Here is a 56,012-nt window from a genome sequence, read left to right as displayed (position 1 = left end):
GCGCGATCGGGGAAGGAGATATCGGCCGTCATTTTCCGGACACGGATCCTGCATTTGCCGGTACCGATTCAGCTGAATTATTGTCTGAAGTGTATACATTGGTTGAGCAGAAAGGATATAGACTCGGCAACCTCGATGGGACAATCATTGCCCAGAGGCCGAAGATGGCCCCCTACATTTCACCGATGCGAGAACGAATCGCCGACATTCTGCAAGCTAAAAGCTCGCAAGTGAATGTGAAAGCAACGACGTCGGAACGATTGGGCTTCACCGGACGCGAAGAGGGAATCGCGGCGATGGCCGTAGTTTTGTTGCAGGCTAAATAATTATCGTTTGTTTTTTGATTGTGGTATAATCCTTTACAGATTCAGGACGCAGGAAGGTGTTAACGATGACGCAAAACATTCGTGTACGATTTGCGCCAAGTCCGACGGGACATCTACACATCGGCGGTGCACGGCAAGCCCTTTTTAATTATTTATTTGCTCGTCGACATAACGGAGCGTTTATCGTTCGCATCGAAGATACGGATCAAGCGCGAAACGTCGAGGACGCTACCGATAAATTGATGCAGAGTCTGAAATGGCTCGGTCTGGATTGGGATGAAAGCATTGAAAACGGCGGTCCTCATGCGCCGTATCAAAGCAGCGAAAGACTGGACATCTATCAAACATATATCGACCGGTTATTGAAAGAAAAGAAAGCTTACTACTGTTATATGACGAGTGAGGAGCTCGAGGCTGAAAGGGAAGCGCAAATCGCTCGCGGCGAGATGCCGAAATATAGTGGCAGAGATCGTGATTTGACGAGGGAACAGCAACAGGCTTACGAAGCCAAAGGCATCAAGCCGGTGGTCCGTTTTCGCGTCCCTGATAGCGAGAGCGAAGTCGTCATTGATGATGTCATTCGCGGACAAGTGAGCTTTGAAACGGACGGTATCGGGGATTTTGTCATCGCCCGCTCCGATGGCGTACCAACGTATAACTTCGCGGTGGTTATCGACGATTATTTGATGGAAATCTCTCATGTGATCCGCGGCGAGGAGCATTTATCCAATGCGCCGAGACAAGCCCTTTTGTATGATGCTTTTGCATGGGAACAACCGCGTTTCGCACACGCGCCGTTAATTCTCAATGAAGACCGGCAAAAGATGAGCAAGCGGGATGAAACGATCATGCAATTCGTTGAACAGTATCGGGCATCCGGGTATTTGCCGGAAGCGCTCGTCAATTTCCTGGCGTTACTCGGCTGGTCCCCGGCAAGTGAAGAAGAGAAGTTTTCCGTCGAGGAGCTGAGTGAACGGTTTTCGCTTGAGCGGGTATCGAAGGCGCCGGCCGTCTTTGATCAGGATAAGCTGGCCTGGATGAATAACCAGTATATGAAAGAAGCGGACCCGGACCGGTTGACAGCCCTCGTGATTCCGCATTTGCAAAAGGCCGGTCGGTTGCGTGACGACTTCACCGAAGAAGACCGGGAATGGATCAGGGAGCTCGTGGAAATCTATCAGGAGCAAATGCATTATGCCGAGGAATTTGTCGCGTTAACGTCCCTTTTTTTCCAATCATCGATTGATTACGAGGGGGACGCATTGGACGTCCTGAAGGAGCCCCAGGTGCCTGAGGTGATGCAGTCGTTTTCGAAGCAGTTGGATGGCGTAGAAACTTTCGAAGTTGATGGGATAAAACAAGCGATTAAGGCGACGCAAAAAGAAACCGGCCATAAAGGCAAACGATTGTTTATGCCGATTCGTGCGGCCGTAACCGGCCAAACTCACGGACCGGAATTACCGAAAGCAATCAAGCTTCTCGGCAAGGAAACGGTACAGGCAAGATTAGTTGCTGCTTCGCATATACAAGAATGAAGTGAACGTTGATAAGGAAGAGTAGACGAGTGCGTTCCTTTCCAGAGACGGCTACAACGGTGGAAGTAGCTGATGGAACCCTCGATCGAATGCCCCTTTGAGTCTTTCGTGGAACGATCAGTATACGAAAGCGGCTCACGGCCGTTATCCCGTATGAGTGGAGTCTGTCAACTCTAACAGAGTGGAACCGCGTGATAAGCGTCTCTGTGCGATACGCACAGAGTTTTTTTGTTTGGAAGCCCAAAATTATGCATAAAGATGAGGGGGAACTATGTGGGGAATCTTTAAGCGCGATCTGGATGTAGTTTTTGCCCGGGATCCGGCGGCGAGAAACCGGCTGGAAGTCATATTGACTTATGCGGGTGTGCACGCGGTTTGGTTTCATCGTATCGCCCATTGGCTCTGGCGAAAACGCCGGTACCTGTTGGCGCGGATATTGTCGCAAATCAGCCGCTTTATAACCGGTATCGAGATCCACCCCGGAGCGGTGATCGGGGAGAGATTGTTTATCGATCATGGTATGGGTGTTGTCATTGGCGAGACGTGTGAAATCGGCAATGATGTGACCATTTATCAAGGGGTGACGCTGGGAGGTACCGGCAAAGAAAAAGGAAAACGCCACCCGACCGTGGAAGACCATGTCCTGTTTGCCACGGGCGCGAAAGTTCTGGGTTCGATGCGGATCGGACGTAACTCCAATATTGGCGGCGGTGCCGTCGTCCTCAAGGAAGTGCCGCCCAATTCTACGGTTGTGGGCGTGCCGGGCCGGGTCGTTGTACAGGACGGTGTGAAGGTGGAGCAGGATTTGCAGCATCATCTTTTGCCTGACCCGGAGGATGACCGTTTTACGGCGTTGGAAAAAGAAGTCCAGCGGTTGCGCCACGAACTCAAAGAGGTTAGGAAGAATACGGAACAGGAGTGAAAACGATGGCTGTACAATTGTACAACACGTTAACGAGACAAAAAGAGGTATTTCATCCCCTTGAAGAGGGTAAGGTGAAGATGTACGTTTGCGGACCGACCGTTTATAATTATATCCACATCGGTAATGCAAGGTCCGCGGTCGTCTTTGATATGGTTCGTCGTTACTTGATTTACCGAGGGTATGACGTGAAATACGTCACGAATTTCACCGATGTGGATGATAAAATTATCGATGCGGCGAAAGAAGCGGGCGAGGATGTTTTTGCGCTGGCAGAGAAGTTTATCGAGAAGTTCCATGAGGATACATCTGCTTTAGGGGTCAAACGCGCCGATCTTCACCCGCGCGTGACGGAAACGATGCCTGACATCATTGCTTTCATCGAAGGATTAATCGCCAAAGGCTACGCGTATGAGTCCGCGGGTGACGTCTATTTTAAAACGAGATCTTTTCCGGATTACGGGAAGTTGTCGGGGCAATCCACCGATGACCTTCAGGCCGGCGCCCGGATTGAGGTCGGTGAACGAAAACAGGATCCCCTCGATTTCGCGTTATGGAAACAGGCAAAAGCTGATGAAGTCTCCTGGGAAAGCCCGTGGAGCCAAGGGCGACCCGGTTGGCATATTGAGTGCTCGGCGATGGTGAAAAAATATTTGGGAGAGACGATCGATATTCATGCCGGCGGCCAGGATCTTACGTTTCCCCACCACGAAAATGAAGTGGCGCAATCGGAAGCCCTCACGGAGGAACAGATGGCAAGTTATTGGCTTCACAACGGGTATCTTCAGATCGATAATGAGAAGATGTCGAAATCCCTCGGGAATTTCGTCCTCGTCAATGATCTGATCCGCGAGTACGATCCGGAAAAGATCCGCTTCTTTATGTTGCAATCCCACTACCGGCAACCGCTGAATTTCAATGCCGAGCTAGTGGAAGCTGCGGGGGCGGGGCTTTCCAGAATCCGCACTTTCCTGGAAAACGTCCGTCACCGTTATCGCACAAGCGCGGATTTTGCCGATGGCGAGGCGTGGCTCCAAAAGATTGAAAGCTTTAAAGGCCGCTTTATGAACGAGATGGACGATGATTTCCATTCCGGGAACGCGATTACGGTGCTATTTGACTTTGTGAAAGAAGGAAATCTGTACTTGCAAGGGCCTCATACGTCCAGGGAAGTGCTCCGGGAAATCATGAATACGTTTCAAGAGTGGGGCGAGGTTTTAGGGGTCACCTTTTTTGTCGAAGAAGATCTTTTACCTGCCGACATTGAGGATTATATTGAACAACGGGGCAAAGCTCGCGAGCACCGGAACTTTCAGGAAGCTGACCGTATTCGGGATTTATTAAAAGAAGAAGGCATCGAGCTTGAAGATACACCGCAGGGGACACGCTGGAAGCGGGTGTCGAAATCATGAGTCTCGCGGATGCCGGGCAGGTGAATGGCTTGGCGCTCGCGTATATCGGCGACGCAGTCTATGAACTTTACGTTCGCGAGCGCCTCTTACAGGCCGGCTATACGCGCCCGCATCAACTGCACGCCCAGGCTACCTCTTATGTAAGTGCGCAGGCCCAGGCGGACCTTTTACAGTTTTGGTTAAAACATGAACGGCTGGATACAGATGAAAAGACGATCGTTCGCCGGGGGCGCAATGCAAAATCGGGAAGTGTCCCGAAAAATATAGACGTGATGACGTATCGGCAGAGCACGGGTTTTGAAGCGCTCATCGGTTATTTGCATCTGCAAGGAAAAAAGGAACGACTAACGGATTTGTTAAGCGATTGGTCCAACATTTGGGGGGAGGGAGAACGCGATGAAGGAAAGTGAATGGTTAACGGGGCGTAACCCTGTATGGGAGGCGCTACAGTCTTCTTCCTCCATCCAGAAAATTTGGGTGGCTCAAGGGGTGAAAAAAGCTTCCATTCAAGCCTTAATGGCAAAGGCGAAAGAAAAAAACGTGGCGGTTCAATTCGTCCCCCGCCAGAAGATCGACCGGCTCACGGACGCTGGTAATCATCAAGGCATTGCGGCAGAGATCTCCGCGTATGCTTATGCAGACCTTGACAACCTGTATGCACGCGCGGCCGCCAGAGGACAAGCCCCCTTTTTTATACTTTTAGACGGCATTGAAGATCCGCAAAATTTGGGTTCGATCTTGCGAAGCGCGGATGCAGCGGGGGCAGATGGCGTCATCATTCCCAAGCATGGGGCCTGTGGTTTAACCGGGGCGGTGGCTAAGGCTTCTGCGGGGGCGATCGAGCATGTACCCGTCGCCAGGGTCACTAATCTTTCGCGCACAATGGCCCGGCTTAAGGATGAGGGATTGTGGATGATCGGCAGCGACGCGCGTGCCGAAAGTGATTACCGCGAGCTTGATGGCGACATGCCCCTGGGGTTGGTTATAGGCAGTGAAGGTAAAGGAATGAGCCGTCTCGTTCGGGAGTCGTGTGATTTTTTATATCATATTCCATTGGCAGGGGAAGTGCCTTCCCTGAATGCCGCAATCTCTTGCAGCCTGCTCATGTATGAAGTGCAGCGAAAACGACACCCGCTGGGGGGTGAGTCGGGGTGAAAAAAGAAATCGTGCTCGTCGATGGGTATAACATTATCGGGGACTGGCCGGAACTCAAGAGGCTCAAGCAACAGTCGCTTACGGAAGCCCGTGATTTACTCATTGCAAAGATGGCAGAGTATCAAGCGGTGACCGGGAGGAGAGTGATCATCGTATTCGATGCTCACATGGTGCCCGGGACGGGAAGTAAAAACGCGCACCATCGTGTGGAAGTCGTCTATACACGCGAGCGGGAAACAGCAGATGAACGCATCGAAAAGCTCGTGAGTCAACTGAAAAATGTTGAAACCCAAGTGTACGTAGCGACATCCGACTTTATTGAGCAATCGGTAACATTCGGAAGCGGTGGCCTCCGCACCTCGGCCCGCGAATTAAGGGTGCAGATGGATGATGTCGAAAACCATATTACCGAGCGTGTCTCCCGCGTACAAAAAGAGACACGTCATGGCAATCGAGTCATTTCCAAAGAACTCGCTGAATTTTTTGAAAAAAAGCGTCGAAATGACGGCTGAGTTATTGACTTGCTGTTTGAGACTGCTTTATACTAAGTGAAACAGACATCGAAGGCGAGGGCGAGGGATGGTTGTGAATGTGCACCTCATAGAGAAGAAACAGCGACACGTTGAGGAGACAGAAGACGAACGACTTGTAACGAACGTACACCAGGGTGACTCCACTGCGTTGGACCAACTGATTCACAAGTATAAAAACTTTGTCCGGGTAAAATCGCGATCTTATTTCCTTATGGGCGCCGATCATGAAGATATTATGCAAGAAGGGATGATCGGACTCTATAAGGCGATACGGGATTTTAAGGGGGGCAGGCTTTCTTCGTTTCGGGCTTTTGCCGAACTTTGTATTACGCGGCAGATCATTACCGCGGTCAAAGCCGCTACCCGCCAGAAACACGCACCTTTAAATTCATATGTATCGTTGGACAAGCCGATTTATGATGAAGAATCCGACCGCACACTGATGGATATTGTTTGTGGCACGATTGTGTCAAACCCCGAGGAAGTGTTGCTGAATCGCGAGGAAATGAATGATCTCGAATATAGAATCGCCCAGGTTTTAAGTGAATTGGAACAAAAAGTGCTCCAGCTTTATTTGGATGGCCACTCTTACCAGGAAATCTCCACCGCTGTCAACGTACATATGAAGTCGATCGATAACGCGTTGCAGCGAGTAAAAAGAAAACTTGAACGCTATGCACAAATAGAGAAGATGGTCCTTTGAAACCGCAAAATTAACAGAATCTTCGACGGTTTTTGAGGATTTTCACACACTGAAACGAGAGCACGAATGTCGTGTTCTCGTATTGATGTTAGACGACATTTCCCCCGCGATATCGGCAGAGGGCGCAGGAATAGTTCCAATTTTATAAGGAGCGTATACGTATCACATTGATCATCCCTCACGTATGGATCCGCCCGCCCTTTGGGGTATGAAAACGAGGATATCATCCCTCAGGGATCGTTCCGCCCGCCCTTTGGGGTATAAAATCGGGGATATTAAACCTCACGGATCGCACCGCCCGCTCTTTGGGGTATGAAAACGGGGATATCATCCCTCACGGACCGTTCCGCTAGCCCTTTGAGGTATGAAATCGGGCACACTGCCCATCTTAGCATGGCGCACATTGTTTTCCACGGGGATTTTACTTTGACGTTACCTTTGAATTTAATTTTCCTGCCTTCATTTGACAGGGAATGCCTGCTGTGATACAGTTTATGCGCATGATGTGTACGGATATCAATGAACGGAATAACTTTATAGATGAGTACCGTTGAAAACACACCGACTGCGGTTGTTTTTTTATGTTTAAGAAAACTTGGCTTATCGCCATTATCTGCGAAAAAGATGCTTATTCGTGAGGCCGATAACAGGGGAGGGGCTCGTGATTTTTAAGAAAAGTATCCAGTTCCTGCGCGAAGTAGGACAGGAAATGAAACGTACCACTTGGCCAACGCCGAGAGAGCTTTTTAGATATACCCGTATTGTGATCCTGACATTGATCTTTATTACGATCTTTTTTGCGATTGTGGACGCCGGGATATCATTTCTCGTCGAAACATTTCTTGCTTAGCAGGTCATGTTCTATTGGTTAGGCCTGTGGTGAATGCATAGGAGGGAGGAAAGGGATCGACCGGTCCGTTAAATATGGAGAAAAATTGGTATGTGGTACATACGTATTCCGGGTATGAAAACAGGGTCAAAATTAATCTGGATAAGCGTGTGGCGTCCATGGATATGCTTGATAAGATCTTTAGAGTGCTCGTGCCCATGGAGGAAGAGAAGGAAACGAAAGACGGAAAGACGAGGACCGTCAACAAAAAAACATTCCCGGGCTATGTTATCGTAGAAATGGTGATGACGGACGACTCCTGGTATGTTGTGCGCAACACCCCCGGGGTCACCGGCTTTGTAGGTTCTCCAGGTGCCGGTTCCAAGCCGAACCCCCTTATGCCTGATGAAGTGGATGACATCTTGCGGAAAATGGGTGAAGATACGCCGAAAACGGAAATTGACCTGGAACTGAAAGAGTCAGTGAAGGTTAATGAAGGCCCGTTCACAGACTTTACGGGTACCGTTGAGGAAATTAACGGTGAGAAACAAAAGGTCAAGGTGCACGTCAATATGTTCGGACGGGAGACGCCTGTGGAACTGGATTTTCATCAAGTGGAAAAAATATAACGGCTGATGGCTGCAAATGCTTGCGGTTCGTCTATTAAGATGATACCATTTATCATGTTTGCTCATCTTGCAAGTTCCTTGCGGTGGAGCAGAACGTGGGAGGGCATCCTTACCCGAAAAACCACAATACGAGTGAAGGAGGTGTGTCGCGTGGCTAGAAAGGTAGAAAAGGTAGTCAAGCTACAAATTCCTGCAGGCAAAGCCAACCCGGCACCGCCGGTCGGACCCGCGCTCGGTCAGGCTGGTATTAATATCATGGGTTTTTGTAAAGAATTTAATGCCCACACACAAGAGCAGACAGGGACGATCATCCCGGTTGAAATCAGTGTGTACGAAGACCGTTCGTTTACGTTTATTACGAAGACACCGCCGGCCCCGGTATTGCTACAACAAGCCGCTGGCGTTAACGGGGGCTCCGGTGAACCGCATAAAACGAAAGTAGGCAGTGTGACTGCCGATCAAATCCGTGAAATCGCGGAGACGAAATATGAAGATCTCAATGCCGAAAGTACAGAGGCGGCCGTTCGTATGATCGAAGGCACCGCACGCAGCATGGGCATTGCGATTGAAGGTTAGGTCATCTTCTCCGTTTGGGTAGGACCAGGCGGATGAGATCCTGCGTGGGAGGTTAAACCGTTAAACCACAAAAGAGGAGTTGAAATGAAATGCCCAAAAAACAAGGGAAAAAATTTGTAGAGGCCAAACAGCAAGTGGATACGTCCCGCAGTTATTCATCTGTGGAAGCGCTGGAACTCGTTCAAAAAGTCGCACCGGCGAATTTTGACGAAACGGTAGAAGTCGCGCTTCGCCTGGGTGTAGATCCACGTAAAGCCGACCAGCAAATTCGCGGCGCTGTCGTCCTTCCTCACGGCACAGGAAAAACGAAGCGTGTACTCGTGTTCGCGAAAGGCGAAAAGGCGAATGAAGCCGAAGAAGCGGGCGCGGATATCGTCGGTGAAGAAGAGCTTGTCGATAGAATCCAGCAAGGGTGGCTGGACTTTGATGTCGTCGTGGCCACACCGGACATGATGGCTCAAGTCGGCAAACTCGGACGTATTCTCGGCCCCCGCGGCTTAATGCCGAACCCGAAAACCGGGACGGTTACGATGGACATCGCCCAGGCGGTGAACGAAATCAAGGCGGGGAAAGTAGAATACCGTGTGGAGAAAGCCGGAAATGTTCACGTTCCGATCGGAAAAGTTTCTTTCGAAACGGATCAATTAAAAGAGAATTTGAACACAGTGGTCGATACGCTCATGAAGGCGAGACCATCGGCGGCCAAAGGGACTTACATGCGCAATATTTCCGTCGCTTCTTCCATGGGGCCGGGTGTAAAGGTCACCACAAGCGGCATTAGCGTTTGACTTTTGTGTCTGTATCCCATATACTGGAGCACGTTAAAGCAAACTTGGCTTATCGCCAAGGATGGCGAAAGCCTTAGTTGCACTTATGCACGACAAGAAAGTTGTACTTTCTTGTCTGCTAAATAAAAGAGCATCAACCGTAGACAGCAGGTGCGTTTCACACGCTTAATTTCCTGCCGAGGTGATCTGACGTCATAGGGAACATTTTCTAATGGTGAACATGTTCCGATGGAAGACCTTTTTATGTCTGCGGCGACGTAAAGAGGTCTTTTTGCTTTTATGAGATTTTTAACAGGAGGTGTGACGATGAGTACCGTGATTGAACAAAAACAGGCTGTCGTTAGTGAAATAGCCGACAAGCTTGCAAACAGTGAATCGATTGTCTTCGTCGATTACCGAGGGCTTAATGTAGCCCAGGCAACGGAACTTCGCAGAAAGCTTCGTGAAGAGGACGTCGAGTTTAAAGTGTACAAAAACACGATGGCTCGGCGCGCGACCGCAGAGACGAACTTCACGGAAATTGATGAATTTCTCGTGGGGCCCACAGCGATCGCGACGAGTGCAACCGACGCTGTAGCGGCAGCAAGAGTGCTTAATGACTTTTCCAAGGCTAATCCGGCTCTTGAGATTAAGACAGGCATCATCCAGGGAGAAGTAACCACGGTCGATAATATTAAACAACTGGCCGAGCTGCCTTCTTACGATGGTCTTGTCGCCATGTTGCTCAGTGTGTTGCAAGCGCCGCTGCGTAATTTTGCTCTTGCATCCCAGGCGGTAGCAGATCAAAAAGAAGAAAATGAGAACGCATCTTAATCGATATTTTTGAAGGAGGAAATCACAATGGCAAAAGAACAAATCATTGAAGAAATCAAGGGCATGACTGTCCTTGAACTAAACGACCTTGTCAAGGCAATTGAAGAAGAATTCGGTGTAACAGCCGCGGCACCTGTAGCTGTTGGCGGCGGTGGCGGAGACGAAGCTGCCGAAGAAGAACAAACGGACTTTAACGTCGTATTGAATAGCGCAGGTTCTTCCAAAATTAACGTTATTAAAGTCGTTCGCGAGATTACGGGACTTGGACTTAAAGAAGCGAAATCCCTTGTTGACGGCGTGCCGGAAACGCTTAAGGAATCCGTGAGCAAAGAAGACGCTGAAGAAATGAAGAGCCAGCTTGAAGAAGCCGGCGCCGAAATTGAACTGAAATAAGCATTGCAAATCAAGGAGCTTCCCTGCCGCATGTGGTGGGGAAGCTTTTTCAAGCAGGAGGCAAAAGCCGCATGACGCAACATTATTATAACGAGCATCCGGTGACGCGAAGTAATGAGCAGGTGTTCAACACCGAAATAAGCGGTCGTTCGTTTTCTTTTGTTTCGGACCACGGTGTTTTTTCGAAAGAAGGAGTAGATTTCGGGAGTCGTTTTTTGGTGGAGACGTTTACGGAACCTGATATTGCCGGACCGTTACTGGATATGGGATGTGGCTACGGGGCGATGGGCATCATGCTTGCAAACATCACCGGCCGACACGTAACCCTATCGGATGTGAACCAACGAGCGGTGGAGCTTGCCCGCCAAAACGCCGCACGCAATGAAGCTTACGCGGTACAGGTCGTTTCCGGCGACCTTTTTTCCGGTGTGGCAGATAGCGAACGCTTCGCGGCCATCGTCATCAATCCGCCGATTCGAGCGGGAAAAGCGGTGGTGTATCGAATGTTGTCAGACGCGCGTGCTTATTTATTACCCGGAGGCGAGCTCTGGATTGTGATTCAGAAAAAGCAGGGAGCGCCTTCGGCGAAACGAAAGTTGCAAGATATGTACGAAGAGGTCGTTGAAGTGGATAAAGACAAGGGGTATCGCGTGTTCAGGGCAAGGGGCCTGGAAAAAGATTAAAAAAATGTTTGACCTTCAATCTCGTTTATGATACTATCTTATAATGCGTATAAACGTATGAATGGCAAAGATCTTTTGGCAGCTAGGAAAGTGAAACTTTCATAGCGTTCTCCAACATTTACAGGTATAAAGGTTATCGGGGTCGGGAACACTGGTATAATCTGAAAAAATCTATGATGTTCATATTGGCAGATAAGAAAGGAAATCTTTCTTATTCTGCATAAGTGCAACTAAGGCTTTCGCCATGCTTGGCGATAAGCCAAGTTTTCTAATACTACGTGTTGCTCCCCTTGTATATAACTGGCGGCTCATTCTTCTCATAAGTAGGATGATTTATTTTTTCTCCCTTGGCAATGGGTCGTGCCGGGATCCTATAGGGGGAGCTAAACAAAATGCGGATTTTGAGGGGTGAATTCGTTGACAGGTCAACTCATTCAGTATGGACGCCATCGCCAGCGAAGAAGCTACGCGAGGATTAGCGAGGTTTTAGAGCTTCCTAATCTCATTGAGATTCAAACGGCTTCATACCAGTGGTTTCTCGATGAAGGGATGCGAGTCATGTTCCAGGATATATCCCCTATTGAAGATTTTACTGGTAATCTCGTGCTGGAATTCATCGATTACAGCCTTGGTGAGCCGAAATATTCCGTTGAAGATTCTAAAGAGCGGGATGTGACGTATTCCGCGCCGCTACGCGTGAAAGTCCGTCTCATGAATCAGGAAACGGGCGAAGTGAAAGAACAGGAAGTATTTATGGGTGATTTTCCGCTGATGACCGATACCGGAACATTTATTATTAATGGTGCCGAGCGCGTCATCGTTTCCCAGCTCGTCCGTTCACCAAGTGTTTATTATAGCGAAAAAATCGATAAGAACGGCAAAAAAGGGTTTACAGCCACAGTTATTCCTAACCGTGGAGCTTGGCTGGAACTGGAAACGGATGCCAAGGACATCACCTACGTGCGTATCGATCGCACGCGTAAAATCCCGGTTACCGTCTTGCTCAGAGCTCTCGGATTTGGTTCGGATCAGGAAATTGTCGATTTAATCGGTGAAAATGAGTTTTTGCGTAACTCATTGGAAAAGGATAACACAGAAGATACGGAAAAAGCATTGTTGGAAATCTATGAACGCTTGCGTCCGGGTGAGCCTCCGACGGTTGAAAATGCGCGGAGCTTGCTGGAATCCCGCTTTTTTGATCCGAAACGATATGACCTGGCGAATGTCGGGCGTTACAAAATCAATAAAAAGCTGCACATTAAGGACCGTCTTTTTAATCAAGTGCTCGCCGAGACACTCGCTGATCCGGAAACCGGGGAGGTCCTCGCCGAAGAAGGGACATTGATCGACCGGCGCACACTCGACCGCTTATTGCCTTATCTTGACAATGGTCTTGGCTTTAAGACTTTTCGGGTTGTCGACGGTATCGTCGAAGATGACAGTGATGTAGTGGTGCAATCGATTAAGATCTACGCACCCAATGACTCTGAAGGCGAGCAAACGATCGAAGTCATCAGCAATGGCACGATTGATACGGATATCAAGCATATTACACCTGAAGACATCATCGCGTCCATTAGCTATTTCTTCAACCTGCTACACGGTGTCGGCGGTACGGATGACATCGACCACCTCGGAAACCGCCGCTTACGCTCGGTCGGTGAACTGTTGCAAAATCAATTCCGTATCGGCTTGTCACGCATGGAGCGTGTCGTCCGCGAGCGGATGTCGATTCAGGATCCGAGTCAAATCACACCGCAGGCATTGATTAATATTCGCCCCGTGATTGCGTCGATTAAGGAGTTTTTCGGAAGCTCCCAGCTCTCCCAGTTTATGGATCAAACGAATCCGCTCGCTGAATTAACACACAAACGTCGGTTGTCCGCGCTGGGCCCCGGTGGTTTAACGAGAGAACGCGCGGGCATGGAAGTACGGGACGTTCACTATTCTCATTACGGCCGTATGTGTCCGATTGAAACACCTGAAGGACCGAACATCGGCTTGATCAACTCTTTGTCCAGCTATGCAAAAGTCAATGAGTTCGGGTTTATGGAAACCCCCTATCGCCGTGTCGATAAAGAAACCGGGAAAGTCTCGAGCCAAGTGGATTATTTGACGGCGGATGAAGAACTGAATTACGTCGTTGCCCAGGCGAACGCGAGGCTTGATGAAGACGGCGCGTTTATCGATGACCATATCATTGCTCGTTTTCGTGAAGAAAATACGATCGTCGCCAAAGAACGTATTGATTATATGGACGTTTCACCGAAACAGGTCGTTTCGGCAGCGACAGCGTCCGTTCCATTCCTGGAAAACGATGATTCCAACCGCGCATTGATGGGCGCAAACATGCAGCGGCAAGCCGTGCCTTTGCTTGAGCCGGAAGCGCCTGTCGTCGGAACAGGCATGGAATATGTGTCCGCCAAGGATTCCGGCGCGGCCGTAACCGCCCTCCATCGCGGTGTCGTCAAACGTGTCACCGCCAAGGAAATCAAGATGCGCCGCCTTGAAGAAGTGGATGGTAAAGAAGTGGAAACCGATGAAGACAATTACCGCATGTCTAAATTTATCCGCTCGAATCAAGGCACAAGCTATAATCAGCGTCCGATTGTCGACGAAGGGGACTTCATTGACAAAGGAGAAGTACTCGCCGACGGTCCTTCCATGGATAAAGGAGAAATGGCAATCGGCCGCAATGTACTGCTTGGATTCATGACCTGGGAAGGTTACAACTATGAGGACGCGATTATCCTTAGCGAACGCCTCGTTAAAGATGATGTGTTTACCTCGGTGCATATCGAAGAATATGAATCTGAAGCACGGGATACGAAACTGGGCCCTGAAGAGATTACCCGTGATATTCCCAACATTGGCGAAGACGCGCTCCGCAACCTTGATGATCGCGGAATCATTCGCGTGGGTGCCGAAATTAAGGATGGCGACATCCTCGTTGGGAAAGTAACCCCGAAAGGCATGACAGAACTGACCGCTGAAGAGCGTCTGCTTCACGCTATCTTCGGAGAAAAAGCACGTGAAGTGCGGGACACTTCCCTAAGGGCTCCTCACGGCGGGGATGGCATCGTCCTTGATGTGAAGATCTTCAACCGGGATGACGGTGACGAACTGCCTCCGGGTGTGAACCAGCTTGTTCGTGTGTATATCGTGCAGAAGCGCAAGATCCACGAAGGGGATAAAATGGCTGGTCGGCACGGCAACAAAGGGGTAATTTCCAGGATCCTGCCCGAGGAAGATATGCCGTTTATGCCGGACGGAACGCCGATCGACATGATGTTAAACCCTCTCGGAGTGCCATCGCGAATGAATATCGGACAAGTGCTGGAAATGCACCTGGGCATGGCCGCTCGCGAACTGGGCATTCATGTGGCTACACCGGTCTTTGACGGTGCCCGCGAAGAAGATGTCCAGGAGACGCTTGAAGAAGCAGGTATGGCCGGAGACGGTAAGACGGTCCTGTATGACGGACGAAGCGGCGAAGCGTATGATAATCGTGTGTCCGTCGGGGTCATGTATATGATTAAGCTCGCGCACATGGTCGATGACAAACTTCACGCCCGTTCAACCGGACCTTATTCATTGGTCACCCAACAACCGCTCGGCGGTAAGGCACAATTTGGCGGCCAACGGTTTGGAGAGATGGAAGTTTGGGCGCTCGAGGCTTACGGGGCTGCGTATACCCTTCAGGAAATTCTGACGGTAAAATCGGACGATACGATCGGTCGTGTGAAAACGTATGAATCGATTGTGAAAGGCGAGAACGTGCCGGAGCCGGGCGTTCCGGAATCGTTTAAAGTTCTGATCAAGGAACTCCAGAGTCTCGGCATGGACGTGAAAATGCTCTCCAGCAATGAAGAAGAGATCGAAATGAAAGAGCTGGATGATGAAGAAGATCAGTCGAATGATAAAATGAATTTAAAGCTGGAATCCACGGAGAATGCTTAAGAATCGCGAAAGAGTAGGGAAGAAAACGCCCTTGACGAAAGGGCGTCTTCGTTCCTTGCATCATCGACATTAAGCCTTTTGACAATTCGCTCTCAGGAAAGGGAGGGACCCCCTTGATAGATGTCAATAACTTCGAGTACATGAAAGTCGGCCTTGCCTCCTCGGATAAGATTCGCAGTTGGTCCAGAGGAGAAGTGAAAAAACCTGAAACCATCAATTATCGGACATTAAAGCCGGAAAAGGATGGTTTATTTTGCGAGCGTATTTTTGGACCGCAAAAAGACTGGGAGTGTCACTGCGGGAAATATAAGCGTGTGCGTTATAAAGGGGTTGTCTGCGATCGTTGCGGTGTTGAAGTGACACGCGCAAAAGTGCGTCGTGAACGTATGGGCCACATTGAACTGGCAGCTCCGGTTTCCCACATTTGGTATTTCAAGGGTATCCCCAGCCGGATGGGACTCGTCCTCGATATGTCTCCGCGCTCCCTTGAAGAAGTGATCTATTTCGCTTCCTACGTCGTTACGGAGACCGGGGACACACCGCTTGAATATAAACAGTTGCTTTCGGAGAAGGAATACCGTTCGTATTATGATAAATATGGCCGTTCTTTCACCGCGCAGATGGGCGCGGAAGCGATCCGTAAAATTTTATCCGATTTGAATCTCGAACAGGAAGTGAAAATGCTTCGCGATGAGCTGGAAACGGCGCAAGGTCAACGCCGAACACGGACGATTAAGCGTTTGGAAGTATTGGAAGCCTTTCGCCACTCAGGCAACCACCCGGCCTGGATGATCATGGATGTTCTTCCCATTATCCCGCCGGAATTACGCCCGATGGTTCAGCTCGATGGCGGGCGTTTTGCCACTTCCGACTTAAACGACTTATATCGCCGGGTCATTAACCGGAATAACCGTTTAAAACGCTTGCTTGATCTTGGTGCGCCGAGCATTATCGTGCAGAACGAAAAGCGGATGCTCCAGGAAGCGGTGGACGCCCTTATTGATAACGGCAGGCGCGGACGGCCCATCACCGGACCGGGGAACCGCCCGCTTAAGTCTCTTTCGCATATGCTTAAGGGAAAACAAGGGCGCTTCCGTCAGAACTTGCTCGGTAAGCGTGTCGACTATTCGGGTCGTTCGGTCATCGTCGTGGGTCCAAGTTTGAAAATGTACCAGTGCGGGCTCCCGAAAGAAATGGCTCTGGAGTTGTTTAAGCCTTTCGTCATGAAAGAGTTGGTGGAAAACGGCTCGGCGCATAATATCAAGAGTGCCAAACGCAAAGTCGATCGCGTTCAACCGGAGATTTGGGATGTGCTTGAAGATGTGATCAAAGAACATCCGGTGCTGCTCAACCGTGCACCAACGTTGCACCGGTTAGGCATTCAGGCTTTTGAACCGGTGCTTGTGGAAGGGCGTGCCATTCGGCTCCACCCTCTCGTTTGTACAGCGTACAATGCGGACTTTGACGGAGACCAAATGGCTGTTCACGTACCCCTATCCGCGGAGGCACAGGCTGAAGCGCGTGTTTTGATGATGTCTTCGCAAAATATTTTAAATCCAAAAGACGGCAACCCCGTCGTCACCCCTTCGCAGGATATGGTGCTCGGCAACTATTACCTTACCTCAGAGCGGAATAATGCGATAGGGGAAGGATCTGTGTTTAAGGACAGCAATGAAGCGATTACCGCGTATCAAAACGGTTACGTGCATTTGCACACACGCATCGCGCTCCCGGTTTCGTCAATGGGGGACATGGTCTTTCCCGACAAGGTCAAGGATCAACTATTGCTGACGACGATCGGAAAGCTTCTGTTCAATGAAATTTTGCCGGATTCTTTTCCGTATATCAATGAACCGTCGGCGAACAACCTGGAAAATGAAACACCTGAACGTTATTTTGTTCCGAAAGGAACAGATGTAAAAGCGCATTTTGCGGAAATGGAACTCGTCGACCCTTTTAAAAAAGGTTTTCTCGGGGACATCATCGCTGAAGTTTTCAAGAAGTTCCAGGTGACGGAGACGTCCAGGATGCTGGATAGTATGAAAGACCTTGGTTTCTACTATTCCACGAAAGCAGGTATCACCGTAGGGGTATCAGACGTTGAGGTTCTTCCGGAAAAACAGGAGATCCTTGATGATGCCGAAGATAAAGTCAACCGTGTGACGAAGCAATTCAAGCGTGGTCTGATCACGGAAGAGGAACGTTACGACAAAATCATCTCCATTTGGAGCGAGGCGAAAGATACGATCCAGGAACGCCTCATGAAGACGCTGGACAGTTCCAATCCGATCTTTATGATGAGTGATTCCGGCTCTCGCGGGAACGCGTCCAACTTCACCCAGCTGGCCGGCATGCGCGGGTTGATGGCTAATCCGTCAGGACAAATCATCGAGCTCCCGATTACATCGAATTTCCGGGAAGGCCTGACGGTATTGGAATACTTTATTTCTACACACGGGGCGCGGAAAGGGCTTGCGGATACAGCACTGAAAACCGCCGACTCCGGGTATTTGACCCGCCGTCTCGTCGACGTCGCCCAAGATGTCATCGTTCGCGAAGATGACTGTGGCACGGACAGCGGGCTGACCGTGGAAACATTGCGGGATGGTACCGAAGTTATCGAGGGATTGTACGACCGTCTCATAGGGCGTGTCGTCTTCCAGACGGTCACCCATCCCGAAAGCGGAGAACTTTTCGCGCAAAAGAATGAATTGCTCACGGAAGATACCGCGAAAGCGATTGTTGATGCAGGGGTTGAAAGGGTAACGATCCGTTCAGTCTTTGCTTGTGACACGGCTCGCGGCGTTTGCAAAAAGTGCTATGGTCGAAATCTGGCGACCGGCAGCGATGTCGAAGTCGGGGAAGCGGTCGGCATTATTTCCGCGCAATCCATCGGTGAACCGGGAACCCAGTTAACGATGCGTACGTTCCATACCGGTGGTGTGGCCGGCGATGATATTACCCAGGGTCTTCCTCGTATCCAGGAACTCTTTGAAGCCCGTAATCCTAAGGGTCAGGCGCTCATCACCGAGCTTGCGGGTACCATCAGCGAGGTTCATGATGGCGGCGATAAAAAAGAAATCGTTATCCAGGGTGAAATTGAATCCAAATCATATACCACCGCCTACGGCGCACGCCTCCGTGTCGTGGAAGGCGATCAAGTCGAAGCCGGCCAGGCGCTCACGGAAGGTTCAATTGATCCAAAAGAATTGTTGAAAGTGACGGGAATCAAAGAGGTCAAGGAATACTTGCTCAAGGAAGTCCAGAAAGTGTACCGTATGCAAGGGGTTGAAATCGGCGACAAGCACGTGGAAGTTATGGTCCGGCAAATGCTCCGTAAAATCCGCGTGAATGATTCCGGCGACACGGATGTACTGCCGGGAACGCTCGTAGAAGTGAATCATTTCAATGATGTGAACAAAGATGTGCTGGGTAAAGGGCAGCGACCAGCTGTCGGCTCGCCTGTGATTCTGGGCATTACGAAAGCGTCTCTTGAAACGGATTCGTTCCTGTCGGCCGCTTCGTTCCAGGAAACAACGCGTGTGCTCACGGATGCAGCCATCAAAGGCCGGGCAGATGCCCTTCTCGGCTTAAAAGAAAATGTCATTCTCGGAAAACTCGTCCCGGCGGGTACAGGGATGCAACGTTATCGCTCGCTTAAAGCAGATACGGGCGAGGAGGCCCCGGAACCAACGGCTGAACCGGAAAGTGCTTTATATGACTAAAAATTGATTGACACACTCATCCCCCTTTGGTACGATAATTTAGGTGCGTGTTGAATAAGTATTTCCCCCCATAACAGGGGATGCAAAAAATTCGCAGGCTGAAGTCGTTCCATTAAAAAGGAAGTGGTTTTTACCCGATGATCGATCTGGTAAGACCCTTCCTTTTGCCCTTGTGTGAACACCTGGAACAGTGGTCTTGAAAGACCGCCTGAGACAGGGGTTCAACGATAATTGAACGTGGAATATCACGAATCGAAAAGGAATGAGAAAGGAGGAAAACAGATGCCGACGATTAACCAGCTTGTCCGCAAGCGTCGTCAAACCAAGCCGCAGACATCGGACGCTCCGGCGCTTAATAGAGGATTTGACAGCATCAAAAAAGTGCCGACCAATCAATCTTCTCCGCAAAAGCAAGGGGTATGTACACGTGTGGGTACGATGACACCGAAAAAACCAAACTCAGCTTTGCGTAAATACGCCCGTGTTCGTCTGACGAACGGGATCGAGGTTACAGCCTATATCCCGGGTATTGGCCACAACCTGCAGGAACACAGCGTTGTGCTTATTCGCGGAGGCCGTGTCAAAGACCTTCCGGGTGTTCGTTATCACATCGTCCGCGGTGCCCTGGATACAGCAGGTGTCCAGAATCGTAAACAAGGCCGTTCCAAATACGGAACGAAAAAAGGAAAGAAAAGATAAAAATCATGATCAGCTGAAGCAAGAAAGGAGGATAAAGCATGCCTAGAAAGGGCCCCGTACCTCGTCGTGAAGTGCTGCCCGATCCCATTTATAATTCCAAACTGGTGACTCGGCTCATCAATCGTATTATGATAGATGGCAAAAAAGGGAAAGCTCAAAATATCCTGTATAAATCTTTCGATTTAATCCGTGAACGAAGCGGCGAGGACCCGATGGAGATCTTTGATCAGGCGTTGAAAAATATTATGCCGGTACTTGAGGTTAAGGCACGCCGAGTCGGTGGCGCCAACTATCAAGTGCCCATCGAAGTGAAGCCTGATCGTCGCACGACGCTCGGTTTACGCTGGATGGTAAGCTACGCGCGTTTACGTGGCGAGAAATCGATGGAAGAGCGTTTGGCCAATGAAATTATGGATGCAGCCAATAATACTGGTGCAGCGGTTAAAAAACGGGAGGACATTCATCGTATGGCCGAAGCCAATAAAGCATTTGCCCATTATCGCTGGTAATCATCCCGCTCTCCATTTATGAAAATCAGTAGAAATGGACGAAAGGAGAAAGTGGAAGCCATGTCAAGAGAGTTCTCCTTGGAGAAAACACGTAATATCGGCATCACAGCTCACATCGATGCCGGTAAAACGACGGCGACGGAACGGGTGCTGTTCTACACCGGCCGTACTCATAAAATTGGAGAAACACACGAAGGCGCTTCCCAAATGGACTGGATGGCGCAGGAGCAGGATCGCGGTATTACGATCACTTCCGCGGCAACGACAGCCCAATGGAAAGACCATCGTATTAATATCATCGACACCCCCGGACACGTCGACTTCACAGTGGAAGTGGAACGTTCCCTGCGTGTGCTGGATGGATCTGTTGCCATCCTTGACGCGCAGTCAGGGGTTGAACCCCAGACGGAAACGGTTTGGCGCCAGGCAACGACGTATCATGTGCCGAGAATTGTGTTCGTTAATAAAATGGACAAAGTAGGCGCGGACTTTCTCTACTCACTCAGTACATTAAGGGACCGTCTCGGAGCGAATGCCCACGCCATACAGTTGCCGATTGGTGCGGAAGATGAATTCGAAGGAATCATTGACCTTGTCGAGATGAAAGCATATTATTATCTTGACGATCTGGGAAGGGAAGCAGAAGCACGTGAGATTCCCGACGAATACCGGGAGCAAGCGGACACATACCGCGAACAACTCATCGAAGCAGCTGCGGAATTCAACGAAGACCTGATGATGGCGTATTTGGAAGGCGAAGAAATCAATAACGAGGATCTCGTCAAAGCCATTCGACAGGCAACCCTGGATATTGAATTTTATCCGGTTCTTTGTGGCTCAGCCTTTAAAAACAAAGGTGTGCAACTGATGCTTGATGCCGTCATTGATTATTTGCCCGCGCCTACGGATGTTCCTGCCATTAAAGGTTTTAAACCGCAGAGCGAAGAAGAAGTGACCCGGGAAGCGGATGATGAAGGCCCGTTTTCAGCCCTTGCCTTTAAGGTTATGACAGACCCTTACGTCGGCAAACTTACATTTTTCCGGGTCTACTCAGGTACGCTTTCAGCAGGGACCTATGTGCAGAATACTTCAAAAAACAAACGTGAACGGGTCGGTCGTATTCTCCAAATGCACGCCAACTCACGTGAAGAAATCACGACGGTTTATTCCGGGGATATTGCGGCAGGTATCGGTTTGAAAGACACATCAACAGGTGATACACTTTGTGATGAGAAGGGGGATCATGTTGTCCTCGAGTCCATGGACTTTCCGGAACCTGTGATTTCCTTGTCCGTCGAACCGAAATCGAAAGCGGATCAGGATAAGATGGGGGTTGCGCTCGGGAAACTTTCCGAGGAAGACCCTACGTTCCAAACCTATACAGATACGGAAACGGGGCAAACCGTGATATCCGGTATGGGTGAACTTCATCTTGATATCATCGTCGATCGTCTGAAGCGTGAATTTAAGGTGGAAGCTGTTGTCGGTGCCCCGCAAGTGTCCTATCGTGAAACGATTAAAGCGTCTGCGGACTGTGAAGGGAAGTTCATTCGTCAATCCGGTGGCCGCGGACAGTACGGACATGTATGGATTGAGTATAGCCCGAATGAAACAGGTGCCGGTTTTGAATTCGAGAACAACATTGTCGGCGGAGTTATTCCGCGGGAATACATCAACTCTGTGGAGCAGGGCGTTCAGGAAGCGCTCCAAAACGGTCTGTTGGCAGGATACCCGATGATCGATGTTAAAGCACGTTTATTTGATGGTTCGTACCACGATGTCGACTCAAACGAAATGGCGTTTAAAATCGCGGCATCCATGTCGCTTAAAGAAGCCAAATCCTATTGCCAGCCCGTTCTCCTGGAACCTTTGATGAAAGTTGATATCATTGTTCCGGAAGAGTACATGGGTGATGTGATGGGAGATATTACCTCACGGCGTGGACGTGTGGAAGGCATGGGCGCACGGGGAAATGCGCAAATTATCACCGCTTATGTTCCGTTGGCAGAAATGTTTGGGTACGCGACAACCCTTCGTTCCAACACCCAGGGTCGCGGAACATACTCGATGTTCTTCGATCACTACGCGGAAGTGCCTAAAAGCATATCCGAAGAGATCGTCAAGAAAAACACCGGTGAGTAATCACCTGACAAACATTAAAGTTGAGAGAGCAGATCAGCAACGATCATGCTTTCTTGCTTCATAAAAAACCTGAACTTAAGGGAGGAAATTTGCAATGGCAAAAGAAAAATTTGATCGGTCGAAAACGCATGCCAACATTGGCACCATCGGGCACGTTGACCATGGAAAAACGACACTGACGGCAGCGATTACGAAAGTGCTTCATGAACAATCAGGCGAAGGTGACGTCATGGCCTTTGATGCTATTGACAACGCACCTGAAGAAAAAGAGCGAGGCATTACCATTGCCACATCTCACGTTGAGTACGAAACAGAGACGCGTCACTACGCGCACGTGGATTGCCCGGGGCACGCGGACTACGTGAAAAACATGATCACAGGTGCCGCGCAAATGGACGGGTCCATTCTTGTGGTATCCGCAGCTGATGGCCCTATGCCGCAAACACGTGAGCACATTCTGCTTTCCCGTAACGTAGGCGTGCCGTCCATCGTCGTTTTTCTTAACAAGGTTGACCAGGTGGATGACGAAGAACTTCTTGAGCTTGTGGAAATGGAAGTCCGTGATCTTCTGTCCGAATATGACTTTCCGGGAGATGACATTCCGGTCGTTTCCGGTTCTGCGTTGAAAGCTCTCGAAGGTGACGAAGAGCATACACAAAAAGTCGTCGAACTGATGCAAGAGGTCGACAACTATATCCCGACCCCGGCTCGCGATACAGACAAGCCATTCATGATGCCGGTTGAAGACGTCTTTTCGATCACCGGCCGCGGTACGGTAGCGACCGGCCGTGTTGAGCGTGGCATGCTCAACAGCGGTGACGAAGTCGAGATCCTCGGTATCGATGAAGAAAAAAGAAAGACAACCGTTACAGGTGTCGAGATGTTCCACAAGATCCTTGACTATGCCGAGGCTGGCGACAACATCGGTGCATTGCTTCGTGGTGTAGCACGCGAGGATGTTAAGCGTGGACAGGTACTTGCAAAGCCTGGTTCTATTACACCGCATACGTCATTCAAGGCGGAAGTTTATGTTCTCTCTAAAGATGAAGGTGGGCGTCATACCCCATTCTTTCAAAACTATCGTCCACAGTTCTACTTCCGTACAACGGACGTTACCGGTATTATCAACCTACCCGAAGGTGTAGAAATGGTCATGCCCGGTGACAACGTAGAAATGTCCGTTGATCTTATTCAACCTATTGCCATCGAAGACGGCACGAGATTCTCCATCCGCGAAGGCGGCCGTACAGTAGGCTCCGGCGTGGTTACGGAAATCGTGAAGTAACAGACCTTGAAAAAAGAGCACCCCGCGGGGTGCTTTTTTTTTGGCAGGTAAGAAAGTATAAACCACTTTCTTATCCTGCATAAGTGCAACTAAGGCTTATCGCCTTAAAGGCTTGGCGATAAGCCAAGTTTTCTTTATGCTTAAACAAGCGTTTGATTAATAGGCGCAATGGCTGATACATGGTAAACTGAGGGTAAAGAAGAATGAATAAGGTGAAACAACATGAGTAGAAAGGAAACCGTAACAAAAAAACTGCAAGAAATTTCAGAGTTGAAGCCACAAGGCGTCAGCGCTGAAGACATCGCAGGTGCCTTGCATATAAACCGCTCCACCGCCAGTCGTTATTTAAATGACCTTTTTCAAAATGGACAAGCAGAAAAGATTACCGGAAAACCGGTGCGTTATCGCCGGAAAACATCCTACTCATATGAAGAGGTTGGGGAGAGTTTGCAGCCGTTGGTCCAACAAAGCCTCGCCGCCCTCGCTTATCCCTTTCAGTCGTTACCTATTCTCTTTACCGGAGAAACAGGGACAGGGAAGACATATCTTGCTGAACGTTTATATAAATTGGCTGTACAGGAAGGGTATATTAAACCGTCCACCCCTTTCATCACCTTTAATTGTGCGGATTATGCCCAGAACCCGGAATTATTGGTCGGACAAATTTTCGGCATTAAAAAAGGGGCCTTCACAGGGTCTGTTCAGGATGAACCCGGTCTTGTCGAACAGGCGGATGGCGGTATTCTCTTTTTGGATGAAATTCATCGTTTATCTTCTTCCGGACAGGAAATGTTATTTTACCTGATTGATAAAGGCGTATATCGTCGGTTGGGTGAAGCTACCCGTGAACGACAGGCAAATATAACATTTATCGGAGCAACGACCGAAAATCCGGAGCGTGCGCTCTTAACCACGCTGCTGCGAAGGTTTTCCGTTACGTTAACCGTTCCGCCTCTGCGTGTACGCAGTCGTGCAGAGAGGGAAATGTTATTGGATCTGTTTTTGCAGCAGGAAGCAGTTCAAATGGATGCTGACTTAACGATGGAAGACGCAGGTAGAGAGGAGCTGCTGTCTTATTCTTGCCCGGGTAATATCGGTCAGCTGAAAAGTGATATCCAAATTGCCTGTGCAAGAGCTTATTTGCGGTATTTAAATACAGACTTTTCGCAAGTGGTTGTTCGAGCTGAGGACATTTCCATAAAAATGGACGACCGGCCTTCTTCATTTTCCCTGGAAAATGAGCAGATGAAAGGAGAATGGAATTTTCCGTTCCCCAACATCTATCAACGGTTAAACAATAAACGCGTACAATTATCTTCTGCGGGAGTTATGGCCGTTGACTCTTCACTTCAGGACGTCGTCAATCAATATATCGCGGATTTAACCGCTCGCTATCCTAAAGCTGCTTTTTCCTATGATGCGTGGCATGATCTTGTTGATGAAGATTTGCTCTATGCACTGCAACGAGCGCCAACCGTTCTTTCACCACAGATTAAAAGAGAACTTGATGAACATAGTATGTGCGTGATTGGCCTGCACTTGCAAAATTTGCGCAATCATGGTCGGGAAAATAACCAGACACTTCCATCTTTTTCAAAAGCCTCACCGGAAGATCGGCACGCGGCTTCTCGCCTGGCTGAATATCTTATAGAGACGATCGGTCTCAAGCTCCCGGATGATGAAGTGGAACTGCTGGCTCATTTTTTGACACCCGGAGAGCAATCACAATCGTTACCAAACACGCAGACGATCTTTGTGCTGCTTGTCACCCATGGTCGTTCCGCAGCTTCGTCGATGGCTGAAGTGACCAATACATTGCTGGGAGCCGAGGTCATTCAATCCGTCGATATGCCCCTGGAAAAATCGGCGGAAGAGACTTATGAAGAGGTAAGAACTCTCATTGATAGAGCGCTTGCATCCAATACGTACGAGGGGGTTCTCTTGCTTGTAGACATGGGGTCGTTGGTGACGTTGGGGGATACCTTTTATAACGAATGGGAAGTACCTGTATTCACCTTGCCTTGTGTGAATATGCCAATGGTGATGGAGGCTGGACGTAAATCTCTCGTTCAGGATATTGCTGTTGAAGATGTTTATACATCGGCTCGTCAGGCAATGACAATGTTCATGCGTGAAGACGACGCAGAGACGACTCCCCGAAAAAAGCGTATGATCGCCACCGTATGTTTTACAGGAGAAGGCGCGGCGCAATTGCTTGAGGAATGGTTAACAGATCAGCTTACCGGTGCAGATTCAGACGTTGTCATTCGATCCGTGCGGATGGATCCTGTCTCTAGGGATACGTCCATTTTGTATCAGTTAAAAGATTATTATGAGATCGTGGCGATTATAGGTACGGTTTATATCTCCATGGACGAGATTCCTTTTATTCCCGCGTGGGAGCTCCTTAAGCAAGAAGGCACGTCTCGTCTGTTCAAATTATTGGAAGTCTCCCGTCCTTATGCCACATTATCGGGAGAAACGGTTAAACAACACCATCAGGAAGGGTATCGTGCGATCCAGACCGGGCTGGCTGAAATCGTCACCAATGTCAATCCACGCTTGTTTTGTGCCATACTAGACGAATATTTTCCGCCGATACAAGCGTATTATGGCTGGGATGACAGCCGCGCTCTTGGTATGGGGATGCACATAGGTGTTCTATTGGATCGGATCATGAACGCGAGAATGCATGGGGAAATGGAAGAATTGCAGAAAACGATGCCGATGGACACTGATTTTCAGCATGATGATGCTGAGAAAACGGTTTGGGAGCCGCTCATATTCAACTTGGAACAAGCGTTTAACGTTTCGATTGCCCCCTCGTTCGTGCGAGCAACGATGAAACTAGCCAGGTAATGTGTGCAAGTAGAGTTGCACACATTATAAATACGTTAAGTGAGCCCACAATGGTGGGCTCTTTATTTTTGGCATGGAAATTGCATTAATAGTAAATGATAAAAAAGAAAGGAGGCATACATGTGCTAAGAAAGATATCCTTTTGGTACACATTGGCGTTTATTATATTTTGGAATGGCTATACGCTTCATCAGTACATCACCGGGCAACCGAATGTTCTGCAACTTTTTCTGTTTGGCATCGGCTTTACGGTGCTCCTTCTCGCAACGACATGGTTCTCGAGATGGCTGATGAGCCATTACAAAGTGGTGGACGAGAAGGCCGAGGAAATTTTATCTGCGAAATTCAAAAATAAGAGGAGTGAGCGAAATGGCAGAACAGTCCATTAAGGTCATTATTTTATGTAGTTGGGGAGCAACATCCAGTCAACTTGGGAAAAAAGTGGAGGAAGCGGCTGAGAAAAGAGGGATCACAGCCGATATCTACGCAGGAGGAACAGGAGACTTTAAAGATAGAGCGGCCGATTACGATGTAGCCTTGCTTGAACCGCAAGTGCGACATTTGCGAAAAGAAGTCACCCGCATCGCGGAACCGCACAATGTCCCGGTAGAATTGGTCGACCAGACCGCGTTTGCGCTTATGGACGGGGAAAAGGTCCTTGATCAAGCATTGAAATTAGCTGAAAAATAAGGAGGTATCCCTGATGATTCAATGGCTGGAAGACCATTTGATGGAACCGCTCGGTAAGATTGCGCAAAATATATATTTGCAATCGATTCGGGATGCCTTTGTTATTTTTGCATTGCCGGTCATTATCACCGGTTCCATTTTCCTGATCATCGCCAACCCGCCGGCTGAAATTGGCGGGATGCCGGTGTTGGGGCCGCTCGTCGATGCGTGGGTGAACGCGGTTGAACCAATACAGGCGCAATTGTTATTCCCCTTTAACTTAACCTTTGGTTTGATGGCTTTAGTCGTTGCTTTCGGGGTCGGCTACAGTCTCGGCCAACGTAAAGATATGGATGCTGTCATGGCAGGTATCTTGTCGATGCTCGCCTTTTTCATGTCAGCGTTCCCGGTCGTCGATATTGAACAAGTCGAATTTGGACAAGTGCTCGAATTTCTTGGTGGAGAGGGCTTATTTGTAGCGATTATTTTAAGTATCCTCGTGACGGAATTGATGAATTTTTTCATTAAAAAAGGGTTCACCTTTGAAATGCCGTCGAGTGTTCCGCCTTATGTGTTGAGATCTTTTCGCGTGTTGATTCCATTTATGGTTATTTTGCCATTGGTATGGCTCCTGCAGTGGATCGTGTATGCGAATTTTGATCTTACCTTGCCGCAAGCGGTCATGGCCATTTTTCAACCGTTGGTAACGGCGTCGAACACCTATTGGGCAGCGCTCGTCATGATTTTATTGATGGTCGTCTTATGGAGCATGGGTATCCATGGCATGAACGTGGTGTCTTCGGTGGTCTATCCGTTCTGGATGAGTCAACTTGCCGCGAATGCTGATGCGGTATCTGCTGGTGAAGAAGCAACGGGTATTGTGACTGAACCCTTTTTCCATATGTTCACGCATATCGGTGGTTCGGGTGTCACTTTAGGCTTAGCTGTATTTATGGTGTTTTCGGCCTCGATTCAAATTAAACAAGTAGGAAAAACAGCGATCGTTCCATCGATCTTTAATGTCAATGAACCATTGATTTTCGGTTTGCCGATTGTGCTCAACCCGATCATGATGATTCCGTTCGTGATAGCGCCGGTCGTTGTTGTTACCATCAACTACATTATGTTCGCGACGGGGGTACTGCCGCCCGTGGTCGTGCAACCGCCATTTACGGTGCCGCTTGGTTTCGGTGGATTTTTGGCAACGGGCGGATCATTTATGGCTGTCTTGATCCAGGTCATAAACGTTGTGGTGGCCACGATTATATACTATCCATTCTTTAAACGTTATGAAAAGCAGTTGGTAGCGCAACAACAAACTGACGCGAAGGAATAAGCGAATAAAGAGGTGAATCAATATCGATTACGAAAAAACGATGACCCAATTAATTTTGCATGGCGGCAACGCTCGCGGAGCTGCCTATGAAGCGTTGGATGCAGCCGAGGAAGAAGATTTTGAAGGAGCAGAGGCAAAATTGGAAGAAGCGGAGCAAGAATTTGTGGCCGGACATAAATATCAGACAGAACTGATTTCCCATCAGGATGATGAGGCCATCCCTTCTTTCTTTATGATCCACGCGCAAGATCATTTGATGACAGCCCAGGCGGAACTCGCGTTAATTAAACGTTTGATTAACCAGCATCGTGAAACGAGTGCGCTCAAACAGAGAGTATCCGCTCTGGAAAAATAGCCGAGGAAAGGAACAGCAAGTACGCGGACTGCCGCTGCTTGCTGTTTTTGATTATTTGAAGGAATAATCATTAACTGTTGCCAGTCATTTATTCGGACAACAGAAAGGGCTGATCGTCAAACATTGTCCGAATGAGGCGTTTATTAGGACGAACCGAGGGGACAAGCGGTAAAAATTGTCCGTAAAAAGCGTCCGTAGATGAGCCACCATCAACGTTAATTAAACGTTTGCTCAGCTTCACTTGCAACAAATTCCGGCAAAACGCAAATTTGCACTTGCAATCAGTACTTGCAACCTTTATAATAGTTAAGGTGTGACAGAAGACGGGAGCCCTCCGCACGGACCTCCCTTTTTTCGTTGCATAAAGCGATGAAGTGAAAGGTTGCCCGATACACCCGGCTCCTTTGCCATGGCGGGTGTGGGGAAATTTTCACGGAGTATGTCTGGAAATCAGGCGAAAAGGAGGAAGAAACATGGCAAACGAGAAAATTCGCATTCGCTTAAAGGCGTATGATCATCGTATTCTCGATCAATCATCCGCTAAAATTGTGGAAACGGCCAAGCGTTCAGAGGCGAAAGTAGCCGGTCCTGTACCGCTGCCGACCGAACGCTCCGTATATACCGTTATACGCGCCACCCACAAGTTTAAGGATTCTCGTGAACAATTCGAGATGCGAACCCATAAACGTCTTATTGATATTCTCAGCCCAACACCGCAAACGGTAGATGCCTTGATGCGTCTGGATTTGCCTTCCGGTGTCGATATTGAGATTAAGCTCTAAATGTAGCGGGCGAGAACAATAACAATTCAATTAAAATATTAACAGGAGGTGTGACTGATGGCCAAAGGAATCTTGGGCAGAAAGATCGGCATGACGCAGGTATTTAGCGATAACGGCGACGTCGTTCCTGTAACGGTCGTTCAGGCAGATCCGAATATCGTCATGCAGTTGAAGACTCAGGAAAATGATGGTTACGATGCGGTTCAACTGGGTACGGATGATAAAAAACAACAACGTGCCTTAAAACCGGAAAAAGGCCATGCCGAAAAAGCCGGCACGGCACCCAAGCGCTACGTCCGTGAATTTCGCAATCTGAAACTTGCAGATCACGAAGTTGGTCAGGAAGTCAGCGTAAATACATTTGCAGCAGGCGACACCATTGATGTCACAGGTGTTTCCAAAGGCAAAGGGTTCCAGGGTTCGATCAAGCGTCATAATTACTCGATCGGTCCGAAATCACATGGTTCCCGTTACCATCGAGGTTCAGGTGCATTGGGCCCTATTGACACTTCTAAAGTGGCACCGGGGACAAAACTTCCCGGACAGATGGGCGGCAATCAAGTAACGGTTCGGAATCTTGAAGTCGTGCAAATTGATGAAGGTCGCAATCTATTGCTCATTAAAGGGAATGTGCCGGGACCTAAAAAAGGTTATGTAAAAGTGAAAAGCGTAGATTAATAACGTCTGAAAGAAAGGAGGAACCATCATGCCGAAAGTAACGGTATACAACCAAACCGGCTCTCAAGTCGGTGATGCAGAACTCGCGGATACCGTTTTCGGAATTACGCCGAACGAAAGCGTTGTGCATGACGCGGTCGTGATGCAACAAGCGTCTCTTCGGCAAGGAACCCAAAAAGCGAAAACGCGTTCCGAGGTTCGCGGCGGCGGTGCCAAACCATGGCGCCAAAAAGGAACCGGACGCGCGCGCCACGGCTCCAACCGTTCGCCGATATGGACGGGAGGCGGTGTCATATTTCCACCGACCCCACGCAATTACGGTTATAAACTCCCGAAGAAAGTTCGCCGCTTGGCCCTTCGATCGGTACTGTCTGCAAAAGTACAGGAAGATGCCCTAACCGTCGTTGACGAACTTAGTCTGGACGTTCCGAAAACAAAAGATATGGTGACTATTCTTTCCAGCCTTTCCGCGGAGCAAAAAACGCTTATCGTAACCGCGGAATATAATGAAAACCTTGTAAAATCAGCCAACAACCTGCCGAATGTAAAAACACTTTCCGCAAACGGCGTGAATGTGCTGGATGTGATTCATCACGACAAGGTGATCATCACGAAAGAGGCTGCGGAGAAGGTAGAGGAGGTGCTTGGCTAATGGATGCACGTGATGTGATTAGGCGCCCCGTCGTTACGGAACGCTCTGCCGATCTCATGGAAGAAAAAAAATACACGTTCGAAGTGGATCTCAAGGCGAATAAAACGCAGATCAAACAAGCGGTCGAGGAAATCTTTGAAGTCGACGTAGATAAAGTCAACACGATGAATTACAAACGAAAATTTCGCCGCTTCGGTCGTTACGAAGGGTATAAACCCGCCCGTAAAAAAGCGATTGTCACACTGACCGAGAACAGCGATGAGATCGAAATTTTCGATGAGGTTTAATTTCTATAGCAGAGGAGGGAAAAACGATGGCAGTCAAGCGTTATAAACCGAAAACCGGCGGACAACGTTTTATGAGCGGAAAAGATTACTCCGAAATCACAACGGATCAACCGGAACGTTCCTTGCTCGCGCCCATGTCGAAAAAAGCCGGGCGGAACAATCATGGACGGATCACTACTCGTCATCAAGGCGGTGGTCATAAGCGCAGATATCGGATCATTGATTTTAAACGCAACAAGGATGGCGTACCCGGACGAGTAGCCACAATCGAATACGACCCGAACCGTTCGGCGAATATCGCGCTCATTCATTATGTAGATGGTGAGAAGCGGTATATCCTTGCCCCTAATGGACTTAAGGTAGGAAATAACGTATTTTCAGGCTCAGACGCGGATATTAAAGTTGGCAACGCCCTTGAAATCAAAGATATTCCGGTGGGTACAACCATCCATAATATCGAGATGAGACCTGGAAAAGGCGGACAAATGGCACGCGCAGCCGGTGCTCACGCCCAAATTCTCGGACGTGAAGGCAAGTACACGCTCGTGCGTTTGAAATCCGGCGAAAGGCGCCTAATACTCTCGACTTGTCGTGCAACCATCGGACAGGTGGGTAATCTTGAAAATGAACAGGTTAATATCGGGAAAGCCGGGCGCAGCCGCTGGCTCAACACACGACCTACGGTACGCGGTTTTGCCATGAACCCTGCTGATCACCCCCACGGCGGTGGTGAAGGGCGAGCACCCGTCGGACGAGATGCTCCTGTATCTCCTTGGGCTCAGCCGACCATTGGCTATAAGACGAGAAAAGGTAATAAAGAGTCGAACAAATATATTGTTCAGCGCCGAGGTAAAAAGAAAAGGAAGTAAACGCGGACGTTTAGCGCCAAATCCTTAAACGAATCGTTTGAGGCGGCGCTATTTACGCGTCATTACTCCAAGAGTGAAAGGAGGAAACAAAAAGATGGGTCGGAGTTTGAAAAAAGGACCATTTGTCGATGATCATTTGATGAAGAAAGTAGAAGCCATGGATGAGAATAACAAGCGTGTGATTAAAACGTGGTCACGCCGTTCGACGATATTCCCGAACTTCGTCGGTCATACGATTGCTGTTTATGATGGCCGTAAGCACGTGCCTGTCTATATCCAGGAAGATATGGTCGGTCATAAACTCGGCGAATTTGCACCGACGAGAACGTATCGCGGGCACGACAAAAATGACAAAAGGACGAGACGACGTTAACGAGAGAGGAGGTTCACTACAATGGAAGCCAAAGCTGTTGCGAAACAGGTTCGTGTCGCTCCTCGTAAAGCCCGACTGGTCATCGACCTTGTGCGTGGGAAAGACGTTGGAGAAGCTATATCCATTTTAAGGCACACATCCAGGGGCATATCGCCAACCATTGAGAAGGTTCTCAACTCGGCTGTCGCAAATGCGGAGCATAATTATGAAATGGAACCTGAAGATCTAGTGATCAGCAAAGCCTATGTGGATGAAGGTGTTACCCTTAAACGTTTCCGCCCGCGAGCGATGGGGCGTGCATCACGGATCAACAAGCGGACGAGTCATATTACAATCGTAGTTTCAGAAAAGGAGGAAGGATAAAGCGTGGGTCAAAAAGTTAATCCTATTGGTTTTCGGCTCGGCGTCATCCGTGACTGGGAATCCAAATGGTACGCAGAGAAAGAATACGCGTCGTTGCTGCACGAAGACGTTAAAATCCGTGAATATATCGAGAATCGTCTGAGCGATGCATCGGTGTCCATGATTGAGATCGAACGTGCGGCAAACCGAGTGAATATTAATATTCACACGGCAAAACCCGGAATGGTGATCGGCAAAGGTGGATCTGAAGTGGAAGCCTTGCGAAAGAATCTCAACGCCCTTACCGGTAAACGTGTGCACATTAATATTTCCGAAGTCAAACAGCCAGACCTGGACGCGACACTCGTCGCCGAAAATATCGCGCGCCAATTGGAAAATCGGGTATCATTTCGCCGTGCCATGAAACAATCTATTCAACGAACGATGCGCGCCGGCGCCAAGGGCATTCGTACCGAAGTGAACGGTCGTCTCGGCGGTGCTGATATGGCTCGTTCCGAGAGTTATAGTGAAGGAACGGTCCCATTGCATACGCTACGTGCGGATATTGATTATGGAACAGCAGAAGCAGACACAACTTATGGGAAAATCGGAGTAAAAATATGGATCTACCGTGGAGAGGTCCTTCCCACGAAAGGTGATCATACAGACGAAGGAGGCAACTAATCATGTTAATGCCTAAACGTGTGAAATACCGTCGTGAAATGCGTGGGCGCATGCGTGGTCGTGCCAAAGGTGGCACAGAGATCTCGTTTGGGGAGTATGGCTTGCAAGCCCTCGAACCATCCTGGATCACAAACCGGCAAATCGAAGCCGCGCGTATCGCGATGACGCGTTATATGAAACGTGGCGGTAAAGTTTGGATTAAGATTTTTCCGGATAAACCATACACAGCGAAACCTCTGGAAGTCCGGATGGGATCCGGTAAAGGGGCACCTGAAGGCTGGGTAGCGGTTGTCAAACCCGGCAAAATCATGTTTGAAATTGCAGGCGTCGATGAGGAAGTGGCACGTGAAGCCTTGCGTCTTGCCGCGCACAAACTTCCAATCAAATGCAAGTTTGTCAAACGTGACGAAATGGGTGGTGAGGCAAATGAAGGCTAAAGAGATTCGCGATTTAACAACGACGGAGATCGAGGAAGAAGCAAAAACACTGAAAGAAGAACTGTTCAACCTTCGGTTTCAACTGGCGACCGGTCAGTTGGAGAACCCTGCCCGCATCCGAAATGTTCGTAAAGATATCGCCCGCGCCAACACCGTTCTCCGCGAAAGAGAACTAGGCATAAATCGAGGGTAAAAAGGAGGCCGCAGACAAATGAGTGAACGCAACCATCGAAAAGTACGGGTTGGCCGTGTCGTTTCCGACAAAATGGATAAAACGGTTACCGTTGTCGTTGAAACGTATAAAAAAGATAAGCTGTACGGTAAACGCGTCCGTTCTTCGAAGAAGTTCAAGGCGCACGACGAAGAAAATGAAGCGAAAGTAGGAGACACCGTCAAAATCATGGAGACACGTCCGTTATCCAAAGATAAATACTTCCGCCTCGTTGAAATCGTCGAAGAATCGGTGATTATCTAACACATCTTTGGTTGAAGGGAGGCCATGAAAATGATCCAGCAAGAGTCCAGGCTCAAAGTTGCCGATAACTCGGGAGCACGTGAAGTACAATGCATTAAAGTTCTCGGTGGCACGGGACGGAAAACCGCTAACATCGGCGATGTGATCGTCTGTGCTGTCAAGAATGCAACACCAGGGGGCGTTGTCAAGAAAGGTGAGATTGTACGCGCGGTCATCGTTCGTTCTCGCAGCGGTGTCAGACGTACGGATGGCTCTTATATCCGTTTTGACGAAAACGCAGCCGTCCTCGTTCGTGACGACAAGAGCCCGAGAGGCACCCGGATATTCGGCCCTGTTGCACGCGAATTGCGTCAGAATCAATATATGAGAATCGTTTCGTTAGCACCGGAAGTATTATAAAGCCTGCAAGCAAAATATCCACCAGGGAGGTGTGAATGAATGGCGCAGCAACCGAAACTGCATGTTAAACAAGGCGATAAAGTAAAGGTTATCACCGGAAAAGACAAGGGGGCGGAAGGCGAGGTCCTCAAGGCTTTCCCGAGTCGCGAACGTGTCCTTGTAGAAAAGGTCAACATGGTGAAAAAGCATTTGAAACCATCGCAGGATAACCCGCAAGGGGGCATCGACAACGAGGAAGCGCCTATTCACGTATCGAATGTCATGCTTATTGACCCAAAAAGCGGGGAGCCCACTCGCATTGGCCATAAAACCGAAGATGGCCAGAAGGTACGTGTCGCGAAAAAATCCGGAGAAGTGATCGACAAGTAAGGTTTGCTGAAAGGAGGCCCTGCAAATGAACGCTTTAAAAGAACGCTATACAGATGAAATCGTGCCCCGTCTGCACGATCAATTCAACTACCCCTCGGTCATGGCCGTTCCAAAGATCGAGAAGATCGTTATCAACACAGGTGTCGGTGAAGCCGTATCCAATCCTAAAACGCTTGATAACGCGGTGGAAGACCTTGCCCTTATCACAGGTCAAAAACCGATCGTCACGAAAGCAAAGCGATCGATCGCGGGCTTTAAATTGCGCCAAGGCAATCCCATCGGTGCGAAAGTCACGCTTCGTGGCGCCCGTATGTACGATTTCCTTGAAAAATTGATCCATGTATCATTGCCGCGCGTTCGTGATTTTCGCGGAATTTCCAACAAGGCATTTGATGGCCGGGGCAATTATACTCTCGGCGTGAAAGAACAACTCATCTTTCCCGAGATCGAATACGACAAAATCGACAAGGTTCGCGGCATGGATATCGTGATCGTCACAACGGCTGAAACCGACGAAGAAGCGAAAGAGCTGCTCACGCAAATGGGCATGCCGTTTCAAAGATAATCCCAAATAGAAGGAGGGACTTTTTTTGGCAAGAAAAGCATTGGTCGAGAAACAAAAAAAGCCTCAGAAATATAAAGTTCGTGAATATACGCGTTGTGAACGGTGCGGACGCCCTAACGCCGTATTTCAAAAGTTTAAGCTTTGCCGGATTTGTTTCCGAGACCTCGCGTATAAAGGCCAGATTCCCGGTGTCAAAAAAGCAAGCTGGTAAAGCCCTAGAGATGGAAGGAGGTTTATCATTATGGTTATGACAGATCCGATTGCAGATATGCTCACGAGGATTCGCAACGCAAATATGGTGCGCCACGATAAGCTGGAATTGCCGGCATCGAACCTGAAAAAGGAAGTGGCCAAAATCCTCAAACGTGAGGGTTATATTCGCGACGTTGAATTTGTGGATGATAAAAAACAAGGAGTTATCCGCATTTTTCTCAAGTACGGACAAGGAGACGAACGTGTCATCTCCGGATTAAAACGAATCAGTAAGCCGGGATTGCGCGTTTATACGAACTCGGACGAAATTCCGCGTGTTTTAAACGGATTGGGTATCGCGGTTATTTCGACCTCATCAGGTGTGATTACAGATAAAGAAGCCCGCCAGAACAATGTCGGCGGTGAAGTGCTCGCCTATGTATGGTAAGAATCAGCGAATGGAGGTGCGATGACAATGTCACGAATCGGTGTCACTCCACTGGAAGTACCGGAAAGTGTGGACATCACTGTGGACGGCCAGCATGTGATTGTTAAAGGTCCTAAAGGAGAGCTGTCCCGCCAGTTTAATTCAGATATAGCTATCCAGATCGAAGACGGGATGCTCACAACGAATCGCCCGTCGAACCATAAGGAAGACCGTGCTATGCATGGAACAGTGAGAAGCCTGATCGGCAATATGGTTGAAGGCGTTACAAACGGCTTTGCGAAAAGCCTTGAACTCGTTGGTGTCGGCTACCGTGCGACAAAATCCGGGAATAACCTCGTGCTCAATGTCGGCTATTCCCACCCGGTTGAAATCACAGAACCGGAAGGCATTGAAATTGAAGTGCCGACGAACACGACAGTGATCGTCAGAGGCATTGACAAACAGTATGTCGGAGCCGTAGCCGCTGATATTCGATCCGTGCGCAAACCTGAACCTTATAAAGGCAAAGGGGTTCGCTATACAGGTGAGCAAGTACGGAGCAAAGTGGGCAAAACCGGTAAATAGCTTGAGCCGGCAAGAACGGCATGCGGCCTAAAGGCTCAGTAAGGCAGAAAGGAGAAAAGTCACTCATGGCGAACAAAGTCAGTAAACAAGTGGCGCGCAAGCGCCGACACAATCGTCTCCGCATGAAGATCCACGGGACGTCGGAACGTCCGCGCCTGAATGTTTTTCGCTCTTCGAGCCATATGTATGCGCAACTCATCGATGATACGAAAGGCGAAACATTAGCGGCGGCATCGACACTGGACCAGGAGCTGAAGCTCGAAAACGGCGGCAATGTTGAGGCCGCGAAGCAAGTAGGGAGCCTGGTCGCCAAACGCGCGCTTGACAAGGGACATGATAATGTCATTTTTGACCGGGGCGGCTATGTTTATCACGGACGTATTTCAGCATTAGCCGACGCTGCGCGTGAAGAAGGCTTGAAATTTTAATGCATGAAGGAGGGACAAATGATGAGTATTGATCCGAATAAGCTGGATTTGGAAGAACAGGTTGTCGCCATTAACCGTGTGTCAAAAGTGGTAAAGGGTGGTCGTCGCTTTCGTTTCGCGGCGGTTGTCGTTGTCGGAGACCATAACGGACATGTAGGTTTTGGTGTCGGGAAGGCCAATGAAGTACCGGAAGCCATTCGCAAAGCGGTGGAAACCGGCAAGAAAAGTCTTATTCAGGTTCCTCGTGTAGGAACGACCATTCCGCACCAACTCGTCGGCCGTTATGGTGCCGGAAAAGTGTTGTTGAAACCTGCAGCCGAGGGTACGGGTGTCATCGCCGGTGGCCCTGTCCGTAGCGTTCTTGAGCTCGCCGGTGTCAATGATATCCTTTCAAAATCACACGGATCCAGCAATCCCATCAATATGGTGCGTGCCACGCTACAAGGTCTCAGCTCCCTGAAGACGGCGGAAAATGTCGCCAGGCTACGTGGCAAAAGCGTTGAAGAATTGAAAGGATAGGAGGGAATACAAATGGCAAATAAACTGGAAATCACCCTCACCCGCAGCCTGATTGGTCGCCCGGAAGATCAACGTGTCACCGTTCGTACACTTGGGCTTCGTAAGCTGCATCATTCAGTCATTCAAAATGATGAACCTGCCATTCGCGGTATGGTGAACAAAGTATCCCACCTTGTAAATGTGAAAGAAATCAACGGGTAACCCCCATTGGCAAGATAGGAGGTGCGAAGCAATGAAACTACACGATTTGAAACCATCCGAAGGATCACGAAAAAAAGCCATCCGCCCCGGACGCGGTTACGGTTCCAAACGGAGCAACACCGCCGGGCGAGGTGAACACGGCCAGAAATCCCGTGCGGGCGGTAACGTGCGTCCAGGATTCGAAGGTGGTCAAAATCCGATCTACAAACGTTTACCTAAACGTGGGTTTACAAATCCGACACGCAAGACGTACACCGTCGTTAATATAGAAACCCTCAATCGTTTTGAAGAAGGAACGGAGGTTACGCCGGAACTGCTTGTCGAGAGTGGAACCGTCAAAAAAGCAAACGATGGCATTAAAATCCTTGGGGATGGCGAGTTGGAAACGAAGTTGACGGTCAAAGCCAACAAATTTTCTGCCTCTGCAGTAAGGGCCATTGAAGCAGCCGGCGGTCGAACAGAGGTGGTTTAATGTTTAAGGCAATCGCCAATGTGTTCAAAATAGGGGATTTGCGCAGAAAGATCATCTTTACCCTGACCATGCTCATTGTTTACCGGATCGGAACGTTCATCCCCATTCCCGGATCGGACAGTGATGTACTGCAATTCCAGGGAGAAGCAAGCGCGTTTGGTTTCCTCGATACGTTCGGGGGCGGAGCCTTAAGCAACTTCTCTATTTTCGCGATGGGTGTTTTCCCATATATTACTGCTTCCATTGTCGTCCAACTTTTAAGGATGGATGTTGTACCCAAGTTTACGGAATGGTCGAAGCAAGGGGAGCAAGGGCGGCGAAAGTTGGCGCAGTTCACACGCTATTTTACCGTTGTGTTGGCGTTTATTCAGGCTATAGCTATGTCCGTTGGTTTTAATGCCCAGTTTGAAGGGCTCATTCCCGACCCGAACATCGCTACCTTCCTGCTTATTGCCGTGATCATGACAGCGGGAACGACATTTTTGATGTGGTTAGGGGAGCAAATTACGGCTAAAGGCGTAGGCAATGGTATCTCGATTATGATTTTTGCCGGGATTGTCGCCGGTATTCCCAATGGGCTCAATCAAATTTATGCCACGCAAATCGAAGGCGCGGGTGAGCAGTTGTTCATGGGGATTATTACCATCCTCCTGTTGGGGCTCGCTATTCTTTTGATCATCGTCGGTATTGTGTTCGTGCAGCAGGCGTTGCGCAAGGTCCCGATTCAATACGCGAAGAGAGTGGTTGGCCGACAGTCAACGGCAGGCGCGCAATCCACGCACTTGCCCCTGAAGGTTAATTCAGCGGGGGTTATCCCGGTCATTTTCGCGATGGCATTATTTATCTTTCCGCCGACCGTTGCAAGTTTTTTGGGAGAAGACAATCCTGTTGCCCAATGGGTGATCAATAATTTTGATTACACGCAACCGGTTGGGGCGTTTTTTTACATCGCGTTAATCATTGCCTTTACGTATTTCTATACGTTCGTACAGGTTAATCCGGAAACGATGGCCGAGAATCTGAAAAAGCAAGGCGGATATGTTCCCGGTATTCGCCCTGGCAAAACAACGGAGCTTTATATCCGTCGCATCCTTTACCGTCTTACTTTCGTCGGCGCTTTGTTTTTGGCTACGGTCGCGATTCTGCCGGTGTTCTTTACGACACAACTCGGGTTGCCGGAAACGATCCAAATCGGCGGTACAGGTTTGCTCATCGCGGTAGGTGTCGCCCTGGACACTATGAAACAAATCGAAGGCCAAATGATTAAACGAAGCTACACAGGCTTCATTAGGTAAAAGCAGGGCAAAGGAAAGTAAGAGATGTTAGGAGAGGTAAGATGGATTTAATTCTCATGGGGCTACCGGGAGCCGGAAAAGGCACACAGGCCTCAACCATCAGTGAAAAGTACCATATCCCGCATATATCGACCGGCGACATGTTCAGAGCCGCGATCAAGAATGCAACCGAACTCGGCGTGCAGGCGAAGCGTTATCTCGATGCCGGAGAACTTGTGCCCGACGAAGTCACCGTTGGAATCGTTCGTGAGCGCCTCGCTGAAGACGACTGTGCAAAAGGTTTTTTACTTGACGGCTTTCCGCGTACGATCCCGCAAGCGGAGGCGCTGGAAGATATTCTTGCTGATTACAACCGTTCGATTGACTATGTGATCAACATTGAGGTCCCTAAAGAAACGCTGGTCAAACGTCTGGCCGGACGACGCGTATCACCGACTTCCGGTGAAACGTATCACGTGGATTTCAATCCTCCGAAAGTCGATGGCATTTGTGATGTGGATGGCAGCGAGCTCATCCAGCGTGATGACGATAAGCCGGAAATGGTGGAAAAACGTTTGGACGTGAACATTGAACAGACGCAACCGCTCATCGATTTTTACAACCAAAAAGGTTACCTTCGGAATATCGACGGCGATCAAAAGATCGAGCGGGTTCATGAGGATATCGATCAATTGTTGGAAGGTTTGCATGCATGATCATTCGTAAAACGGAGCGGGAGCTAAAGATTATGAGGCGCGCCGGTGAAATTGTCGCGCTGACCCATCAAGAGCTTGAGCGTCATATTCAACCGGGGATAACGACCGGTGAACTTGACCGCATGGCGGATGAGTTTATACAATCGTATGATGCCGTTCCTTCATTTAAAGGCTACCATGGATTTTCCGGAAGCATATGCACTTCCGTTAATGAAGAACTTGTTCACGGAATTCCGGGAAATAGGACATTAAAAAACGGAGATGTCATTTCCATCGATATCGGAGCGAAAATTCAAGGTTACCATGGGGATTCGGCATGGACCTATCCTGTCGGGACGATAACAACCGAGAATAAACAACTTTTGGATGTCACCCGGGATGCCTTATACAAGGGACTCGCGGAAGCGAAACCGAATGATCGACTCTCTAATGTCTCTCATGCGATACAGACATTCGTGGAGAAGCATGGGTTCTCGGTTGTCCGGGAGTATGTAGGTCATGGCGTTGGTCAAGACTTACATGAAGACCCTCAAATCCCGCATTTTGGCCCCCCAGGGAAAGGGCCGCGCTTAAAGCCCGGAATGGTGCTTGCCATCGAACCGATGGTGAACATGGGTGAACGCTATGTCCATACCCTGGAAGACAATTGGACCGTGGCTACAACGGACGGAAAAAGCTGTGCACATTTTGAACACACGATTGCAATGACGGAATCAGGGTATGAGATTTTGACACAAGCCTGAGGCGAGGAGAATGGCGATGCGTAAAGCGGCGAGTATGCCTGAACTCGGGGAAGTTGTGCAGACGCTCACTGGTCGTGAAAGTCAGCAATTTTTCATCGTTATTGCAATTGTCGACGAACATTTTGTCCTCTTGGCCGATGGTAACCGACGAATGTTCAAACGTGCCAAGAAGAAAAATATCAATCATATTCGACCGTGCACGTTTGTTTCCCGGGAAGTCAAAAATAGCCTGGAAGAGACCGGTCGTGTAACCAATGCCAAATTGCGCCACGGGTTGATGCAATTTCGTAGAGAGCAACCTGATATTAGGAAGGGAGGAGAGTAAATCCATGGCCAAAGATGATGCGATTGAAGTCGAAGGCACCGTCGTCGAGCCTTTGCCAAACGCTATGTTCAGAGTGGAACTGGAGAATGGTCATCGAATACTCGCGCACGTTTCCGGTAAGATCCGCATGCACTTTATTCGCATTTTACCCGGTGATAAGGTTACTGTGGAACTTTCCCCGTATGACCTTTCTCGTGGACGAATCACTTACCGCTATAAATAAACATTATGAGGCATCTGGTCGTCATGAAGGAGGGAAAGAAAATGAAGGTCAGACCTTCCGTAAAACCCATTTGTGAACGATGTAAAATCATTCGCCGTAAAGGTACGGTTATGGTGATTTGTTCAAATCCGAAGCATAAACAAAAACAAGGTTAACATTAAAGGAGGTGCATGTTTGTGGCACGAATTTCAGGAGTGGATATTCCTCGTGACAAACGGGCGGTCATTTCACTCACTTACGTTTACGGAATTGGCAAGAGTCTCTCGCAAGAGATTCTTACAGAAGCTAATGTACCCGCGGATACACGGGTTCGTGATCTCACGGATGAAGAACTTGGCCGGATCCGCACGACTGTCGGAAACTATACGGTTGAAGGGGACCTTCGCAGGGAAAAGTCACTCAACATTAAACGGTTGATCGAAATCGGATCTTACCGTGGCATTCGTCACCGTCGTGGCCTTCCTGCCCGCGGCCAAAGCACGAAAAATAACTCCAGAACCGCAAAAGGCCCCCGGAAAACGATTGCGAACAAGAAAAAGTAAAGGAGGTTTGTAAAAGATGGCCAAACCGAAAACAACAACCCGCAAACGTCGCCAGCGTAAACAGGTGGATTCGGGTATCGCGCATATTCGCTCCACATTTAACAATACGATCGTTACGATTACAGATATGCAGGGGAATGCATTGTCATGGGCAAGTGCCGGCAACCTCGGTTTCAAGGGCTCCCGTAAATCGACGCCATTTGCCGCGCAGATGGCAGCTGAAACGGCCGCAAAAGCCTCGATGGACCATGGACTGAAAAACGTGGAGGTCGCTGTCAAAGGGCCCGGCGCCGGTCGTGAGGCCGCGATCCGTTCTCTGCAGGCGACCGGTCTTGAGGTTAATGTCATCCGTGATGTGACACCTGTGCCCCACAATGGTTGCCGCCCCCCGAAACGTCGCAGACTATAACAGTGTCAAGGTTTTAAAACCCTGCGCCCTGTCAATAATGGTTAGACGAGATAAGTACCGAATGAGGTGCCTGCAGTCACCTGCCATAAAATATGCGCCAAAGCGTGCCATACGGATGTGACGTTTTGAAGGAGGGTATCATTTAGATGATCGAAATCGAAAAGCCGAGCATTGAAACGATTGAAGTCAGTGAGGACACCAAATACGGGAAGTTTGTTGTCGAACCGCTTGAACGCGGCTATGGCACAACTTTAGGGAACTCTTTGCGTCGAATACTGTTATCCTCTCTGCCGGGATCAGCGATCACCAATGTTCAGGTCGAGAATGCCCTGCACGAATTCTCAACGATCGAGGGTGTCGTGGAGGACGTTACGACGATTATTTTGAACTTGAAAAGCCTGGCCCTTAACATTCATTCCGATGATGAAAAAGTGCTTGAGATTGATACGAGTGGCGAGGGTGTCGTAACCGCCCAGGATATTAACCACGATAGTGATGTCGATATTCTAAATCCTGAACTGCATATCGCCACGTTAACGGAGGGCGCTCAGTTTCATATGACCATGACCGCTAAACGAGGGCGAGGATATGTTCCCGCTGAAGGAAATAATCATGAGGATTTGGCCATCGGTGTCTTGCCGATCGACTCTATTTTCACCCCGGTTGCAAGGGTCAACTTTCAAGTGGAAAATACGCGTGTCGGCCAAATTACAAACTATGATAAACTCACCCTTGATGTCTGGACGGATGGAAGCATTCGCCCTGAAGAAGCGGTATCCCTCGGTGCCAAAATCATGAATGAGCATTTAAGTATTTTTATCGGTTTGACCGATCAGGCCCAAAACGCGGAGATCATGGTAGAAAAAGAGGAAGACCAAAAAGGAAAAGTGCTGGAGATGACGATTGAAGAACTTGATCTCTCCGTCCGTTCTTACAATTGTCTAAAACGCGCCGGCATTAATACGGTTCACGAGCTCACGCAGAAATCCGAAGAAGATATGATGAAAGTGCGCAATCTTGGACGTAAATCGTTGGAGGAAGTACAGGAAAAACTGGGAGACCTCGGTCTCGGCCTCCGCAACGAGGATTAAAGTGAGCAAGTTTGCGCAAAAGGAGGGAAAGGGACTATGGCTTACAAGAAGCTGGGAAGAGATAGTTCGGCACGAAAAGCATTATTTCGTGATCTCGCGACGGATCTTTTGATCAACGAAAGGATCGTGACCACGGAAGCAAAAGCAAAGGCGCTTCGTCCGCTCGTTGAAAAAACGATCACACACGGCAAGAAAGGCACGTTGCATGACCGTCGCCAAGCGGCAACCTTTATTCGTAATGAAGCCGCCGATGAAGATCAGGATGCCATTCAGAAATTATTCGCTGACATTGGCCCACGCTATGAGGAACGGCAAGGTGGATATACACGCATTATTAAAATGGAGCCACGTAAAGGGGATGGAGCTCCGATGGCCGTCATCGAGCTCGTTTAATATGCGAGAGGGCAGGACGATTCCAAAGTCACTGTCCTTTTTCGTGTTCATCTATTGTTAACCTTTACGATAAAATGGTTAACAAGAAGCGGCGATATATGATATTATTTTGCTTATGGATGTGCCGCCGTACATATCCCGGTTTGGATTGGAGGAGCGAGGCGTGCAGCCCATCATCGATTGTCAAAACCTGTATTTTCGTTATCGGGAAGAGCAGGATTGGATTTTACAGGATTTTCACTTGCAATTATATAAAGGGGATTGGCTGGCTTTGTTGGGTACGAACGGCTCCGGAAAATCCACATTTGCCCGCACGCTGAACGGGCTTTTGCAGCCGGAGAGAGGGACAGTGGAGGTTGCCGGCTATCAGCTCGATGACGAGGAGAGCATTTGGACGGTCCGCCAGAAAGCAGGCATGGTTTTTCAAAACCCGGACCACCAGTTTGTTGCCGCCACCGTTCGGGACGATATCGCTTTCGGACTGGAAAACGCCGGTATCCCCCGGACCGAAATGATCGAACGCATCGAGGAATCTTCGATACGTGTCGGCATTGCCGATAAGCTGACGACCGAGCCTCACCGCCTCTCAGGAGGGCAAAAGCAAAGGGCGGCCATTGCGGGCATTCTCGCCTTGCGTCCGGATATTATGATCTTTGATGAAGCAACGTCCATGCTGGATCCAAAGGGCCGGGGAGAAGTGATGCAAACGATGGCCGAGTTGAACCGGGCCGGGATTACGATCATCATGATTACGCACGAGTTGGAAGAAGCGTTGCAGGCCGAGCGGATCGTGTTTATGGAACAAGGAAAAACGGTACGGGATCAATCCACGCATGAATTTTTCCAGGATCCGCAGTTTTTATTGTCGCGGGGCTTTTATCTGCCGTATTTTTTGGACATGCAGGTGGCCTTGCAGGAACAAACCGGGGTCTCCCTGCGCCCTTTGGCGTTAAGCGAACAGGAGTGGGTGGAACGTCTATGCACATCGCCTTTCAAAATGTAAGTTATTCATACATGATCGGCTCTCCTTTCGAGAAGCAGGCGCTTGCGAGCGTGAACGCCCATATCTCCTCCGGCTCATTTACAGGCGTCGTGGGTAGTACGGGATCGGGAAAGTCAACCTTAATGCAATTGATTAACGGGTTACTGCTCCCGACCTCCGGAGAAGTACAACTTGGAGATGCTCGTCTACATCGGAAAACGAAGCGTAAAGAAGTCAAACAAATGCGGAAAAAAATCGGGATGGTCTTTCAGTATCCCGAACATCAGCTGTTTGGGTCCACCGTTGAAGAAGACATGTTGTTCGGCCCCAGGCATCTGGGCATGGATGTGAATAGCATTCGCAAACGGCTCCCGGCGCTCCTTGATATCGTCGGTATCGGCGAAGATGTGCTACCTGTTTCGCCGTTCAGTCTCAGTGGCGGCCAAATGAGACGAATCGCCATCGCCGGGGTGCTGGCCACCGATCCGGAAGTATTGATCCTTGATGAACCGGCGGCAAGCCTCGATCCTGCCGGGCACCGCGCGTTGCTCGATGTATTAAAAACCTGGCATGATGAACGTGGATTGACGAGCATCCTTGTGACGCATGATATGGAAGATGCCGCCCGTTATGCCGATGACATTATCGTCATGGGACCGGCCGAAAAACCAGTAACAAGCGGCCCTCCCGCGGAGGTATTCAGGCAAGTCGAATGGCTGTCCGATATCGGTTTGGCGGCGCCGCCATCGATCCGGATCGCCCATGCCTTGCAAAGTGCAGGCTGGGACATCCGCGATACCTTGTTGGAGCCGGAAGCAATGGCCGCTGTCGTAGCCAATCAATGGACGAGGGGCAAAAAAGAGGGATAAAGCCATGCTGCAAAACATCGTGATCGGACAGTATATTCCCGTGGATTCCCCTTTGCACCGTTTGGATTCAAGGGCGAAAATTCTTTGTTTACTCGCCCTCGCTGTTATCGTTTTCCTGGCCAATGAATTCTGGAGTTACACTGCGCTAGTGACTACCGTTATTCTGTTTGTCGTGCTTTCGCGCGTGCCTTTGAAGTTTTTTCTCAAAGGGTTATTGCCGATCTTTATCTTGATTATTTTTACGTTTTTTCTTCATGCTTTTTTTACGAATGAAGGAGCGGTCCTGTTTTCGGTTCTTGGCTTTTCTGTCTATAGTGGCGGCATTGAGCAAGGGGTATATATATCCGTGCGAATTGGTTCGCTCGTCGTCTTCGCGTCGCTCTTGACGCTCACCACAACGCCGATTGATTTAACCGATGGCTTTGAATCCTTTTTGCGCCCTTTTAAGCGTTTCGGGCTCCCGGCCCATGAAATGGCCTTGATGATGTCGATCAGCATTCGCTTGATCCCGACGCTGCTTTTGGAAGCCGACCGCATATTGAAAGCACAGGCGGCGCGCGGGGCGGATTTTGCCAAAGGCTCGTTGAGGACACGTCTGGAGACGCTGACGGCGTTTATCATTCCGTTGTTCGTCCGCTCCTTTAAACGCGCCGAAGACATGGCGACGGCGATGGATGCCCGCGGCTATCGCGGCGGGGAAGGAAGGACGAAATTACGGGTGCTAAAGTGGCGGGCGCGAGACACGATCGCCTGTATTATCGTTGCCGGCGTTGGCGTTGTCTTAGCGTTACTGCGTGATTTTTAGAGGGGGCGGCTTATGGCACGATGGAAGGCAATAGTTGCGTATGACGGGACGGATTTTTCCGGCTGGCAAGTACAACCCCATAAGCGCACCGTACAAGCGGAGGTCGAAAAAGGCTTAACGAGGCTCCATAAAGGGGAAAAAAAGAAAGTGGTTGCCTCCGGACGCACGGACGCGGGCGTCCATGCTCGCGGCCAAGTCATTCATTTCGATTCCGCCCTGCAGATCCCTGGCTCACGCTGGCCAAGTGCCTTCGCGTCTGTTTTGCCGTCAGATATCCAGGTGCAGGCTGCAGAGCGCGTCTCAGATGATTTCCACGCGCGTTTTGATGCTACGGCCAAGGAGTATCGGTATTTTATCCGGATCGGACGTATGCGCGATTTGTTCCTGCGCAACTACGTCCACCATGTATATGCGAACGACATCGACCATGGGGCGATGCAAAGGGCCTTACGGGCACTGGAAGGTCGCCATGATTTCTCGGCTTTTTGTGCGAGTCAAACCCACGTTCAGGACAAGGTGAGAGAGCTGACGACGGTCACATACACACAGACGGGCGAATACGAGGGGTATTTTCGTTTTTACGGCGAAGGGTTTCTTTATAATATGGTCCGGATCATCGTCGGCACAGCTATCGATATCGGTTTGCATCGACTGGCGGTAGCGGATATGGAACGCATACTACATTCCCGGGATCGTCGGCAAGCTGCACAGACGGTACCTGGCCAGGGATTATATCTGTGGTCGGTTGAATACGAAAGACGCTCATAACACGGGATGCACCGAATTTTTTAATTGACATTTACCACCGCGTTGTTATACGATATAAGTTGGCATTTCATCCGCCACTAGCCCGCAGCTACGAGATGATGAACGAAAAAATAAATGATTTTGACAAACCTGCGAAAAAAGGAGGGTGTCCTCTATGCGTCAGACATACATGGCGAAAGCAAATGAAATCGACCGCAAATGGTACGTTATCGATGCCGAAGGAAAAAGGCTCGGGCGTCTCGCGAGCGAAGTCGCAGCCCTTTTGCGTGGCAAAAATAAACCGGAATTCACACCGCACGTGGATACGGGCGACAACGTTATTATTATCAATGCCGAGAAAGTGGAACTCACCGGCCGGAAGTTAACGGACAAAATGTATTATCGCCACAGCGGTTATCCCGGTGGCTTAAAAGAGACGAGAGCGATTGACATGCGCAAAAATAAACCGGTGAAAATGGTTGAGCTCGCTGTCCAAGGTATGCTCCCCAAAAATGCGCTCGGTCGCCAAACCTTTAAGAAACTACACGTTTATGAAGGCCCGGAACACAAACACCAGGCACAAAAACCGGAGGTTTACGAACTTCGCGGCTAACAAAAAGGAGGGATTACATTGGCATCGTTGCAATATTACGGAACAGGCAGACGTAAAAATGCCGTAGCACGGGTTTTCCTTTCCCCCGGAAACGGAAAAGTCACCATCAATAAACGAGACATGGACGAATACTTCGATCATGAGACCCTGAGAACCGTCGTTAAAAAACCGCTTGCGGAAACAGGCACGGAAGGTCAATATGATATGAAGATCACGGCTAAAGGTGGCGGTTACACCGGACAGGCCGGAGCCATTCAGCTTGGTGTCGCCCGCGCTTTATTGGAAGTGGACCCGGATTACCGGAAAGTCCTCAAGGACAATGGCTACCTTACGCGCGATTCCCGCATGAAGGAACGCAAGAAATACGGTCTTAAAGGCGCCCGCCGCGCACCGCAATTCTCGAAGCGTTAAGAGAGCACTCCCCTCTTTGCTACTGTGTGAGCAGAGGGGTTTTTTCTTTGATCAAACGTTTGTTTAAGGTGACAGAAAGGGATGAGCGAGTGATGACGTTTTGGACCAGTTATTCGCCTGTGCTCGTCGGTGTGATGATCGCTGCCATGATGTTGGTGCTATTTCAGCAGGTCTGGATTCTTACAGTGGTCTTTTTTGTTTTTACGGTAATCACTTTCTGCATTTATTACCGTGTTGAAAACGATCGTCTGCTTATCTACATAGGCCCTTTCCGAACAAAATCCGTTAATATTGCCAACATTAAATCCATTGTCAAAACCAACACCGTCCTTAGTGCCCCCGCGGCTTCTGTGCGTGATCGTATCAAGGTGAGGAGCGAATTTGAAATGCCGGTGGTCATTTCCCCAAAGGAGCGGAATGCATTTCTGGAAGCATTGTTGGAGGTTGACCCTTCGATTCAAATCGATGAGCATGTATGGAAAATGGATGATTGGTCTGGATAAGGCGCCCTCCCATTCCCAGACATGTTTGCTCCGGCAGAGCTGTATACTAATGATGAGGGGGGCAAGCATGGGGTCAGTCGTATCATTTCAAGAGCAGAAGCGGTTGAAGGACTGGGAAGTGGAGAAGAAGCTATTGCACACTTTAAGCATGGAAGATATGGTCTATGCTTCCGAAAAATACCTTATCCCCGCGTGCGGATCCTTTCAGTTTCGCCACTCCTTTTTAGAGGAGATCTGTATGGACGTGGCCATCGAGGCTTTTATCACCGCTGCCAAAAGAGGGCTGTCTGTAGCGAGAACGGGAAAAGACAAAGCCATTAACGATGACGATGAAGCGCAGATCAGACAACGCGCCCATGAGCTGGAAATGTTCATGAGTGACTGGATTCAGGAAGAGCACATCGATCATCGTAAGATAGCTAACGGCGCGGATGCTTACGTGCGTCACTGGTGGCAAGTCGGTTTCGCGACGGGCAAAAATCGAGTGCAACTTCGCATTTAGGCGGGCATATGCCCGTCCTTTTTTTCATATAGTGAATTATCCCTGAAAAAAGGATGTCTTCCTCATGAAAAAAAAGCTCTGGCTTGCTTCTCCGCTTTTAGCGCTTTTTATGGTTATCGTTATGTATAATATTTTTTCCGCTGAATGGACAGAAAATACGAGCGGATTACATTTGCCGTTAAGCGGGCAAGTCATTGTGCTCGACCCGGGGCATGGCGGTGTCGATGGAGGGTCGAGCTCACAGGACGGTTTAATGGAAGATGAAGTGGCTTTAGAAATTTCTTTTAAACTTAGGGATTATTTACAATCGGCAGGGGCGCTTGTGCTGATGACACGAGAAGAAGACACTGATTTGGCAGCTTCTTCTACAGAAGGCCTGCGAAGCCGTAAAGTGGAAGATTTACAACAACGGGTGCAATTGATCAATGACTCCGGCAGTGATTTTTTTATCAGCTTGCATCTTAATGCCGGCTCGGCCAATTGGCGCGGAGCGCAGACCTTTTATAATCCGGCCTCTACGGAAAGTCAACTGATGGCCGAAAGCGTCCAGGCGGAGATGACGCGCCAACTGGAAAATACAAACCGCAAAGCTTCAGGTGTGAGTAACATTTACATGCTTGATTATACGGATATTCCCGGATTGTTGATTGAAGCGGGTTTTCTCTCCAACCCTGAAGAAGCCGGGAGATTGGGGGACGAGGACTACCAGGAGCAAATGGCTGCCTCCATTTACCAGGGGCTTCTGCATTACACCGATACCGAGGAATGAATGCGTGCAATTATACCCGATTCCAGAGGTGTGATACAATGGGGATATTATCAGCCTTAAAGGAAGGTGACCCTATTGTTACAAGAGCAAGACGTTATAGAGGCATTGAAATCGATCCAGGATCCCGACCTCAATAAAAGCATTGTCGACACCGGCGGGATTCGGGATATTCGTATAAAAAACGAAGACAACGTGAGCTTAAAGATTGCTTTGGCGAGAACCGGCACCGGGGAGCAAATGAAGGTGCAGCAGGATATCGTAGCGGTTGTCAAAGAGGCCGGTGCTTCCCAGGTCGGCCTTCGATTTGAAGAGCTTTCCAAGGAGGAAGTCGAAGAACACGGCGATCTGCAACAAGAACAAGGCGGTGAAGAAGGCGGCGGCATACTGAACGATAATACGGTGAACTTCATCGCTGTTGCCAGTGGTAAAGGCGGTGTCGGGAAATCGACGGTTACTGTCAATCTGGCGGTGGCGCTCGCCCGGGAAGGCAAGAAAGTCGGCATTATCGACGCAGACATATACGGATTCAGCGTTCCCGATATGATGGGCATTGAGAATCGTCCCACCGTGGAAGGAGAGAAAATACATCCCGTCGAGCGTTACGGTGTAAAAGTCATTTCCATGGGCTTTTTCGTCGAAGATAACGCTCCGGTCGTTTGGCGCGGGCCGATGCTCGGGAAAATGTTGACCAACTTCTTCAATGAAGTGACCTGGGGAGATCTGGATTATCTTCTCCTGGACTTGCCTCCCGGAACAGGGGATACCGCCATGGATGTCCATTCGATGCTTCCGGAGTCCGAAGAAATCATCGTTACCACGCCGCATGCGACAGCCGCATTTGTGGCCGCACGTGCGGGGGCGATGGCGATTAAGAGTAACCATCGCATCCTCGGCGTCGTCGAAAACATGGCTTATTATGAAAGCAAAACAGGCGAAAAAGAGTATGTATTTGGCCAGGGCGGTGGCGAACGTTTAACCGAAGAGTTGAAAGTGGAAATGCTCGGCCAGGTCCCGCTGGGCCAACCGACGATCGATGATGACGATTTTGCTCCGTCCGTCTATGAGCGGGAACATCCGATTGGAAAAATGTACGAAAATATCGCCGCGCGTGTGATCGAAAAGAAAGAACCTAAAGAGGAACGGGTAAAATCGCCGTTTGAATAATACAGTGAGGTGAGGCCAATGGCCTCACCTTTCATGTTAATTGCCGCCACCGCCACTGTCACTGCCCCCATTGCCGCTGTCGTCTTGATTGCCCTCTTCCTGACTGCCGCCACCGCTGCTATCATCCTGTGAACCGCCGCCACCCTCTTGTTGTTGCTGTTCGATTAAGTCGGAGAGCTGCTGTTGGAAATTAGGGTTATCAAACGCTTCTTCGATGGCGGTCTGCATCTCTTCCCGGAACGTTTGGCTTTTCAATAATTGAACATGCTCTTGCTGCATTTCGGGGTCCTGCAGCACTTCCATCATCATATCCTGATATTCCGGATCCTTCATTAAACGTTTTAATATATCTTCATTTTCCTGTTGCATGCTGCTGGCAATGTTTTGTTGAAACTCAGGCTGTTGCATCACTTCCTGAAAGTATTGCTGGCCGTCGTCTGATGTCAATGTTGTTTGCACCGTATCCTGGACGAATTCTTGCTCCATAAGTACGGATTCCTGAAAATCTTCCTCCGTTAAAATCTCCTCCAGAGCGGCTTGTCCATCCTCGGTTTTTAACACATCGATGACCATTTCTTTTGTCTCTTCGAAGTCCTGGGAATCAGCACCGCCTGATCCGCCTTGATTTTGTAAGGCTGCACAACCTGTTACAAATGTAAAAAGGAAAATAAGGAAAAGGGCTCGCTTTACATCCATGCCGTTGCTCCTTTCCGATGTTTTTCTATACTATGAAGCATTCGGTGACAAATTATGCAACGGCTGGTTTTTTGCGATTGCGGTTGGTACAATCAGAGTGTTGGCGATTCCCGTAAGTAAGGAATGATTATTTGAACACCAAAAAAGTGGTTTTTTTATTTTTCTCGACGATGTTTTTAGGTGCCATGGGTGGTGCGATCATTGGCGCTTTGTTATACGATCCTCTGTTTGCAGAAGGCGGGTTTTGGAATTTCATTTTCGGCGTTCTGTGGTTATTGGGGATTGGCGCGGCGGTCAGTGCTACGGCGCAAATGGGCTATTTTGCGTATTTGCTCTTAAATCGTCTGGCCTTATCGCTATTTAAGACGAAAAAGCTTTGGAACCGGGTGCAGATCTTTTTAATCGCTTTTGTCTTCTTCGATTTGTTTTATTTTCGTTATCTTGCCTATGCAACCGGGGATGAAACGATGGGGGGATACTTGATCACCCCGACGCTATTACTGATTTATGCCGCGCTTGTCGCGTACTTTAAGCAACGGGAGACTCATCGCGGTGCGTTTATTCCGGCCTTTTTCTTCATGTATGTGATTACGACGATCGAATGGCTTCCGGCTCTGCTTGTGACCGAAATCAATGATAGTGTATGGCTCTGGATTTACCTGACGCCATTGTTGGTGGCGAACACTTATCAGTTGATGGCTCATCATCGTATACAGGAGAATGCATAAGTTTATAGAGACCCGTGTGGGGGAAGGGTAAAAAGAAATGCGAGACTTGAACAGAGGAGATGCGCGACTATGGCAAAAGAGGTCTATGATCTCATCGGCATTGGTATCGGCCCGTTTAACCTCGGCCTTGCCGCTTTAATGGAAGAGGGGGCTCCCCATTTAAAGACTCGTTTTCTTGAACAGGAGCCCACATTTGAATGGCATCCGGGGATGCTCATCGATCAGACGGATTTACAGGTGTCTTTTTTAGCGGATTTAGTCACCTTTGCCAACCCGAAAAGCAAGTATACATTTTTGAACTATTTGCATAAGCATGGGCGCTTGCTGTCTTTTTATTTTTTGAAGAAATTCAATATCCCGAGGCACGAGTACAGTATGTATTGTCAGTGGGTCGCCCGAAGCCTGTCCAACTGTACGTTCGGGTATGAAGTGACGAATGTGACTTATGATGCCGGGGATGCTCATTACAGGATCGAAGGCAAAAACGCGGAGACGTTATACGCCCGGCATGTTACGCTCGGAACGGGGAGTATCCCCATGATCCCTCCGCCTCTGGAAGGAAAGACGAATGAGGACATCATTCATTCAAGTGACTACTTATATCATGAACAGGAACTGAAATCCGCGAACGCGATCACCGTCGTCGGTTCGGGCCAAAGTGCCGCCGAGGTCTTTTATGACTTATTGGAGGAGCAAGAAAGGTATAACTATAAACTGACGTGGTATACGCGCTCCCCCGGTTTTTTTCAACTGGAAGAAAGCAGCATAGGGCAAGAATTGTTTTCACCGGAGTATGTGGATTATTTTTACGGACTCCCTTATGAAGAGCGACAGAATGCGTTGGCGGTTTTAGGGCCTCTGCGCCATGGCGTTCAGGAAAAAACATTACTGAGCATTTACGAGCTCCTTTACCATCGCTCCGTCGAACGGAAACGCTCGCCGGTGAAAATCCAGGCGCTAACAGAAGTGGAGGGCGTCTCGGCCTCCGGTGAGAATTATCTGCTCTCTTGCCGCCAGTGGCAGAAAGGGCAAACATTCGAGCACCCCACCGATAAGGTGATACTCGCTACCGGCTATAAGCCACTCGTCCCGGAATGGATCGAGGCGATGAGAGATGAGCTGGAGTGGGAGAGCGAACAGGAATTTAAAGTGACTAGAGATTATCGTCTCGTATTCAAGGATGAGCGGCCTAATCATTTGTTTGCATTGACGAATCTGGAGCATACTCATGGGACGAGCGCCACAAATCTTGCCCTGTCGGTAAAAAGAAATCAACATATCGTTAATGTGCTGACAGGAGAGGAAACGTACCCCGTCTATCGCGACAATCTGTTCCAGCAATTCATGGAAGGCGGCGACGGGGAATCTCCGGAGTGGTGAGCGTTCGCTGCTATAAGGCGGTGATTACAACTCCTCGTAATCTGTCTCCGCCCCGCTCATGAGCATCTCTATGGACGTGAGGCTGTAGTCTTCATCTTCGAGTGCCTCGATGATTTCCGGCAAGGCGTCTGCGGTTTGTTTTGCCGAATCAGAGGCATCGAGCATAACCACATCCCCCGGCTCCACATCTTCCATTAAATTGACAACAATCTGGTCGACGCCCGGGTTCTGCCAGTCCTTGCCGTCAGCGCCCCAATGAATAACCGAGTAATCCATCTGTTCTGCAGCTTCCAACACTTCCGTATTGAAGATGCCTGCCGGAGGACGAAAGAAAACCGGGGGTTCACCCGTCGCTTCTTCGATCGTGTTGTGCCCTTCGCGCATATCCCTTCGCATGTCTTCATTTTCCTGATCCGTGTAAGGTTTGAAATGATACCCGTAATTGCCGATATCGTGACCTTCATCAAGCATCCGCTCAAGCAATTCCGTATGCCGTTCCGCCCACACCCCGGAAACGAAAAAAGTCGCGGTCGTGTCATTTTCCTGAAGTGTGTCCAACATGGGTTCCACATGCTCCTCGCCCCAGCTTACATTGAAAGTTAAAGCAATCTCCCGGTCATCGGTCTCTGCGCTCGAAAATGCCGATGGTTGATCCTCCTCGGAAAACACCGCGATAAATGGCCTTTCCAGCAAAATCAAACAAGCTGTACAAAAGGCAATGGCTACGATAAAAAAGTACTGTGAACTTTTTTTCCTGGTGAATGCCCAAAATTGTGTCACTCTTCTCCCCCTTTTACAAAATCCATTCCGAACACTGGGATATATATATGCGAAATAGGACAAGATATAACTAACGATTCTGTAAATGGAAAGGGGTTTATCATGTTCGGGGTAGCGTTAAAGGAAAAGGAAGCAGAAGAAATGATCTATCTGTTAAAAAGGGAAATGGATGAAGTGCTTGCTGACTTGTATGATGATTCTGTGGAAGGGTGCGTCAAACAAGCGATCGAGGAAAAATACACCATCTTGTTCAATGTTTATCGCCGAATGGTTCCCTCTGAAGAGAGCGTAAAGTACGATTTATATTTATTGAAAAAAAATAATAGCAAACCCCTTGCATGATTTTCGTAGAGATGATAAATTAATAATCCGTCGCAATCAGTCAGGCTCTCATAGCGATAAAGCCTGCAAAAATCAATCGAAAAAAATGATTGACATTATGATTGTGCGGTGATATGATGAATAGTGGCGCTCTCAACAGGGGATGCCGACATTTGCCCTTTGAAAACTGAATGAAAGCCAAGCGTAAGAAGAATGAATCAAGCCAGCGCAACGCACACCCCCGTGTGCGAAGCGGAACTTTTATGGAGAGTTTGATCCTGGCTCAGGACGAACGCTGGCGGCGTGCCTAATACATGCAAGTCGAACGGTCTAGAGGTGAGAGTTGAGAGGTGAGAAGTGAGCTGTCGTAGACATCGGCAGAGCCGATGTCACCTAAATCCCACTTCCCATTTCCCACCTCTCACTTCTAGACAGTGGCGGCCGGGTGAGTAAC

Annotated in this window: 72 protein-coding genes, 1 rRNA gene and 2 other annotated features (1 of these 75 running past the window's edge); of the genes, 71 read left to right on the top strand and 2 right to left on the bottom strand. The window is 49.1% G+C overall.

Going from position 1 to position 56,012, the window contains the following annotated elements:
• The 67 genes from ispF to BLS58_RS13180 all read left to right on the top strand — a co-directional run.
• Positions 1–326, top strand: partial view of a 2-C-methyl-D-erythritol 2,4-cyclodiphosphate synthase gene (gene ispF, locus BLS58_RS13510; protein ID WP_090399328.1) — the 3' portion only. Its footprint begins 148 nt before the window's first position; 326 of the gene's 474 nt are visible here — the last part of the coding sequence; its start codon lies beyond the left edge, outside the window; its stop codon occupies positions 324–326.
• Between the two features lie 65 nt (positions 327–391).
• Positions 392–1,861, top strand: coding sequence for a glutamate--tRNA ligase (gene gltX / locus BLS58_RS13505; RefSeq protein WP_090399327.1), 1,470 nt, complete (start codon positions 392–394; stop codon positions 1,859–1,861).
• Positions 1,861–2,070 (top strand) — a binding site (T-box leader). (Overlaps the previous gene by 1 nt.)
• Before the next feature lie 62 nt (positions 2,071–2,132).
• Positions 2,133–2,783, top strand: a complete 651-nt coding sequence (gene cysE, locus BLS58_RS13500) for a serine O-acetyltransferase (RefSeq protein WP_090399326.1) — start codon at positions 2,133–2,135, stop codon at positions 2,781–2,783.
• A gap of 5 nt (positions 2,784–2,788) precedes the next feature.
• On the top strand, positions 2,789–4,195 hold the full coding sequence (gene cysS / locus BLS58_RS13495; RefSeq protein WP_090399325.1) for a cysteine--tRNA ligase: 1,407 nt from the start codon (positions 2,789–2,791) through the stop codon (positions 4,193–4,195).
• Entirely contained in the window at positions 4,192–4,605 is a 414-nt protein-coding gene (locus BLS58_RS13490) for a Mini-ribonuclease 3 (RefSeq protein WP_090399324.1), read from the top strand. The genes cysS and BLS58_RS13490 overlap by 4 nt, the downstream gene beginning before the upstream one ends.
• On the top strand, positions 4,592–5,350 hold the full coding sequence (gene rlmB, locus BLS58_RS13485; protein ID WP_090399323.1) for a 23S rRNA (guanosine(2251)-2'-O)-methyltransferase RlmB: 759 nt from the start codon (positions 4,592–4,594) through the stop codon (positions 5,348–5,350). Before BLS58_RS13490 ends, rlmB begins: the two co-directional genes overlap by 14 nt.
• Positions 5,347–5,862: an NYN domain-containing protein gene (locus tag BLS58_RS13480; RefSeq protein WP_090399322.1), complete on the top strand. Its 516-nt coding sequence runs from the start codon at positions 5,347–5,349 to the stop codon at positions 5,860–5,862. Before rlmB ends, BLS58_RS13480 begins: the two co-directional genes overlap by 4 nt.
• Positions 5,863–5,929: 67 nt before the next feature.
• The gene (gene sigH, locus BLS58_RS13475; RefSeq protein ID WP_090399321.1) at positions 5,930–6,586 is read left to right on the top strand and encodes an RNA polymerase sporulation sigma factor SigH; all 657 of its coding nucleotides are present in this window, start codon (positions 5,930–5,932) and stop codon (positions 6,584–6,586) included.
• 661 nt (positions 6,587–7,247) lie between these two features.
• A complete protein-coding gene (gene secE / locus BLS58_RS13470; RefSeq protein WP_425433696.1) occupies positions 7,248–7,436 on the top strand; it encodes a preprotein translocase subunit SecE in 189 nt (62 codons plus the stop codon).
• A 74-nt stretch (positions 7,437–7,510) separates the two neighbouring features.
• The gene (gene nusG, locus BLS58_RS13465; RefSeq protein WP_090399320.1) at positions 7,511–8,044 is read left to right on the top strand and encodes a transcription termination/antitermination protein NusG; all 534 of its coding nucleotides are present in this window, start codon (positions 7,511–7,513) and stop codon (positions 8,042–8,044) included.
• A gap of 150 nt (positions 8,045–8,194) precedes the next feature.
• Positions 8,195–8,620, top strand: a complete 426-nt coding sequence (gene rplK / locus BLS58_RS13460) for a 50S ribosomal protein L11 (protein ID WP_090399319.1) — start codon at positions 8,195–8,197, stop codon at positions 8,618–8,620.
• Between the two features lie 89 nt (positions 8,621–8,709).
• Positions 8,710–9,408 carry a 50S ribosomal protein L1 gene (gene rplA / locus BLS58_RS13455; RefSeq protein ID WP_090399318.1) on the top strand — a complete coding sequence of 233 codons (699 nt, stop codon included), beginning with the start codon at positions 8,710–8,712 and terminating at the stop codon, positions 9,406–9,408.
• A gap of 119 nt (positions 9,409–9,527) precedes the next feature.
• Positions 9,528–9,691: a sequence feature (ribosomal protein L10 leader region), on the top strand.
• Positions 9,692–9,714: 23 nt separating this feature from the next.
• Positions 9,715–10,221: a 50S ribosomal protein L10 gene (gene rplJ / locus BLS58_RS13450; protein ID WP_090399317.1), complete on the top strand. Its 507-nt coding sequence runs from the start codon at positions 9,715–9,717 to the stop codon at positions 10,219–10,221.
• Between the two features lie 27 nt (positions 10,222–10,248).
• On the top strand, positions 10,249–10,614 hold the full coding sequence (rplL, locus tag BLS58_RS13445; protein WP_090399316.1) for a 50S ribosomal protein L7/L12: 366 nt from the start codon (positions 10,249–10,251) through the stop codon (positions 10,612–10,614).
• Between the two features lie 71 nt (positions 10,615–10,685).
• Positions 10,686–11,297 (top strand): class I SAM-dependent methyltransferase, encoded by a 612-nt coding sequence (locus BLS58_RS13440; protein ID WP_090399315.1) that lies wholly within the window; start codon positions 10,686–10,688, stop codon positions 11,295–11,297.
• Between the two features lie 417 nt (positions 11,298–11,714).
• Positions 11,715–15,257, top strand: a complete 3,543-nt coding sequence (rpoB, locus tag BLS58_RS13435) for a DNA-directed RNA polymerase subunit beta (protein WP_090399314.1) — start codon at positions 11,715–11,717, stop codon at positions 15,255–15,257.
• A 113-nt stretch (positions 15,258–15,370) separates the two neighbouring features.
• Complete coding sequence (gene rpoC / locus BLS58_RS13430; protein ID WP_090399313.1) at positions 15,371–18,982, top strand: DNA-directed RNA polymerase subunit beta'; 3,612 nt, start codon at positions 15,371–15,373, stop codon at positions 18,980–18,982.
• A 282-nt stretch (positions 18,983–19,264) separates the two neighbouring features.
• A complete protein-coding gene (gene rpsL / locus BLS58_RS13425; protein ID WP_090399312.1) occupies positions 19,265–19,681 on the top strand; it encodes a 30S ribosomal protein S12 in 417 nt (138 codons plus the stop codon).
• Between the two features lie 38 nt (positions 19,682–19,719).
• Entirely contained in the window at positions 19,720–20,190 is a 471-nt protein-coding gene (gene rpsG, locus BLS58_RS13420; RefSeq protein ID WP_090399311.1) for a 30S ribosomal protein S7, read from the top strand.
• A 60-nt stretch (positions 20,191–20,250) separates the two neighbouring features.
• On the top strand, positions 20,251–22,332 hold the full coding sequence (gene fusA / locus BLS58_RS13415) for an elongation factor G (RefSeq protein WP_090399310.1): 2,082 nt from the start codon (positions 20,251–20,253) through the stop codon (positions 22,330–22,332).
• A gap of 94 nt (positions 22,333–22,426) precedes the next feature.
• Complete coding sequence (tuf, locus tag BLS58_RS13410; RefSeq protein ID WP_090399309.1) at positions 22,427–23,617, top strand: elongation factor Tu; 1,191 nt, start codon at positions 22,427–22,429, stop codon at positions 23,615–23,617.
• Positions 23,618–23,839: 222 nt separating this feature from the next.
• Entirely contained in the window at positions 23,840–26,476 is a 2,637-nt protein-coding gene (locus BLS58_RS13405) for a sigma 54-interacting transcriptional regulator (protein ID WP_090399308.1), read from the top strand.
• Between the two features lie 122 nt (positions 26,477–26,598).
• Positions 26,599–26,865, top strand: a complete 267-nt coding sequence (locus BLS58_RS13400; RefSeq protein WP_090399307.1) for a hypothetical protein — start codon at positions 26,599–26,601, stop codon at positions 26,863–26,865.
• Positions 26,846–27,166: a PTS sugar transporter subunit IIB gene (locus tag BLS58_RS13395; RefSeq protein WP_090399306.1), complete on the top strand. Its 321-nt coding sequence runs from the start codon at positions 26,846–26,848 to the stop codon at positions 27,164–27,166. The genes BLS58_RS13400 and BLS58_RS13395 overlap by 20 nt, the downstream gene beginning before the upstream one ends.
• Positions 27,167–27,179: 13 nt before the next feature.
• Complete coding sequence (locus tag BLS58_RS13390) at positions 27,180–28,481, top strand: PTS sugar transporter subunit IIC (protein WP_090399305.1); 1,302 nt, start codon at positions 27,180–27,182, stop codon at positions 28,479–28,481.
• A gap of 40 nt (positions 28,482–28,521) precedes the next feature.
• Positions 28,522–28,836 (top strand): PTS sugar transporter subunit IIA, encoded by a 315-nt coding sequence (locus BLS58_RS13385; protein WP_245723178.1) that lies wholly within the window; start codon positions 28,522–28,524, stop codon positions 28,834–28,836.
• Positions 28,837–29,309: 473 nt separating this feature from the next.
• A complete protein-coding gene (gene rpsJ, locus BLS58_RS13380) occupies positions 29,310–29,618 on the top strand; it encodes a 30S ribosomal protein S10 (RefSeq protein WP_090399303.1) in 309 nt (102 codons plus the stop codon).
• Between the two features lie 57 nt (positions 29,619–29,675).
• Positions 29,676–30,296: a 50S ribosomal protein L3 gene (gene rplC / locus BLS58_RS13375; protein ID WP_090399302.1), complete on the top strand. Its 621-nt coding sequence runs from the start codon at positions 29,676–29,678 to the stop codon at positions 30,294–30,296.
• Between the two features lie 28 nt (positions 30,297–30,324).
• The gene (gene rplD / locus BLS58_RS13370) at positions 30,325–30,948 is read left to right on the top strand and encodes a 50S ribosomal protein L4 (RefSeq protein WP_090399301.1); all 624 of its coding nucleotides are present in this window, start codon (positions 30,325–30,327) and stop codon (positions 30,946–30,948) included.
• Positions 30,948–31,235 (top strand): 50S ribosomal protein L23, encoded by a 288-nt coding sequence (rplW, locus tag BLS58_RS13365; RefSeq protein ID WP_090399300.1) that lies wholly within the window; start codon positions 30,948–30,950, stop codon positions 31,233–31,235. Before rplD ends, rplW begins: the two co-directional genes overlap by 1 nt.
• Positions 31,236–31,261: 26 nt before the next feature.
• On the top strand, positions 31,262–32,104 hold the full coding sequence (gene rplB, locus BLS58_RS13360; protein WP_090399299.1) for a 50S ribosomal protein L2: 843 nt from the start codon (positions 31,262–31,264) through the stop codon (positions 32,102–32,104).
• 94 nt (positions 32,105–32,198) lie between these two features.
• Positions 32,199–32,477: a 30S ribosomal protein S19 gene (rpsS, locus tag BLS58_RS13355; RefSeq protein WP_090399298.1), complete on the top strand. Its 279-nt coding sequence runs from the start codon at positions 32,199–32,201 to the stop codon at positions 32,475–32,477.
• Positions 32,478–32,498: 21 nt separating this feature from the next.
• On the top strand, positions 32,499–32,840 hold the full coding sequence (gene rplV, locus BLS58_RS13350) for a 50S ribosomal protein L22 (RefSeq protein ID WP_090399297.1): 342 nt from the start codon (positions 32,499–32,501) through the stop codon (positions 32,838–32,840).
• Between the two features lie 3 nt (positions 32,841–32,843).
• The gene (gene rpsC, locus BLS58_RS13345; RefSeq protein WP_090399296.1) at positions 32,844–33,503 is read left to right on the top strand and encodes a 30S ribosomal protein S3; all 660 of its coding nucleotides are present in this window, start codon (positions 32,844–32,846) and stop codon (positions 33,501–33,503) included.
• Positions 33,504–33,505: 2 nt separating this feature from the next.
• Positions 33,506–33,940: a 50S ribosomal protein L16 gene (rplP, locus tag BLS58_RS13340; RefSeq protein WP_090399295.1), complete on the top strand. Its 435-nt coding sequence runs from the start codon at positions 33,506–33,508 to the stop codon at positions 33,938–33,940.
• On the top strand, positions 33,930–34,133 hold the full coding sequence (gene rpmC, locus BLS58_RS13335; RefSeq protein WP_090399294.1) for a 50S ribosomal protein L29: 204 nt from the start codon (positions 33,930–33,932) through the stop codon (positions 34,131–34,133). The genes rplP and rpmC overlap by 11 nt, the downstream gene beginning before the upstream one ends.
• Positions 34,134–34,151: 18 nt before the next feature.
• A complete protein-coding gene (rpsQ, locus tag BLS58_RS13330) occupies positions 34,152–34,415 on the top strand; it encodes a 30S ribosomal protein S17 (RefSeq protein WP_090399293.1) in 264 nt (87 codons plus the stop codon).
• Positions 34,416–34,445: 30 nt separating this feature from the next.
• Entirely contained in the window at positions 34,446–34,814 is a 369-nt protein-coding gene (gene rplN, locus BLS58_RS13325) for a 50S ribosomal protein L14 (protein ID WP_090399292.1), read from the top strand.
• 57 nt (positions 34,815–34,871) lie between these two features.
• Entirely contained in the window at positions 34,872–35,183 is a 312-nt protein-coding gene (rplX, locus tag BLS58_RS13320) for a 50S ribosomal protein L24 (protein ID WP_090399336.1), read from the top strand.
• A gap of 25 nt (positions 35,184–35,208) precedes the next feature.
• Complete coding sequence (gene rplE, locus BLS58_RS13315) at positions 35,209–35,748, top strand: 50S ribosomal protein L5 (protein WP_090399291.1); 540 nt, start codon at positions 35,209–35,211, stop codon at positions 35,746–35,748.
• Positions 35,749–35,773: 25 nt separating this feature from the next.
• Positions 35,774–35,959, top strand: a complete 186-nt coding sequence (locus BLS58_RS13310; RefSeq protein ID WP_090399290.1) for a type Z 30S ribosomal protein S14 — start codon at positions 35,774–35,776, stop codon at positions 35,957–35,959.
• A 30-nt stretch (positions 35,960–35,989) separates the two neighbouring features.
• A complete protein-coding gene (gene rpsH / locus BLS58_RS13305; protein ID WP_090399289.1) occupies positions 35,990–36,388 on the top strand; it encodes a 30S ribosomal protein S8 in 399 nt (132 codons plus the stop codon).
• A 27-nt stretch (positions 36,389–36,415) separates the two neighbouring features.
• A complete protein-coding gene (gene rplF / locus BLS58_RS13300; protein WP_090399288.1) occupies positions 36,416–36,952 on the top strand; it encodes a 50S ribosomal protein L6 in 537 nt (178 codons plus the stop codon).
• Positions 36,953–37,017: 65 nt separating this feature from the next.
• Positions 37,018–37,380 carry a 50S ribosomal protein L18 gene (rplR, locus tag BLS58_RS13295; RefSeq protein WP_090399287.1) on the top strand — a complete coding sequence of 121 codons (363 nt, stop codon included), beginning with the start codon at positions 37,018–37,020 and terminating at the stop codon, positions 37,378–37,380.
• A gap of 18 nt (positions 37,381–37,398) precedes the next feature.
• Positions 37,399–37,899 carry a 30S ribosomal protein S5 gene (rpsE, locus tag BLS58_RS13290; protein ID WP_090399286.1) on the top strand — a complete coding sequence of 167 codons (501 nt, stop codon included), beginning with the start codon at positions 37,399–37,401 and terminating at the stop codon, positions 37,897–37,899.
• A gap of 12 nt (positions 37,900–37,911) precedes the next feature.
• Positions 37,912–38,100, top strand: a complete 189-nt coding sequence (rpmD, locus tag BLS58_RS13285) for a 50S ribosomal protein L30 (RefSeq protein ID WP_090399285.1) — start codon at positions 37,912–37,914, stop codon at positions 38,098–38,100.
• A 31-nt stretch (positions 38,101–38,131) separates the two neighbouring features.
• The gene (gene rplO / locus BLS58_RS13280) at positions 38,132–38,572 is read left to right on the top strand and encodes a 50S ribosomal protein L15 (protein ID WP_090399284.1); all 441 of its coding nucleotides are present in this window, start codon (positions 38,132–38,134) and stop codon (positions 38,570–38,572) included.
• On the top strand, positions 38,572–39,867 hold the full coding sequence (gene secY, locus BLS58_RS13275; protein WP_090399283.1) for a preprotein translocase subunit SecY: 1,296 nt from the start codon (positions 38,572–38,574) through the stop codon (positions 39,865–39,867). The genes rplO and secY overlap by 1 nt, the downstream gene beginning before the upstream one ends.
• Positions 39,868–39,908: 41 nt before the next feature.
• Positions 39,909–40,562 (top strand): adenylate kinase, encoded by a 654-nt coding sequence (locus BLS58_RS13270; RefSeq protein WP_090399282.1) that lies wholly within the window; start codon positions 39,909–39,911, stop codon positions 40,560–40,562.
• On the top strand, positions 40,559–41,305 hold the full coding sequence (map, locus tag BLS58_RS13265; protein ID WP_090399281.1) for a type I methionyl aminopeptidase: 747 nt from the start codon (positions 40,559–40,561) through the stop codon (positions 41,303–41,305). The genes BLS58_RS13270 and map overlap by 4 nt, the downstream gene beginning before the upstream one ends.
• 16 nt (positions 41,306–41,321) lie before the next feature.
• Positions 41,322–41,630, top strand: coding sequence for a KOW domain-containing RNA-binding protein (locus BLS58_RS13260; RefSeq protein ID WP_090399280.1), 309 nt, complete (start codon positions 41,322–41,324; stop codon positions 41,628–41,630).
• A gap of 4 nt (positions 41,631–41,634) precedes the next feature.
• Positions 41,635–41,853 (top strand): translation initiation factor IF-1, encoded by a 219-nt coding sequence (gene infA, locus BLS58_RS13255; RefSeq protein ID WP_090399279.1) that lies wholly within the window; start codon positions 41,635–41,637, stop codon positions 41,851–41,853.
• A gap of 41 nt (positions 41,854–41,894) precedes the next feature.
• Complete coding sequence (gene rpmJ / locus BLS58_RS13250; protein WP_090399278.1) at positions 41,895–42,008, top strand: 50S ribosomal protein L36; 114 nt, start codon at positions 41,895–41,897, stop codon at positions 42,006–42,008.
• Between the two features lie 21 nt (positions 42,009–42,029).
• Positions 42,030–42,395: a 30S ribosomal protein S13 gene (rpsM, locus tag BLS58_RS13245; RefSeq protein WP_090399335.1), complete on the top strand. Its 366-nt coding sequence runs from the start codon at positions 42,030–42,032 to the stop codon at positions 42,393–42,395.
• A gap of 16 nt (positions 42,396–42,411) precedes the next feature.
• Positions 42,412–42,804, top strand: coding sequence for a 30S ribosomal protein S11 (rpsK, locus tag BLS58_RS13240; protein WP_090399277.1), 393 nt, complete (start codon positions 42,412–42,414; stop codon positions 42,802–42,804).
• Between the two features lie 146 nt (positions 42,805–42,950).
• Complete coding sequence (locus BLS58_RS13235) at positions 42,951–43,895, top strand: DNA-directed RNA polymerase subunit alpha (RefSeq protein ID WP_090399276.1); 945 nt, start codon at positions 42,951–42,953, stop codon at positions 43,893–43,895.
• A 36-nt stretch (positions 43,896–43,931) separates the two neighbouring features.
• Positions 43,932–44,288 (top strand): 50S ribosomal protein L17, encoded by a 357-nt coding sequence (gene rplQ, locus BLS58_RS13230; protein WP_090399275.1) that lies wholly within the window; start codon positions 43,932–43,934, stop codon positions 44,286–44,288.
• A 163-nt stretch (positions 44,289–44,451) separates the two neighbouring features.
• Complete coding sequence (locus BLS58_RS13225; RefSeq protein ID WP_245723177.1) at positions 44,452–45,291, top strand: energy-coupling factor transporter ATPase; 840 nt, start codon at positions 44,452–44,454, stop codon at positions 45,289–45,291.
• Positions 45,267–46,139: an energy-coupling factor transporter ATPase gene (locus BLS58_RS13220; RefSeq protein ID WP_090399273.1), complete on the top strand. Its 873-nt coding sequence runs from the start codon at positions 45,267–45,269 to the stop codon at positions 46,137–46,139. The genes BLS58_RS13225 and BLS58_RS13220 overlap by 25 nt, the downstream gene beginning before the upstream one ends.
• 4 nt (positions 46,140–46,143) lie before the next feature.
• Positions 46,144–46,944: an energy-coupling factor transporter transmembrane component T family protein gene (locus BLS58_RS13215; RefSeq protein ID WP_090399272.1), complete on the top strand. Its 801-nt coding sequence runs from the start codon at positions 46,144–46,146 to the stop codon at positions 46,942–46,944.
• Positions 46,945–46,956: 12 nt separating this feature from the next.
• Complete coding sequence (gene truA, locus BLS58_RS13210; RefSeq protein WP_090399271.1) at positions 46,957–47,712, top strand: tRNA pseudouridine(38-40) synthase TruA; 756 nt, start codon at positions 46,957–46,959, stop codon at positions 47,710–47,712.
• Positions 47,713–47,866: 154 nt separating this feature from the next.
• Positions 47,867–48,304 (top strand): 50S ribosomal protein L13, encoded by a 438-nt coding sequence (rplM, locus tag BLS58_RS13205; protein WP_090399270.1) that lies wholly within the window; start codon positions 47,867–47,869, stop codon positions 48,302–48,304.
• A gap of 18 nt (positions 48,305–48,322) precedes the next feature.
• Positions 48,323–48,715, top strand: coding sequence for a 30S ribosomal protein S9 (gene rpsI, locus BLS58_RS13200; protein WP_090399269.1), 393 nt, complete (start codon positions 48,323–48,325; stop codon positions 48,713–48,715).
• 47 nt (positions 48,716–48,762) lie between these two features.
• Complete coding sequence (locus BLS58_RS13195; protein ID WP_090399268.1) at positions 48,763–49,218, top strand: PH domain-containing protein; 456 nt, start codon at positions 48,763–48,765, stop codon at positions 49,216–49,218.
• 67 nt (positions 49,219–49,285) lie between these two features.
• Positions 49,286–49,720, top strand: coding sequence for a DUF2521 family protein (locus tag BLS58_RS13190; protein WP_090399267.1), 435 nt, complete (start codon positions 49,286–49,288; stop codon positions 49,718–49,720).
• A 64-nt stretch (positions 49,721–49,784) separates the two neighbouring features.
• Entirely contained in the window at positions 49,785–50,489 is a 705-nt protein-coding gene (cwlD, locus tag BLS58_RS13185) for an N-acetylmuramoyl-L-alanine amidase CwlD (protein WP_090399266.1), read from the top strand.
• Between the two features lie 75 nt (positions 50,490–50,564).
• The gene (locus BLS58_RS13180) at positions 50,565–51,653 is read left to right on the top strand and encodes an Mrp/NBP35 family ATP-binding protein (protein WP_090399265.1); all 1,089 of its coding nucleotides are present in this window, start codon (positions 50,565–50,567) and stop codon (positions 51,651–51,653) included.
• 36 nt (positions 51,654–51,689) lie between these two features.
• On the opposite strand, the gene gerD is transcribed toward BLS58_RS13180, so the two are convergent.
• A complete protein-coding gene (gene gerD / locus BLS58_RS13175; protein ID WP_090399264.1) occupies positions 51,690–52,349 on the bottom strand; it encodes a spore germination lipoprotein GerD in 660 nt (219 codons plus the stop codon).
• A 131-nt stretch (positions 52,350–52,480) separates the two neighbouring features.
• Here gerD and BLS58_RS13170 point away from each other — a divergent pair, with 131 nt between their 5' ends.
• Together BLS58_RS13170 and BLS58_RS13165 are read left to right on the top strand one after the other, a co-directional pair.
• Positions 52,481–53,077 (top strand): KinB-signaling pathway activation protein, encoded by a 597-nt coding sequence (locus tag BLS58_RS13170; protein WP_090399263.1) that lies wholly within the window; start codon positions 52,481–52,483, stop codon positions 53,075–53,077.
• Positions 53,078–53,146: 69 nt separating this feature from the next.
• On the top strand, positions 53,147–54,457 hold the full coding sequence (locus tag BLS58_RS13165; RefSeq protein WP_090399262.1) for a lysine N(6)-hydroxylase/L-ornithine N(5)-oxygenase family protein: 1,311 nt from the start codon (positions 53,147–53,149) through the stop codon (positions 54,455–54,457).
• A gap of 24 nt (positions 54,458–54,481) precedes the next feature.
• On the opposite strand, the gene BLS58_RS13160 is transcribed toward BLS58_RS13165, so the two are convergent.
• Entirely contained in the window at positions 54,482–55,237 is a 756-nt protein-coding gene (locus BLS58_RS13160; RefSeq protein WP_176764751.1) for a polysaccharide deacetylase family protein, read from the bottom strand.
• A 102-nt stretch (positions 55,238–55,339) separates the two neighbouring features.
• On the opposite strand from BLS58_RS13160, the gene BLS58_RS13155 reads away from it, so the two are divergent.
• Positions 55,340–55,579, top strand: a complete 240-nt coding sequence (locus tag BLS58_RS13155) for a hypothetical protein (RefSeq protein ID WP_090399260.1) — start codon at positions 55,340–55,342, stop codon at positions 55,577–55,579.
• A gap of 239 nt (positions 55,580–55,818) precedes the next feature.
• Positions 55,819–56,012, top strand: a 16S ribosomal RNA gene (locus tag BLS58_RS13150); the annotation flags it as partial.

The sequence above is a fragment of the Natribacillus halophilus genome, assembly GCF_900100185.1.
GTDB classification, from domain to species: Bacteria; Bacillota; Bacilli; order Bacillales; family Marinococcaceae; genus Natribacillus; species Natribacillus halophilus.
This window is presented reverse-complemented; position numbering and strand designations above follow the sequence as displayed.

Coding starts and splice junctions, on each gene's coding strand:
- gltX (WP_090399327.1), top strand. CDS start 392: ATGACGCAAAACATTCGTGTACGATTTGCGCCAAGTCCGACGGGACAT.
- cysE (WP_090399326.1), top strand. CDS start 2,133: ATGTGGGGAATCTTTAAGCGCGATCTGGATGTAGTTTTTGCCCGGGAT.
- cysS (WP_090399325.1), top strand. CDS start 2,789: ATGGCTGTACAATTGTACAACACGTTAACGAGACAAAAAGAGGTATTT.
- BLS58_RS13490 (WP_090399324.1), top strand. CDS start 4,192: ATGAGTCTCGCGGATGCCGGGCAGGTGAATGGCTTGGCGCTCGCGTAT.
- rlmB (WP_090399323.1), top strand. CDS start 4,592: ATGAAGGAAAGTGAATGGTTAACGGGGCGTAACCCTGTATGGGAGGCG.
- sigH (WP_090399321.1), top strand. CDS start 5,930: ATGGTTGTGAATGTGCACCTCATAGAGAAGAAACAGCGACACGTTGAG.
- nusG (WP_090399320.1), top strand. CDS start 7,511: ATGGAGAAAAATTGGTATGTGGTACATACGTATTCCGGGTATGAAAAC.
- rplA (WP_090399318.1), top strand. CDS start 8,710: ATGCCCAAAAAACAAGGGAAAAAATTTGTAGAGGCCAAACAGCAAGTG.
- rplJ (WP_090399317.1), top strand. CDS start 9,715: ATGAGTACCGTGATTGAACAAAAACAGGCTGTCGTTAGTGAAATAGCC.
- rplL (WP_090399316.1), top strand. CDS start 10,249: ATGGCAAAAGAACAAATCATTGAAGAAATCAAGGGCATGACTGTCCTT.
- BLS58_RS13440 (WP_090399315.1), top strand. CDS start 10,686: ATGACGCAACATTATTATAACGAGCATCCGGTGACGCGAAGTAATGAG.
- rpsL (WP_090399312.1), top strand. CDS start 19,265: ATGCCGACGATTAACCAGCTTGTCCGCAAGCGTCGTCAAACCAAGCCG.
- rpsG (WP_090399311.1), top strand. CDS start 19,720: ATGCCTAGAAAGGGCCCCGTACCTCGTCGTGAAGTGCTGCCCGATCCC.
- fusA (WP_090399310.1), top strand. CDS start 20,251: ATGTCAAGAGAGTTCTCCTTGGAGAAAACACGTAATATCGGCATCACA.
- tuf (WP_090399309.1), top strand. CDS start 22,427: ATGGCAAAAGAAAAATTTGATCGGTCGAAAACGCATGCCAACATTGGC.
- BLS58_RS13405 (WP_090399308.1), top strand. CDS start 23,840: ATGAGTAGAAAGGAAACCGTAACAAAAAAACTGCAAGAAATTTCAGAG.
- BLS58_RS13395 (WP_090399306.1), top strand. CDS start 26,846: ATGGCAGAACAGTCCATTAAGGTCATTATTTTATGTAGTTGGGGAGCA.
- BLS58_RS13390 (WP_090399305.1), top strand. CDS start 27,180: ATGATTCAATGGCTGGAAGACCATTTGATGGAACCGCTCGGTAAGATT.
- BLS58_RS13385 (WP_245723178.1), top strand. CDS start 28,522: ATGACCCAATTAATTTTGCATGGCGGCAACGCTCGCGGAGCTGCCTAT.
- rpsJ (WP_090399303.1), top strand. CDS start 29,310: ATGGCAAACGAGAAAATTCGCATTCGCTTAAAGGCGTATGATCATCGT.
- rplC (WP_090399302.1), top strand. CDS start 29,676: ATGGCCAAAGGAATCTTGGGCAGAAAGATCGGCATGACGCAGGTATTT.
- rplD (WP_090399301.1), top strand. CDS start 30,325: ATGCCGAAAGTAACGGTATACAACCAAACCGGCTCTCAAGTCGGTGAT.
- rplW (WP_090399300.1), top strand. CDS start 30,948: ATGGATGCACGTGATGTGATTAGGCGCCCCGTCGTTACGGAACGCTCT.
- rplB (WP_090399299.1), top strand. CDS start 31,262: ATGGCAGTCAAGCGTTATAAACCGAAAACCGGCGGACAACGTTTTATG.
- rpsS (WP_090399298.1), top strand. CDS start 32,199: ATGGGTCGGAGTTTGAAAAAAGGACCATTTGTCGATGATCATTTGATG.
- rplV (WP_090399297.1), top strand. CDS start 32,499: ATGGAAGCCAAAGCTGTTGCGAAACAGGTTCGTGTCGCTCCTCGTAAA.
- rplP (WP_090399295.1), top strand. CDS start 33,506: ATGTTAATGCCTAAACGTGTGAAATACCGTCGTGAAATGCGTGGGCGC.
- rpmC (WP_090399294.1), top strand. CDS start 33,930: ATGAAGGCTAAAGAGATTCGCGATTTAACAACGACGGAGATCGAGGAA.
- rpsQ (WP_090399293.1), top strand. CDS start 34,152: ATGAGTGAACGCAACCATCGAAAAGTACGGGTTGGCCGTGTCGTTTCC.
- rplN (WP_090399292.1), top strand. CDS start 34,446: ATGATCCAGCAAGAGTCCAGGCTCAAAGTTGCCGATAACTCGGGAGCA.
- rplE (WP_090399291.1), top strand. CDS start 35,209: ATGAACGCTTTAAAAGAACGCTATACAGATGAAATCGTGCCCCGTCTG.
- rpsH (WP_090399289.1), top strand. CDS start 35,990: ATGGTTATGACAGATCCGATTGCAGATATGCTCACGAGGATTCGCAAC.
- rplF (WP_090399288.1), top strand. CDS start 36,416: ATGTCACGAATCGGTGTCACTCCACTGGAAGTACCGGAAAGTGTGGAC.
- rplR (WP_090399287.1), top strand. CDS start 37,018: ATGGCGAACAAAGTCAGTAAACAAGTGGCGCGCAAGCGCCGACACAAT.
- rpsE (WP_090399286.1), top strand. CDS start 37,399: ATGATGAGTATTGATCCGAATAAGCTGGATTTGGAAGAACAGGTTGTC.
- rpmD (WP_090399285.1), top strand. CDS start 37,912: ATGGCAAATAAACTGGAAATCACCCTCACCCGCAGCCTGATTGGTCGC.
- rplO (WP_090399284.1), top strand. CDS start 38,132: ATGAAACTACACGATTTGAAACCATCCGAAGGATCACGAAAAAAAGCC.
- secY (WP_090399283.1), top strand. CDS start 38,572: ATGTTTAAGGCAATCGCCAATGTGTTCAAAATAGGGGATTTGCGCAGA.
- BLS58_RS13270 (WP_090399282.1), top strand. CDS start 39,909: ATGGATTTAATTCTCATGGGGCTACCGGGAGCCGGAAAAGGCACACAG.
- map (WP_090399281.1), top strand. CDS start 40,559: ATGATCATTCGTAAAACGGAGCGGGAGCTAAAGATTATGAGGCGCGCC.
- BLS58_RS13260 (WP_090399280.1), top strand. CDS start 41,322: ATGCGTAAAGCGGCGAGTATGCCTGAACTCGGGGAAGTTGTGCAGACG.
- infA (WP_090399279.1), top strand. CDS start 41,635: ATGGCCAAAGATGATGCGATTGAAGTCGAAGGCACCGTCGTCGAGCCT.
- rpmJ (WP_090399278.1), top strand. CDS start 41,895: ATGAAGGTCAGACCTTCCGTAAAACCCATTTGTGAACGATGTAAAATC.
- rpsK (WP_090399277.1), top strand. CDS start 42,412: ATGGCCAAACCGAAAACAACAACCCGCAAACGTCGCCAGCGTAAACAG.
- BLS58_RS13235 (WP_090399276.1), top strand. CDS start 42,951: ATGATCGAAATCGAAAAGCCGAGCATTGAAACGATTGAAGTCAGTGAG.
- rplQ (WP_090399275.1), top strand. CDS start 43,932: ATGGCTTACAAGAAGCTGGGAAGAGATAGTTCGGCACGAAAAGCATTA.
- BLS58_RS13220 (WP_090399273.1), top strand. CDS start 45,267: ATGCACATCGCCTTTCAAAATGTAAGTTATTCATACATGATCGGCTCT.
- BLS58_RS13215 (WP_090399272.1), top strand. CDS start 46,144: ATGCTGCAAAACATCGTGATCGGACAGTATATTCCCGTGGATTCCCCT.
- truA (WP_090399271.1), top strand. CDS start 46,957: ATGGCACGATGGAAGGCAATAGTTGCGTATGACGGGACGGATTTTTCC.
- rplM (WP_090399270.1), top strand. CDS start 47,867: ATGCGTCAGACATACATGGCGAAAGCAAATGAAATCGACCGCAAATGG.
- BLS58_RS13190 (WP_090399267.1), top strand. CDS start 49,286: ATGGGGTCAGTCGTATCATTTCAAGAGCAGAAGCGGTTGAAGGACTGG.
- cwlD (WP_090399266.1), top strand. CDS start 49,785: ATGAAAAAAAAGCTCTGGCTTGCTTCTCCGCTTTTAGCGCTTTTTATG.
- gerD (WP_090399264.1), bottom strand. CDS start 52,349: ATGGATGTAAAGCGAGCCCTTTTCCTTATTTTCCTTTTTACATTTGTA.
- BLS58_RS13165 (WP_090399262.1), top strand. CDS start 53,147: ATGGCAAAAGAGGTCTATGATCTCATCGGCATTGGTATCGGCCCGTTT.
- BLS58_RS13155 (WP_090399260.1), top strand. CDS start 55,340: ATGTTCGGGGTAGCGTTAAAGGAAAAGGAAGCAGAAGAAATGATCTAT.